We start from the raw sequence: 56,038 nt of genomic DNA on the forward strand, positions 1-56,038 counted from the left end.
CGACGCTCGGTTTCAACGAGGCCGCTCAGCTGGACGACGGCGCGATGTGGGCGACGGCCTTCGCGCTGACCGGCGTCACCCCCGAGGTGGAACAGCGCATCGCCACGCTGGTGAAGCAAGCCGTCAGCTGAGCGACCGCAGGCGATGCCCGGCAGCGAGCTCGCGGGAGGTTGTTGCGAAAGCCACAGTGCAACGTCCTCTCGCCAGGCCACTCCACAGCGCGAGTGGCAGCTCGTTTTACCGCGTGAGTGGCCACACGCGAGACTGCGGCGAAACCCTAGGCTCGGGTGATCACTGGGAGGACCACATGATCACCATCGAGCCGTTGAAATCCGAAGACCGCGAAGCCTGGGAACACCTGTTCCGCGCGTACATCGCCTTCTACGAACGTGTCGCGCCCCAAGAGGTCTACGACCGGGCCTGGCGAGAATTCCGGACCGGGGAGCGGATGCACGCGCTCGGTGCCCACCTGGGCGGCGAGCTCGTCGGGATCACGCATTTCCTGGTGCACCCCAGTACTTCCGCGCTCACCGACGTTTGTTACCTGCAAGATCTGTTCACGGCGCCGCAAGCCCGGGGCAAGGGGGCCGCGCGGGCGTTGATCGAGGCCGTCGCGGACTGGGCGCGCGACCGCGATTGCGACAGGGTTTACTGGCACACCAAGGAATCCAACGCCACCGCGCGCCGCCTGTACGACCAGGTCGCGGTGAACCGGGGCTTCATCCAGTACCAGCTCCCGCTCTGAAAACAGTGAGGGCCACCCGGCGCGCGAGTGGCCCTCACAACACGGATCAGAGCTTCGAAGCCTCCGCCGCGAAAGCTTCGATCTTCCCGAAGTCCTTGGCCGCCAAGGCGTCCTTCGGCGTCAGCCACGAACCACCGATGCAGCCCACATTGGACAGTGCGAGATAGTCCGGCGCGGTCTTCACGGTGATCCCACCGGTCGGGCAGAACTTCAGCCCGGGCAGCGGCCCGCCGATCGACTTCAGGTACGCCACGCCGCCGCTGGCCTCGGCGGGGAAGAACTTCAACGCGGTCAGCCCGCGTTCGGCCAGCCGCATCGCTTCGGACACCGTGCTCGCGCCCGGCAGGAACGGGAGCCCGGTCTCGAACGCGGCGTCCAGCACGGCGTCCGTGCAGCCCGGGGTCACCAGGAACTTCGCGCCGGCGGCGGCCGCCTGCTTCGCGTGCTCGGGCGCGGTGACCGTCCCGGCGCCGATGACGATCTCCGGGACCTCGGCGGCGATCCGCTCGATGGAGGCGAGTGCCGCCGGGGTGCGCAGGGTCAGCTCGATCACGCCGATCCCGCCCGCGAGCAGGGCCCGCGCGGCGGGCACGGCGTCGGCGGCGTCGTCGAGCACGACGACGGGCATCACAGGGGACAGGCCGAGCAGGTCTGCGCCGGTGGTCACTGGGTTACCTCCACAGGGGTCAACGTGTGCGCCGGGGCGCCGAAGTGTTCCGGCGTGAGCGGTCCGAAGACGCTCGCGCCCTGATCGGCGGGGCCGACCGCGCGGCGCAGCGCCGCGAACAGCTCCCGGCCGGTGCCGGTCCAGGATGCCTCCGAAGGCGGGTAGTCCACCAGTTCACGGCGGGCGAGTTCTTCGTCACCCACGAGGACGTCGAGCGTCCCCGCCTTGGCGTCGAGACGGATGACGTCGCCGTCGGCGATCCGCGCGATCGGGCCTCCCGCGGCGGCTTCCGGGGTCACCTGGATCGCCGCCGGGATCTTCCCGGACGCACCCGACATCCGGCCGTCGGTGAGCAACGCCACCTGGTGCCCGCGGTCCATCAGCACTCCCAGCGCCGGGGTGAGCCCGTGCAGTTCCGGCATCCCGTTGGCCTGCGGGCCCTGCTGCCGGATGACCACGACGACGTCGCGGTCCAGCTCGCCGGCCTCGAAAGCGGTCTTGAAGGACTTCTGGTCGGTGAACACCCGCGCCGGGGCCTGGACGATCCGGTGCTCCTGCGCCACCGCCGACACCTTGATCACCGCGCGGCCGAGGTTGCCCGCGACCATGCGAAGCCCGCCGTCGGAGGCGAACGGCCGCCACACGGGACGCAGGACGTCCTCGTCGAGGCTGCGCGTCGGGACGTCACGCCAGACCAGTTCGCCCTCGGAGAGGATCGGCTCTTGCCGGTAGCGGTGCAGGCCAGGTCCGGCGACGGTCTGGACGTCCTCGTGCAGCAGGCCCGCGCTGAGCAGGGTGCCGACCAGGAACTGGATGCCGCCGGCGGCGTGGAAGTGGTTGATGTCGGCGCTGCCGTTCGGGTACACGCGGGCCAGCAGGGGGATCACCGCAGACAGGTCGGAGAAGTCGTCCCAGGTCAGCTGGATGCCCGCGGCGGCTGCGATCGCGACGAGGTGCATCGTGTGGTTGGTCGAGCCACCCGTGGCGAGCAGCGCGATGACACCGTTGACGACGGCCTTCTCGTCGATCACGCGCGAGACCGGCGTGTACTCCTCGCCTCGCGAAAGCTTTACGACGCGCCGCCCGGCCTCTTCGGTGAGCGCCTTGCGTAGCGTCGAGTTCGGCTGCACGAAGCTGGCGCCCGGAAGGTGCAGGCCCATCACCTCGACGACCATCTGGTTCGAGTTGGCGGTGCCGTAGAAGGTGCACGTGCCCGCAGAGTGGTACGAAGCCGCTTCGGCGTCCAGCAGGTCTTCGCGCGTCGCCTTGCCCTCGGCGTAGAGCTGGCGCACGCGCGCCTTCTCCTTGTTCGGCAGGCCGGAGTTCATCGGCCCGGCGGGCACCAGGATCGCCGGGAGATGCCCGAACGACAGCGCCCCGATCAGCAGGCCGGGCACGATCTTGTCGCAGACGCCGAGCAGCAGCGCCGCGTCGAACATGTCGTGGGACAGCGCGATCGCGGTCGACATCGCGATCACCTCGCGGCTGAACAGCGACAGCTCCATCCCCGGGCGCCCCTGGGTGACGCCGTCGCACATCGCGGGCACGCCACCGGCGAACTGCGCCACCCCGCCCGCCTGGCGGACCGAGCCCTTGAGCATCGCGGGGTACTCCTGCATTGGCTGGTGCGCCGAAAGCATGTCGTTGTAGGACGAGACGATCGCGACGCCCGGCGCTCGCACGGCGCGCAGTGCCGCTTTGTCGACACCTTCCATCGCGGCGAAGCCGTGGGCGAGGTTGCTGCAGTCGAGACCGCGCCGCATCGGTCCTTCTTCGTGGGAGGCGGCGACGCGCTCGAGGTACGCGGCGCGGGTTTCGGCGCTGCGGGCGGCGATGCGTTCGGTGACTTCGGCGATGATGGGGTGGACGTTCGGGGCGGTGCTCATTGTCCGGCTCCGGATCACTGGTCGTGGTGGTCCGCGGGACGGCAACGCTGACGTCGCTGGGTCGTGACAGTGGCCACAGTACCTCGGGGGAAAGCCCGAATCAAAATCGATACAGAAGATCGACTCGCGTGACCTCCGTCACGTCACTAGGTTCCACTGTGCTACTTGTCACATTGCACAACGCGCGGCAGAGTCGAGACGGCGAGGAGTCGCCGGCCTTCGAAGGCTCAAGCGGCCAACCGAACCGACCATCGGGAGGTACCGATGTCCACCACAGAGATCGCCGAGCTTCGGCGAGCCATCGGTCAGTTGAGGCAGTGCGTCGGCGCGCTGCGCTCCCGATACGGCGACGCTTCGGCGGTACGACGCCTGGCGAACGACGTCGAGCGGCTCGACATCGACGCGACCGACCTCGACACGACCCCGAACGCGGTGCCCGCGCAGGCGAAGGCCGCCGATCGTGTCCAGGTTCCCGATACGCCCTATGACCCGGCGCTCTGGCAAGGCGCCGATGACGAAGGCGTCGGCGGCTACAAGCGCGACCAGCGGTGAGCGCCCCCGCCGGCAACGAGGCCGGACGGGGTACGGGGGTCCGCGCACCGTCGCGGGCCCGGATCGCCGAAAAAACGCTGCGCACCGACCGGTGGTGGCTGTCCCCGCTGCTGACCGTCCTCGGCCTCTCCGCCTTCATCATCTACGCGACGATCAGGTCCTTCGTGCGCACCGCCTACTGGGTGCCCGAATACCACTACCTGACGCCGTTCTATTCACCCTGCGTCTCGGAATCCTGCGTCGAAGGCTCCCGGCATTTCGGGGCCTGGATCGGCGAACTGCCGGGCTTCATCCCGCTCGGCTTCCTCGTCCTGCCCTTCCTGCTGGGCTTCCGGCTGACCTGCTACTACTACCGCAAGGCCTACTACCGGGCCGTCTGGTTCTCACCGCCCGCCTGCGCGGTCGCCGAACCGCACGCGAAGTACACCGGTGAGACCCGGCTGCCGCTGATCATCCAGAACGCCCACCGCTACTTCTTCTACGTGGCCGTGGTCGTCTCGCTGATCAACACCTACGACGCGATCACCGCGTTCCACGGCAAGACCGGCGGATTCGGTTTCGGGCTCGGCAACATCGTGCTGACCGGCAACGTGATCCTGTTGTGGGCCTACACGTTGTCGTGCCACTCGTGCCGTCACGTGACCGGCGGCAGGCTCAAGCACTTCTCGAAACATCCGGTCCGCTACTGGATCTGGACGCAGATCACGAAGCTCAACACCCGGCACATGGCACTGGCGTGGACGACGCTCGGCACGCTCGTGCTGACCGACCTCTACGTGATGCTCGTGGCCAGCGGCGCCATTTCGGATCTGCGGTTCATCAACTAGCGGCGCGGGAATCTCCCGTCCCCGGCGACAAGCTTTGAGGTGGCTCTTTTCATGACCGAGGTCGAACGGCTCAACTACGACGTGGTGGTGATCGGTGCCGGCGGTGCCGGTCTCCGCGCGGTCATCGAAGCCCGCGAACGCGGCTTCAGTGTCGCGGTGGTGTGCAAATCGCTCTTCGGCAAGGCGCATACGGTGATGGCCGAAGGCGGCTGCGCGGCGTCGATGGGCAACGCGAACTCGAACGACAACTGGCAGGTGCACTTCCGCGACACCATGCGCGGCGGGAAGTTCCTCAACAACTGGCGGATGGCCGAACTCCACGCCAAGGAGGCGCCGGACCGGGTCTGGGAACTGGAGACCTACGGCGCGCTGTTCGACCGCACCGCCGACGGCCGGATCAGCCAGCGCAACTTCGGCGGGCACACGTACCCGCGGCTGGCGCACGTCGGCGACCGCACCGGGCTCGAACTGATCCGCACGATGCAGCAGAAAATCGTTTCGCTGCAACAAGAGGACTTCAAGGAGACCGGTGACTACGAGGCGAGGATCAAGGTCTTCGCCGAATGCACGATCACCGAACTGCTGACCGACGACGGCCGGATCTCGGGTGCCTTCGGGTATTGGCGCGAGAGCGGCCGGTTCATCCTGTTCGAGACGCCGGCGGTGGTGCTGGCCACCGGCGGCATCGGGAAATCGTTCAAGGTCACCTCGAACTCGTGGGAGTACACCGGTGACGGGCACGCGCTGGCGCTGCGGGCCGGGGCGACGCTCATCAACATGGAGTTCGTCCAGTTCCACCCGACCGGCATGGTCTGGCCGCCGAGTGTGAAGGGGATCCTGGTCACCGAAGGCGTTCGCGGTGACGGAGGGGTTCTCAAGAACACCGAGGACAAGCGGTTCATGTTCGAGTACGTCCCTGATGTGTTCAAGGGGCAGTACGCGGACAGCGAGGAGGAAGCCGACCGCTGGTACACCGACCAAGAGAAGAACCGCCGCACCCCGGATCTGCTCCCGCGTGACGAGGTGGCGCGGGCGATCAACTCCGAGGTCAAGGCGGGCCGGGGATCGCCGCACGGCGGGGTCTTCCTCGACATCGCCAGCAGGCTGCCCGCGGAGGAGATCCGCAAACGGCTGCCGTCGATGTACCACCAGTTCAAGGAACTCGCCGACGTCGACATCACGAAGGAGCCGATGGAGGTCGGCCCCACCTGTCACTACGTGATGGGCGGGATCGAGGTCGACCCGGACACCGCGTCGTCGAGCGTGCCCGGACTGTTCGCCGCCGGTGAGTGCTCGGGCGGGATGCACGGCTCGAACCGGCTCGGCGGCAACTCGCTTTCGGATCTGCTGGTCTTCGGTCGTCGTGCGGGCCTCGGCGCCGCGTCCTACGTGTCGGAGCTGAAGGACCGTCCCAAGGTCAGTCAGTCCGATGTGGACGCTGCCGCGGCGATGGCGCTCGCGCCGTTCGACCCGCCGGGTGACGGCGTCGAAGAGAATCCGTACAGCCTGCACACCGAACTGCAGCAGTCGATGAACGACCTGGTCGGCATCATCCGCAAGGCGGAGGAGATCGAGCGGGCGCTGGAGAAGCTCGGGGAGCTGCGCGAGCGGATCAAGCGGGTCACCGTCGAAGGGCACCGGCAGTTCAACCCCGGCTGGCATCTCGCCGTCGACCTGCGGAACATGCTGATGGTCAGCGAATGCGTCGCCAGGGCCGCGCTCACCAGGACCGAGAGCCGGGGCGGACACACACGGGACGATCATCCGGGCATGGATGCCCAGTGGCGCAACAAACTCCTGGTCTGCTCGGCCACGCCGGGCGACAACCCGGTGGTGCCGGACATCGGCGTCGAGGTCAAGGCGCAGACCCCGCTGCGGCAGGACCTGCTGGAGCTGTTCGAACTGTCCGAGCTGGGGAAGTACTACACCGACGAAGAACTGGCTTCGCACCCCGGGAGTCCGGCATGAGCTACAAGGCGAGTTTCCGGGTCTGGCGCGGTGACGCCGATTCGGGTGAGCTGCAGGACTACAGCGTCGAGGTCAACGAGGGCGAGGTCGTCCTCGACATCATCCACCGGTTGCAGGCCACGCAGGCCTCGGATCTGGCGGTGCGGTGGAACTGCAAGGCGGGCAAATGCGGTTCGTGCTCGGCGGAGATCAACGGCAAGCCGCGGTTGCTGTGCATGACCCGGATGTCGACCTTCACCGAGGACGAGGTCATCACCGTGACCCCGATGCGGACGTTCCCGGTGATTCGCGACCTGGTGACCGACGTGTCGTTCAACTACACCAAGGCCCGCGAGATCCCGTCGTTCACGCCGCCTCCGGAGCTGAAGCCGGGGGAGTACCGGATGCAGCAGGTGGACGTCGAGCGCTCGCAGGAGTTCCGCAAGTGCATCGAGTGCTTCCTGTGCCAGAACACCTGCCACGTGGTGCGTGACCACGAGGAGAACAAGGAGGCCTTCGCCGGGCCCCGGTACCTGATGCGGATCGCCGAACTCGAAATGCATCCCCTCGACGTCGCCGACCGGCGTGACGAGGCGCAGGAGGAGCACGGGCTCGGGTACTGCAACATCACCAAGTGCTGCTCGGACGTGTGCCCGGAGGGCATCCACATCACCGACAACGCGCTCATCCCGATGAAGGAACGCGTCGCGGACCGGAAGTACGACCCCATCGTGTGGCTGGGGAACAAACTGTTCCGGCGGGACAAGTAGTCGCCTCTCGTGAGTGGTAAGGACGGTTCTAACCGTCCTTACCACTCACGAGCTAAATCGGTTGCCGCCGCCCTCATACCTGACGCACACTTACCCGCACACCACCAAGGGAGGACACATGACGCAGTACCGCATGGCCTGTCCTTTCCTTGGCATGGAAGAAAAACGTGGCTCCCCGCCGTCGTCCTAGCACGACGTCGCATACGTGGAGCCGCCCTTCGGGAAACCGAACCGGGCGGCTTTTCTTTCGGTGACCCTGATTTCTGGAACGAAGCAGTCCGGTGCGCGGTGCGCGCCGGACTGTGTTCCAGGCCAAGGCGCGTTGGTCCAGCGGAAGGGATACCGGGTTTTCACCCCGGTGACGTGGGTTCGACTCCCACACGCGCTACGCCCCGGCACGGCGGGGAAACCTGTTCCGTCGTACCGGTGCGGCGGTGTGGGGTCCGTGTGTCCCATACCGCCAGACGCGCACGGTCCGGCGACCGGCCGGGATTCATAGCCCCGGCCAGCCTGGCTCGACACCAGGGTGCGCGACTCAGCCCACCTTGCGGGCGCTGTGCACGCCGCCGCTTTCGTGGCGGCGCAGGACGATGTCTTGGAAACCGTTGTCCCGCAACGCTTCCTCCAGGTCGATGCCGTTCGTGGCGACGGCCACGAGCAGCCCGCCCGTCACCAGGCTCGCGGCGACGCGACCGAGATGGGCGGGGGAGTCCAGGAAGGCCAGGACGACGTCGAAGGCTCCCATCACCGGCAGCCGGGCGAGCTGGTGAACCTCGTACGAGATCCCGAGGGGGTCGCGTTCCTCTTCGCGTTGGGCTGCCGCGATCAGCGCCTTATCCGCGTCGACGCCGACCACACGGTGCGCGCCCTTTCCTCGGAACAAGCGGGGATAGCGGCCATCACCGCACCCGACGACCAGGACCGCCCTGCCCGCCAGGTCCGGCAGCGCTTCGAGCAGCGTCGCGGCCTGGTCCGCCATACGGCCGACGTTAGCCGACGAGGTCATCGTCCCGACAGGACCAAGAGGCCTATCCCGAAAACAGGAAGGCCCCCTTCCTGCACCTGGGCGCAAGGAAGGGGGCCTTCGTGTACTTACGGAGCTACAGTGCCCCACCGCTCGCGTCATCGCGCTGCATGACCACGCTGGACGGTGCGGAGTGCACCGGCTTGGCGCCCTTGGGAGCCTTCTTCCGCCGCGCCAGCTTGTTCTCCAGCCACGACGCGAACCAGCTCAGGAGCAGGTTCAGCACGATGAAGATGATCGCGACGACGATCAGCGTCGGGATCGTGTTGCCGTAGAGGCCGGTGAGCGGTCCGGTACTCCGGATCAGCTCGTTGAAGCCGATGGTCAGCTGACCGGCCAGCGCCGTGTCCTTGAGGATGACCACCAGCTGGCTCACCAGCGCGGGCAGCATCAGGGTGACCGCCTGCGGCAGCAGGACGGTCATCATGATCTGGGTCTTGCGCATGCCCAGCGCGGACGCGGCCTCACCTTGGCCCTTGGGCAGCGAAAGGATGCCCGCACGGAACACCTCGGCCATGACCGAACCGTTGTAGAGCACCAGGCCGGTCACCGCCGCGAACAGCGGGCGGATCTCGGCGTCGATGTCGGTGTAGAACGCGTAGAACGCCGCGGCGAAGACCATCAGCAGCAGCACCGGGATCGCCCGGAAGAACTCGACGACCGCGCCGACCGGCACCCGGATCCACTTGTGGTCCGACAGCCGGCCGATGCCCAGCAGCGCACCGATCGGCAGCGCGATCACGATCGACAGCGCCGCGGCCTTCAGGGTGTTGAGCAGACCTGGCAGGACGAATTCGGTCCAGGTCGAGCCCTTGAGGAAGGGCTCCCACAGCGCGCCAGCCCATTGGTTCTTCTCATCGAAACCCGCGTAGACGAGATACGCGACCAGTGCCACGACGAGCACGAAAAGCACCGAGTAGAGCCAGTTCCGTGCCCGCGCCTTCGGCCCGGGAATGTCATAGAGGACGGTCTGCGCGCTCATCGCTTGACCTCGACCTTCTTGGCGACCCAGCCCAGCAGCAGGCCGAGGGGGAGGACCAGGACGACGAACCCGGCGGCGAAGAGCAGGAAGACCAGCAACAGCGAGTCGGACTCGTTCTCGACCATGTCCGACATCAGCAGTGACGCCTCGGCGACACCGATGATCGACGCGACCGTGGTGTTCTTCAGCAGCGCGATCATGACGTTCGCCAGCGGCGCGATCACCGACCGGAACGCCTGTGGCAGCACGATCAGGGTCAGCACCTGGACGAAGCCGAGCCCCAGCGCGCGGGCCGCTTCCGCCTGGCCGACCGGGACGGTGTTGATACCCGACCGCAGCGATTCACAGACGAACGTGGCGGTGTAGGCGACGAAGCCGAGGATCGCGAGCCGGAAGGCGTTGTCCTCCAACGATGTCGTCGACTCCGACGAGGCCAGGTTGAGTCCCAGGGTGGAGGACAATCCCAGCGATGTGAAGACGATGATCACCGTCAGCGGGGTGTTCCGGAAGATGTTGACGTAGGCGGTGCCGAACGCCCGCATGATCGGAACGGGGCTCACCCGCATCCCCACCAGGATGGTGCCCCAGATCAGGGAACCGATCGCGGAGAAGAAGGTGAGCTTGATCGTCATCCAGAAGGCGCCGAGCAAGTCGTAATTGGGATTGTCGAGGAAATCGAACAAGGTGCTCAACCCAGCCTCGGTATGGGAACGGTGCGCCGCGGTACACGGCGCACCGTTCGATTCCTTCAGTTCAGCGGCTCAGCGAGCCGGGGGTCAGGAGATGGCCGGGGGCTCGGGGATCTTGTAGCCCGACGGGCCGACGTTCTTCTCCAGAGCGGCCTTCCACGCGCCGTCCTGCTGCATCTTCTTGATCGCGTTGTTGATCGCGGTGATGCTCTCGGCGTCGTCCTTCTTCAGGCCGACGCCGTACTTCTCGTCGGTGAAGCCCTTGCCGACCAGCTTCAGCTTGCCGGGCTGCTGCGCGGCGTAGCCGGCGAGGATGACGTCATCGGTGGTCATCGCGTCGACGGTCTTGTTGAGCAGCGAGGTGACGCAATCGGTGTACTTGCCGCGCTCTTCGAGCTGAACTTCCTTGGCGTACTTTTCCTTGACGTTCTGCGCCGGGGTCGAACCCTTGACCGAGCAGAGCTTCTTGTTGCCGGTCAGCGACTCCGGGCCGGTGATGTCGGTGGAGTCGGCGCGGACCAGCAGGTCCTGGTGGGCGATGAAGTACGGGCCCGCGAAGGAGACCTCGTTCTTGCGCTTGTCGGTGATCGAGTAGGTGGCGACGATGAAGTCGACCTCGCCCTTCTTGATCAGGTCCTCACGCTGCGCGGACTGCGCTTCCTTCCAGGTGATCGCCGACTCTTCGACGCCGAGCTCCTTGGCGATGTACTTCGCCACGTCGACGTCGAAGCCGGCGTACGTGCCGTCGGCCTGCTTCTGGCCGAGACCGGGCTGGTCGAACTTGATGCCGATGGTCAGCTTCTTGTCGTTCTTGGCCTTCGCCACCACGTTCTTGGCGCCGCTGGAGCCGCTGCCGGCGTCCGACCCGCCGCCGCCACAGGCGGAGAGGGCGAGACCGGCCGCCACGACGGCCGCGCTCATTCGCAGAACTCGGTTCAACCGCATTGTTCTCAGTTTCCTTCCGAATCTTGTCCGGCCATACCGGCCGGCGGGGAAGTCCTCAGTGGGTGAGGATCTTGCCGAGGAAGTCCTTGGCGCGATCCGTCTTCGGCTTGGTGAAGAACTCGTCCGGGGTGGAGTCCTCGACGATCTCGCCGTCGGACATGAACACCACCCGGTTCGCCGCGCGCCGCGCGAAGCCCATCTCGTGGGTGACGACGAGCATCGTCATCCCGTCCTTGGCGAGCGTGGTCATCACGTCGAGGACCTCCTGGACCATCTCGGGGTCCAGCGCCGAGGTCGGCTCGTCGAACAGCATCACCTTGGGGCGCATGGCCAGCGCGCGGGCGATCGCCACACGCTGCTGCTGCCCGCCGGAAAGCTGCGCCGGGTACTTGTCGGCCTGGTTGGCTATGCCGACGCGTTCGAGCAGGTCCATCGCGGTCTTGCGGGCCTCGGCCGTGTTGACCTTGCGGACCTTCATCGGCGCGAGCATGACGTTCTCGAGGATCGTCTTGTGCGCGAACAGGTTGAACGACTGGAACACCATGCCGACGTCGGCGCGCAGCGCGGCCAGCGCCTTCCCTTCGGCGGGCAGCGGAACGCCGTCCACCGCGATCTCACCGGAGTTGATGGGTTCCAGCCGGTTGATCGCCCGGCACAGCGTCGACTTGCCAGACCCGGACGGCCCGAGCACGACCACGACCTGCCCGCGCGGCACCTCGAGGTTGATCTCCTTGAGCACGTGCAGGTCGCCGAAGTACTTGTTCACGGCGGCCGCCTTGATCATCGGCGCCGCCACCTCCGCGGTCATCTGGCCTCCAGGAGCGTTCGTTTGCAGGGGACTGCGGGGTCAGGCACCACGCGATGGCGGAAACCTACTCCCGTCGGACCGCTTGTAAAGACGGCTTGACCAATACTTAGGGTTTCAAGTCCGTATCGTTCTCAAGCCACCGGACGGCCCCGGTCCACCTCCGTCCGGCGCTGATCAGCCTAGACAAGGCGGGGGTCTCCCGTAACCGGGGTCACAGCAGATCTGTGACGCATCGTGACCATTACCGCGTGCAGCGGGTCGCTCACAGGGTCATCCGGCCCAGCGGTACGGGCAGCGCGAGAGGTGACTCACCCCATAGAGTCGTTCTTCAAGTCGTCGCGGTGGCGGTGACGGCGTGAAAGGGAAACACGGGTGCGGGTACTGCTGGTGGAGGACGACGACCGGGTCGCGGGTGCCTTGACGCCCGCGCTGACCCGGCGCGGCCTGACGATCAAACGCCTCGCCTCCGGTGCCGGGGTGCTCGATCTGGTGCACGAGGTCGACGTGGTGCTGCTCGACCTCGGGCTCCCCGACATCGACGGGATCGTCCTGTGCCGCCGGATTCGCGCGGTCAGCGACGTCGCGGTGATCGTCGTTTCGGCGCGGGGCGAGGTCGACGACCGGATCCAAGGGCTCCGGTCCGGCGCCGACGACTATCTGGTCAAGCCCTACGACGTCGACGAACTGGTCGCCCGTGTCGAGGCCGTGCGCCGTCGCCGCGGGGAACGGCCTGCCGCGCCCGAACCAGCGGGCGTCATCCGCGCGGGTGATGTCTCGGTCGATATCGGGCGCCATGAGGTGCAGGTCGACGGGCAGCCGGTTTCGTTGTCCCGCAAGGAATTCCAGGTGCTCGCGCTGGTGGTCACCGCCCGCGGCGCGGTCTGCGCCCGTGATCACGTGCTGAACGAGGTCTGGGGTCACCGCGGCCCCGCGGAGAGCCGGTCGCTCGACGTCCACGTCGCCACCCTGCGGACCAAACTGGGCAGGCCAGCGCTGATCGAGACCGTCCGCGGCGTCGGGTACCGCCTCGGCGGCGCCTACGGTCCGGCCGAAGAGGGCTGAGCCGGTGCGCGTCCGGCTCCAGGCGATCGTGCTGACGCTGGTCGCGGCGCTCGTGTTCGGCCTCGGCATCCCGCTCGCGCTCAGCGTGGCGGCCAGTGTGCAGCTCGACCTCTTCCTCGACCGCCTCACCGACACCTCCCGGTTCGCGTCGCTGGCACAGCGCCCGCTGGTGGAGAACCGGCCGGACCTGATCGAGGACGAACTCCTCCGCTACACCGAGGTCTACGGGGTGCCGGTGGCGATCGTCGACCAGGACGGCGAATCCGTCGCCAGGGGTCCGGGTGAGACGGCCGGGATCGACCTGAAGGACCCCGTCATCGCTTCGCATCTGCAGCAGGCGCTGGCGGGACGGCGTTCGGAGCCCGGACCGCTGCTGATGCCGTGGAACACCGAGCCGCTGGTGCTGGCCGAGCCGATCCTCATCGACGGCGAGGTGCGGGGCGCGGTGATCACGGTGTCCTCGACGGACAAGGCCCGCACCGAACTGCTGTGGTGGTGGCTGCTCATCGCGGCGGGCGCGGTGCTGGCGTTCGGTATCGCACTCCTGGTCGCCGTGCCGGTGGTGCGCTGGATCCTGCGCCCGGTCCGGCGGCTCGACGACGCCACCGGCGAACTGGTCGCCTCCGTGGTCAGCGGCCGCGAGGTCAAACGGGTGGGGGAGACCGGCGGCCCGCCGGAACTGCGGCAGCTCGAACGGTCCTTCGACCGGATGGCCGCCAGCGTCGACGAGGCACTGTCGGCGCAGCGCGCGTTCGTCGCCGACGCCTCCCATCAGCTGCGGAACCCGTTGACCGCGTTGAAGATCCGGCTCGGCAACCTCGACGGCCACGTCGACGACGACCTCGCCGCGGCAGACCTCGAAGCCGCCGTCGTCGACGCGCGACGGCTCAACCAGATCCTCGACGAACTCCTCTCGCTGGCCCGCGCCGAGGCCTCGGGCGGCGAACTGGTGCCGGTCGGCCTCGACGAGATGGTGGGCGCCCGGGTCGCCGACTGGACCGTGGTCGGCGCGGCACGCGACATCACGCTGGTGGCGACCGGACTGGGCGGCGGACTGCGGGTGCTCACCCCGGCACGCGGCCTCGAAGTGGTCCTCGACGCGCTGCTGGACAACGCGCTCAAGTTCACCGAGCCGGGGACCGAGGTGCGGGTGGACGTCACCACCACGGACGGGAAGGTCGACATCGCCGTCCGTGACCACGGCCCCGGCCTGCGCGAAGACGAGCTGGAACGCGCGGCGGACCGGTTCTGGCGCAGCACCGCGCATCAGAACGTGCCCGGATCCGGCCTCGGCCTGGCGATCGTCACCGAGATCCTGGCCCGTTCGGACGGTTCGCTGCGGCTCGGCTCACCCGAAGGCGGCGGCCTTCAGGTGACCGTGACCCTGCCGTTAATCCTTGAGTGACCGGAAGTAGCGCAGCGCGCCCGGGTGCAGCGGCAGGGGAGCGGTCTCGATGGCGGGATGGATGTCGATCGACAACGCCGCGCCCGCCGCCTTGACCAGCTGGTCCCGCGCGTCGAACAGCCCGCGCACGAGCGCCTCGGCGACGTCGTCGCGCATCGACGTCGGCACCACCAGGAAGTTCGGCAGCACGAGCGTGGTCACCGGTGAGGGCAGGTTGTAGGCCGTCACCGGGATGGTCGCCGTCCGGTACACCGGGCTGGTGGCCCGCAGCGCGTCCGCGAGATCGGTGATGTCGAGCAGCCGCAGGCCGACCGTGTGCACCTTCTCGGTGATCGACGGCGTCGGCAGGCCACCCGACCAGATGACGGCGTCGATCTGCCGGTTCTCCAGCGCGGGCAGCGCCTCGGGGAGGCCGAGATTGCGCCGGTCGATCGCGCCGGTCAGCCCCGACGCCTTCAGCAACTGCTTCGACAGGAACTCGACACCCGAATCCGGCGAACCGATCGCGACCTTGTGCCCGCGCAACTGCGCGAACGACCTGATCGACGAGTCGGCGCGCACGATGACGTGCAGATAGTCGTCGTGCACGCGGGCCAGCGCGGCCAAACCGGCGGTGTCGTCGGCGGCCACGTCGGCGGCCACGAACGCCACGTCGGCCTTCCCCGCACGCACCCGTCCGACGTTGTCCGGCGACCCCTGGGTCTCCTGGATCACGGGCCGCTCGGTGTCCAGTTGCGCGGCCCACGCGTCGGCCAGCGCCTCGGCCAGCTTGTCGTAGACGCCACCGTCGAGCCCCGCCGCGATCCGCACCTTCGTCCCGGAGAGATCGGGCCCGCACCCGGCGACCAGGGCACAGACGACGGCGATCACCACCGCGAGCACCCCTGGTCTCCTCATGAGGGTCGATCGTGCCATGGAACCCCGCCCGCGTACCCTCGAAGGCGAGATGAGCGCGCGCACTTACCAGATCCGCACCTTCGGCTGCCAGATGAACGTGCATGACTCCGAACGTCTTGCCGGGCAGCTCGAGGACGCCGGCTACGTACCGGGTGACGGCGAGGCCACACCCGACCTGATCGTGTTCAACACCTGCGCGGTGCGGGAGAACGCGGACAACAAGCTGTACGGCACCCTCGGCCACCTGCGGCCGCAGAAGACGGCGAAGCCGGACATGCAGATCGCCGTCGGCGGCTGCCTCGCCCAGAAGGACCGCGGCGAGATCGTCAAGCGCGCGCCCTGGGTCGACGTCGTCTTCGGCACGCACAACATCGGTTCGCTGCCGACGCTGCTGGAGCGCGCGCGGCACAACGCCGAGGCCGAGGTCGAGATCCTCGAATCGCTCGAGACCTTCCCTTCGACGCTCCCGGCGAAGCGCGATTCGGCGTACGCGGGCTGGGTGTCGATTTCGGTCGGCTGCAACAACACCTGCACCTTCTGCATCGTCCCGGCGCTGCGCGGCAAGGAACGCGACCGCCGCCCCGGCGAGATCCTCGCCGAGGTCGAGGCGCTCGTCGCCGAAGGCGTGCTGGAAGTGACCCTGCTCGGCCAGAACGTGAACTCCTACGGCGTCGAATTCGGCGACCGGCTCGCGTTCGGGAAGCTGCTGCGCGCCTGCGGTTCCGTGGACGGGCTGGAGCGCGTCCGGTTCACCTCGCCGCATCCGGCGGCGTTCACCGAGGACGTCATCGACGCGATGGCCGAGACGCCGAACGTGTGCCACCAGCTGCACATGCCGCTGCAGTCCGGTTCGGACCGGGTGCTGCGCGAGATGAAGCGGTCCTACCGTTCGGCGCGCTACCTCAAGCTCCTCGACCGCGTGCGCGAGTCCATGCCCGACGCCGCGATCACCACCGACATCATCGTCGGCTTCCCCGGCGAGACCGAGGAAGACTTCCAGGCGACGCTCGACGTCGTCGCGCAGGCGCGGTTCTCGAGCGCGTTCACCTTCCAGTACTCGATCCGGCCGGGCACGCCCGCCGCCGAGATGGACGGGCAGCTGCCGAAGGAGGTCGTGCAGGAGCGCTACGAACGGCTCGTGAAGCTGCAGAACGACATCTCCTGGGAAGAGAACAAGAAGATCGTCGGGCGGCGGGTCGAGCTGCTGGTGGCCTCCGGCGAAGGCCGCAAGGACACCGAGACGCAGCGTATGAGTGGCCGCGCGCGGGACGGCAGGCTCGTCCACTTCACGCCGACGGGGCCGCTCGTGGACCGCTCGGTGCGTCCCGGCGACGTCGTCGAGACCGTGGTGACCTACGGCGCTCCGCACCATCTCGTCGCCGACGGCGACCTGCTGTCGCACCGCCGCACCAAGGCGGGCGACAACTCCGAGGCCGGGCTGCGGCCGAAGACCAACGGCGTGACGCTGGGCCTGCCGGGCTTCGGTGCCCCGGCCGTCACGCCGGAACCGGTGAGCGGGTGTGCACTGTGACCGAACCGAAGATCGACGAACTCGCCGCCGAGATCGACGAAGCCGGCGAACGCGCGGCCAAGACGATCGAACTGGGCAGGCGCGGGTTCTCCATCGCCGTGCTGGTGTTCGTGCTGCTGGTCGCGCAGCTGCTGCCCTGGGTCGGCGAGCACGCCGGCTGGGAGGTGCTGCTCGGCAAGGGCGGCGGGATCCCGCAGCTGTTCGCCGCGACCTCCACCGGGGTCGGCGTGTTCGTCTCCGCCGTCACGCTGGTGACCCGTCGCTGGTGGCTGGCCTGGGTCTGCGCCGCGGGCGGCTGGTTCGCCTCCGTCGACGGAATGCTCGCGATCTGGTCCCAGCAGTCCTCGAACGCGACCGGCGCGGCCGGTGGCGGTCCGGGCTTCGGGCTGATCGTCGCCTGGATCGCCACCGTCGCGCTGGCCATCTACTGGATGCGTGCCGCCTTTTCCCGCAGCTAGCCGACCCTCAAGGTGAGGTTGCTGGACGTGTAGGCGCTCGCGTAGAGCGTCGTTTCCGGGTGATAGGCCCGCAGCGTGATCACCGCGCTGAGGGAGAAGCTCAGCTTCAGGGAGAACGTCGAGTTGGGCCGGCAGGTCGTGTCGGCGATGTTCACCCAGACACTTCCTTGAAGCTGCTGCACGATGATCGCTTCGAGGCTGTCCGTCCCGTCGGCCCGGGCGCCTTCCGCGGCCTGCAGAGTCCCCTTGAGGGTGACCTTTTCGTTGACCTTGACCTGCTTCTTGCTGAGCGAGGCGTCGAGCTTGACTTTCTTCTTTCCGGCTTCGGAGGAGGCCGGGAGCGGTGCCGGGGAGCCGGTCGCCGCCGCGGCCGGGGCGAGCCCGGCCACCAGAGCACAACTGATCGCCAGGGCGGCGAACGCCCGGCGTACTGGGGGAATCAGTGTCTGGTTCATGATCGAAGTCGACCACGGTTGAGCGCGGAGAGCGCTCGAATACGCACGAAGGTGCTAGCCGTCCCTCCACAGTGGAGTGAAGGCCCAGCCCCTGCCCGCTATGACCGACCGCCTGCCGTGAAGGCCTCCTTCACTACCCTCAGGGTAGGTAAGGAGGCCTTCACGGACGGTGCCGGCGGATCAGCGGTCCGCGATGGCCGCTTCCGCCGCCTCGAGCCACTCACGCCACTGCGCGGCCTGCTCGTCCGCCTTCTTCGCGCGCCGCTCGTCGCCCGCCGCACGGGCCTTCGCCGCCTGCGACTCGAACTGCTCGACCCGCTCGCGGAACTGCGCCGCCCTGGCCTGCGCCTCCGGGTCGGTCCGGCGCCACTTGCTGTCCTCGGCCGCCTTGATCGCGTCCTGCACGGCCTTCAACCGCCCGTCCAGTTCGCGGATGCGCTCGCGCGGGACCTTGCCGATCTCGTCCCACTGGTCCTGGATGCGCCGCATGTGCTGCTTCGCCGCGTCGAGGTTGGCCGCGGGATCGATCTTCTCGGCCTCGACGAGCAGCTCTTCCTTCTGCTGCGCGTTGGTCGCGAACTCGGCGTCCCGCTCGGAGAACACCGCGGACCGCCGGGCGAAGAACTTGTCCTGCGCGGCGCGGAAACGCTGCCAGAGCGCCTCGTCGCTGTCCTTGGGGGCGCGGCCGGCGGCCTTCCACTCGGTCATCAGGTCCTTGTAGCGACCCGCCGTCTCGCCCCAGTCCTCGGACTCCGAGAGCGCTTCGGCCTCGGCGATCAGCTCTTCCTTGCGATGCTTGGCACCCGCGCGCTGCTTGTCGAGCTCGGCGAAATGCGAGCCGCGGCGCCGGTTGAACGCCTCACGGGCCTTGGAGAACCGTTTCCACAGCTCGTCGTCGGTCTTGCGGTCGACACCCTTGACGGTCTTCCACTCGTCCAGGATGGCGCGCAGCCGGTCGCCGGCGGCCTTCCACTGGGTCGACTCGGCGGCGAGCTTCTCGGCCTCGTCGGCGAGGGCCTGCTTGCGGACGACGGCGGCCGCGCGGGCTTCCTCACGCTCCTGTTTGGCCGAGGCCAGTGCCTTCTCGGCGTGGGAGATGACCTGTTCGATGCGGCCGCTCAGCGCGGCGATGTCTCCGACGACGGCGGCTTCGGCGAGGCCGTCACGCAGCTGCGTGGCCGTCGCCAGGGCGTGCTTCGGATCGCCCGCGCCGGACTCCAGCCGGGTTTCCAGCAGCTCGACCTCGGTGCGCAGGTCGTCGAAGCGGCGCGCATAGTGGAGCAGACCCTCGTCCGGGCTTCCGGCCTGCCAGACACCGACCGCGCGCTCGCCGTCGGGTGTGGTGACGTAGACCGTTCCTTCGTCGTCGACCCTGCCCCAAGCGGACGGGCTGGGCTCGGCGGGCGGCACGGGGGGTGCGGGGTGCCCGCCACCGAGCGCGTGCGGTACCGGGTGCGGTGCCGGGGTACCGGTGGACGTGTTCTCCTGGGCCATCGCAGGCTCCTTATCGCCTGTACGCCCGCTGGCGCGGGCGCCCCGCCTAGCGGCGGGGCCGGGTAATGCGTTGCCGTCTTGCTTCGGGGGCATCAACCCCTTGCGGCATTCAAGCAGCTCAGCGTCCACCGTGGAACCGGATGAACCACCAGAGGGCAGTGATCCTACTTCCGGAGGACCTTCCGTGTCGGTCGGTTGCCGGTGCCGGGAGGCGGGGAAGGTAACGTCGGCGGCCGTGATCCGCCGTGTCGCCGTGCTCCCGCAACCCCCGCTGCTCATCCCCGAACTCGCCGCCGGAGCGGCGGACGAGTGCGCCGAGCTGCGCGAAGCCTGCCTGGACGCCGCGAGGCGCCTGACCAGCGTTTCGCCGGATTGGATCGTCATCGGCGCGGCCACGGGGGCGCCCGAGGTGCCGGAGCACGCGAGCGGCTCCTTCCGGGGATTCGGCGTCGACCTCGGAGTCTCACTCAGCCGGGTGACTGCTCCCGAAACCGAGCTGCCGTTGCCCGCGCTCGTGGCCGGCTGGCTGCGTGAGCAGGGCGGCGCGTCGTCCGTCCGAGTCCGCCTCGTCGATCCCGCCACTCCCTCCGACCAGTGCGAAGAGTTCGCCAGCGGGCTGGGAGAGCCCGCCGCGATACTCGTCCTCGGCGACGGTTCGAGCCGGCACGGTCCGCGTTCCCCCGGCGGCGAAGACGAGCGCGCGGGGGATTTCGACGCCGGGATCCGCGACGCGCTGGCCAAGGCGGACACGGGCGTCCTGTCCGCACTCGACCCGGTCCTGGCGGCCGAACTCGGGGCGGGCGGCCGCGCGCCCTGGCAGGTCCTCGCCGGACTGGCGGCGGACGGGGACTGGACCGCCGAGGTCCTCTACTCCGCCGCGCCGTTCGGCGTCGGCTACCACGTCGCGGTCTGGGAGCACGCGTGATCCGGCCGGTCGCGGTCGTCGGGCCCACGGCGACCGGGAAGACCGCCCTGGCGGTCGAACTCGCCCTCACCCTCGGGGGTGAGGTGGTCAACGCGGACGCGTTGCAGCTGTACCGCGGGATGGACATCGGGACGGCCAAGGCGACCCCCGAAGAGCGGCGGGGCGTGCCGCATCACCTGCTGGACGTCCTCGACGTCACCGAGACGGCGTCCGTCGCCGCATACCAGCGCGACGCACGTCAGCGCGTCGAAGAACTCCTCGACGCCGGCCGCGTGCCGATCCTCACCGGCGGATCGGGTCTCTACGTCCAAGCCGTGCTCGACGACCTCAAGTTCCCGGGCACCGATCCGGACGTGCGCGCCCGGCTGACCGCCGAAGCCGACGAAATCGGCGCCGCCGCGATGCACGCCCGGCTCACCGAACTCGACCCCGTGGCCGCCACGGCCATCCTGCCGACCAACAGCCGCCGGATCGTGCGCGCGCTGGAGGTCATCGAGATCACCGGCGAACCTTTCTCGGCGAACCTGCCGAAACCGGGACCCGCGCGCTACGACACGGTCCTGATCGGCATCGACCGCGAACCGGCCGAACTCGACGCCCGCGTCGATCGCCGCGTGGAGCTCATGTTCGAAGCCGGACTCGTCGACGAGGTCCGGACGTTGCTGGGCCGCGGACTCCGCGACGGGCTCACCGCGTCGAGGGCGTTGGGCTACCAGCAGGTGATCGCCGCGCTCGACGGCGACGGCGACTTCCAGGTCGCTTCCGAGGCCACCGCGCAAGCCACCCGGCGGTTCGTGCGGAGGCAACGTTCCTGGTTCCGGCGGGACAACCGCATCCAGTGGTTCGACGGCGGTTCGGAGCGGCTGGCCGAGCGCGTCCTCGAAGCGACGGCCCAGTAATCTTGCGGGTATGGGCGGCATCGAATTCCTTAAGGGACACGGCACACAGAACGATTTCGTGCTGCTTCCCGACCCCGACGGCCGCCTCGAGCTGACCGAAGCGCGGGTGGCGGCGCTGTGCGACCGTCGGCGTGGTCTCGGCGCCGACGGTGTGCTCCGGATCGTGCGGTCGTCCGCACTGGGCGTCGAGTCCGGCGGCGAATGGTTCATGGACTACCGCAACGCCGACGGGTCCATCGCGGAGATGTGCGGCAACGGCGTCCGGGTCTTCGTCCGCCACCTGGTCGATTCCGGGCTCGTGTCCGAGCGCGACTTCGTCATCGGCACCCGCGCCGGCGACCGGCCGGTCCGGATGCACGCGGACGGATCGGTGGCCGTGCGGATGGGGCCCGCGACCATCACCGGTACTTCGGTCACCGTGGTCGCCGGGAAGCCGTTCTCCGGTGTCGCGGTGAACGTCGGCAATCCGCATCTCGTGTCGGTCGTCGAGGACGACGTCGACGTGCTCGACCTGCGCGACCAGCCCGACTTCGACTCCGACGTGTTCCCTGACGGCGTGAACCTCGAGTTCATCAACCTGCTGGGCGACAACGCGCTGAAGATGCGCGTCCACGAACGCGGCGTCGGCGAGACGCGGTCCTGCGGCACCGGCACGGTCGCCGCGGTCGCCGCCGCACTGCACCTCGCGGGCACCGACACCGGCGAAGCGACCGTCGACATCCCCGGTGGCCGCGTGGCGGTCGAAGTCCATCGCGGCGGGTCCACGCTGACCGGCCCGGCGGAGATCGTCGCCCGCGGAGAACTCGACGAAACCTGGTGGGCCGGGCTCGGTTAACCGACCGCGATCGGCTCCTTGGGAAGGTCGCGAAGCTTCCGGATCGGCGAGAAGACCACCCACAGCACCGCGGCCGCCTCGCCGACCGCGGCGAACCACAGCGTTCCCCGGATCCCGATCGCCTCACCCAGCACACCGCCGACCAGCCCGCCCAGCGGCAGCATGCCCCACACCACGAAGCGCACGCTGGCGTTCATGCGGCCGAGCAGCCGGTCCGGGCAGACGGCCTGCCGGTAGGACACCTGCGCGACGTTGTAGACGATGATCCCGAACCCCGCGATCGCCAGCGCCGCGGGGAACAGCACGATCCGCCAGCCCGGCGCGGCGAGCGGGAGCAGAAGCTGGAACGGCCAGGTCAACAGCGGGACGAACCAGATCGAGCGGGCTTGCCCGATCCGCCGGGTGATACGCCCGGCCAGGATCGCCCCGATGATCCCGCCCACGCCACCGGTCGCCAGTACGACACCGATGACCGCCGGCGACAGGCCGACTTCCCGGTTCAGGAACAGGATTTGCACGGTGGTGAAGGCGCCGTTGGCCAGGTTGGCCGTCGCGGTGCAGGCGACGATCGAGCGCAGGGCCGCGTCGGTGAACACGAAGCGCAGTCCTTCGACGATCTGGGGGAGCAGCTTCTCATCGGCCTGCCGTTCGGGGACCTCTTCGACGGTGCGGATCCGCAGCAGGCACAGCGCGGAGGTCAGGAAGCCCACCCCGGTCATCAGCACGGCGTTGGCCGCGCCCGCCAGCTGCACGAGCCCGCCGCCGATACCAGGTCCGGTCAGGAACGCGACCGACTGGCTGGCCTGGAGTTTCGCGTTGCCTTCGAGAAGATGTTCCCGGCCGACCAGCGACGGCAAGTACGACTGGTAGGCGACGTCGAAGAACACCGTCGCGACCCCGACCAGCGTGGCGACGATGATGAGCTGCGTCAGCGACAGCACGCCGGCCCACCAGGCGACCGGAACGGTGAACAGCAACGCCGCGCGGACGAAGTCGGCCCGCAGCATGAGCATCCGCCGCCGCATCCGGTCCACCCACACCCCGGCGGGCAGCCCGATGATCAGGAACGCGATGGTCTCGGCGGCGGTCAGCAGCCCCATCTGGAACGGCGTCGCGGCCAGCACGGTGGCCGCGAGCAGGGGGATCACGGTGTGCCCGGCGAAAGCGCCCACCTGGCTGGCGGTGTCACCCGCCCAGAGCCGCCGGAAGTCCGCGTGGAAGAAGAGGGAGTCTCTGCGCACGACGCCACCTTGGCGTGAGTGATTGGAAACTGTCAATCACTTTCGGCTCTAGGCTGTCTCCGTGCCCACTCCACGACGTGCCGCCACCGAGGCCGAGATCGCCGCCATGGCCTCCGGAATAAGGCTGCGCATCATCCGGTTGACGTACTCAGAGGCGCTGACCAACAAGGAACTCGCCGAACGACTCGATCGCGACCCGGCGACGACGCTGCACCACGTGCGCAAGCTCGTCGACACGGGGTTCCTCGAAGCGCTCCCGCCGCGACGCGGCACGCGCGGCGCGAAAGAAATTCCGTATCGCTCGACCGGGTTGTCGTGGCATCTTGATTCCCGCGACAGGGGGATCGATCAGGCGATCTTCGAGGCTTATCTGGCCGAGATCGCCGACGTGGGATTCGACGAGGTGCAGCAGACGCGCATGGTCGTCCAGGTGCCGGACGAGCAGATCGCCGAGTTCGAAACAAGGCTGATGGAGCTCGTCGACGACTTCATCTCGCGGCCGGTCGACCCGGACGCGAAACGCACGGCCATCTACCTGTCGAAGTATCCCAGCAGGTAATGAATTCGGTCCCGCCGCCGAAACGTGGGACCATGGAGGCACGATGACGGAACTGACACACAACGATCTGAACGACATGGACCCATCGACCGGCGAACTGGAGCTCGAGGACCGCGCCTCGCTCCGCCGGGTAGCGGGCCTGTCCACCGAACTCGCGGATGTCACCGAGGTCGAATACCGGCAGTTGCGCCTGGAGCGCGTCGTTCTGGTCGGTGTGTGGACCGAGGGCAGCGCCCTCCAGTCCGAAGCCTCGCTCGCCGAACTCGCCCGGCTGGCCGAAACGGCAGGCTCCGAGGTGCTGGAAGGCCTGGTGCAGCGGCGGATCCGCCCGGATCCCGCCACCTACATCGGCTCGGGCAAGGTCAAGGAACTGCGCCAGATCGTGGCGGCCACCGGTGCCGACACGGTGATCTGCGACGGGGAGCTTTCGCCCGGTCAGCTGCGCCAGCTGGAGGAGAAGGTCAAGGTGAAGGTCATCGACCGCACCGCCCTGATCCTCGACATCTTCGCGCAGCACGCCCGCTCCAAGGAGGGCAAGGCGCAGGTCGAGCTGGCCCAGCTGCAGTACCTGATCCCGCGGCTTCGCGGGTGGGGTGCGGCGCTGTCCCGGCAGGCCGGTGGCCGGGCGGGCGGCGCCAACGGCGGTGTGGGTCTGCGCGGTCCCGGTGAGACGAAGCTCGAAACCGACCGGCGGCGGATCAACAAGCGCGTGTCGAAGCTGCGCCGCGAGATCGCCGCGATGGACACCATCCGCGAGACCAAACGCGGTCGCCGGGTGGCCAACGAGGTGCCGAGCGTCGCGATCGTCGGCTACACCAACGCCGGCAAGTCGAGCCTGCTCAACGCGCTGACCGGCGCCGGGGTGCTGGTCGAGGACGCGCTGTTCGCCACGCTGGATCCGACGACCCGGCGGGCGCAGACCCCTGACGGCCGCACCTACACGCTGACCGACACGGTCGGTTTCGTCCGGCACCTGCCGCACCAGCTGGTGGACGCGTTCCGCTCGACGCTGGAGGAGGCGGCGAGCGCCGACCTGCTCGTGCACGTCGTCGACGGTTCCGACCCGACGCCCGAAGAGCAGGTCAACGCGGTGCGCGAAGTGCTCGCCGAGATCACGAAGCGCCGTTCCGAGCCGCTCCCACCGGAGCTGCTGGTGATCAACAAGGCCGACGCCGCCGACGAGGTGTCGCTGGCCCGGTTGCGGCACCAGATGGCCGGTTCGGTGCAGGTTTCGGCGCGGACCGGCACCGGGATCACGGAGTTGGCCGAGGTGATCGCGGAGAAGCTGCCAAGGCCCGAGGTCGTGGTCGAGGTGCTGATCCCGTACTCGCGAGGCGAGCTCGTCTCCCGAGCCCACGCCGACGGCGAGGTGCTGGAGGAAGAGCACGTAGAGACCGGTACGCGCCTGGTCGTCCGCGGCAGGCCCGAGCTGGCCGCGGCGCTGAGCGAATTCCAGACGAACTCGGCTCTGTAAGCAAGTACGTGAAGGCCCCCTTCCCTACCCTGAAGGTAGGGAAGGGGGCCTTCACGTCGTTCCATGCAGGGAGGCCTCATGCGTGAATCCGCGCCGGTGCCGACGCGTGCTGAAGTGCGAAAGGTGCTGGAAGACCTTGCGACCGGTGCGGCTACGCGCGCGGAAGCCTCCGATTGGGCCCGCCCGTGGATCGTCGAAGACGCCCACCGCGTCGATGACGGCTTGGTCTGGGACGCACTGGACTGGTTGTTCGGCGCCGATCTGATGACCTTGCCTGCCGACTATCTGCACGGTCCGGTCGACTTCCGGAGCTGGCTGGTCGAGTTCGACGCTCGCCGCTGAAAGTGGCCTTCGCGACATTCCGCCCCATCTCGGCATCCGCACCGAACTGCGCGCCGTCCCGGACGTCTCCGTAGTGTGGGGCTTCAGGGGTTCCACGGTACGGAGGTGGATGTGCGGGGGATTGTCGCGGCCGCGGTCATGCTGGCGGCGTTCATCGGCGGGACGGCTCCCGCCCTGGCTCAGGAGGTCCCGGCGCCGCAGCCGGTGTGCAAGAACAGCGACTCCCGGCTCAGCGAACTCTCCGGCCTGGTCTCCGACGGAGAGCATCTGTACGCCCTCAACGACGGCGGAACCAAGACGCAGGTCTTCGTCCTCGGCCGCGACTGCAAGGTCCAGAAGGTCATCTCGGCCGCGACGGACCCGTACGACCCCGAGGATCTCGCCCGCACCGCCGACGGCACCTTCTGGCTTTCCGACACCGGCGACAACCGCAAGCGGCGGGACACGGTCGCGCTGATCTCGCTGACCCCCCAAGGCAAGGCCACGCTGCACCGGCTCACCTATCCCGACGGGCAGCACGACGTCGAAGCGCTGATCATGGACCGTACGGGCACGCCGTACCTGATCACCAAGGACGTCTTCGGCGACGCGAAGGTGTACCGGCCGACGGGGCCGCTCGCCAGCCCTGGCCCGACTCCGCTGGAGAGCGTGGGGTCGCTGCAGATCAAAGAGACTTCGACGCCGGGCGGACCCGTCGGGTCGATCGGCTCGATGACGGTGACCGGCGCGGCCTCGATGGCCGACGGCTCGGTGGTCGCGTTGCGCACCTACACGGATGCCTACCTCTACGCCGTCACCGACGGAGACCTGAAGAGCGCGCTGCAGCGCGAACCCGTGCGCGTGCCCCTGCCGAACGAGAAGCAGGGCGAGGCGATCGCCTTCGATCCGGACGGGACGCTGCTGTCCGGCGGGGAGGGCGTCGGCGAGCAGATCCGTGCGGTGAAGGGCGCGGCCGCACTCGCCGTGGACGCGGCGAAGTCCGAGGGCAGCACGTCGGGCGGGACCTCCGCGGCCGGTGGCTCTGGCCAGGGGGCCGACTTCCCGTACGTGCAGGTCGGGATCGCCGCGGTCGTCGTGATCGGCGGCCTTCTCCTGGTCGGCAGGCTGCGCAAGCGGCGCGCCTGACCGAAGAGCCTGCCGAAGCTGCCGAGTCTGACCCGGGTCGGGTGACCCGGGATCCCGGCGTGCTCCGGCTCCGGACTACAGCCTGCGAAGAACGGCGACGACCTTGCCGAGGATCGTGGCGTCGTCACCCGGGATGGGCTCGTACGCCTCGTTGTGCGGCATCAGCCAGATGTGGCCGTCCTTGCGCTTGAACGTCTTGACCGTCGCCTCGCCGTCGATCATCGCCGCCACGATCTCGCCCGGATCGGCCGTGGGCTGCTGGCGCACGACGACCCAGTCGCCATCGGTGATGGCGGCGTCGACCATCGAGTCACCGGTGACGCTCAGCAGGAAGAGTTCACCCTCGCCGACGATCTCCCTCGGCAGCGGGAAGACGTCTTCGATCGCCTGCTCAGCCAGCACCGGCCCACCGGCGGCGATCCGGCCGACGAGCGGCACGTACGCGGCCTTCGCGGCCGACTGGGGCTGCTCGACGTCGATGCCCATCGGGTTGTCGTCCGTCGTGGCGAGCACCCCCACCGCACGCGGGCGGTTCGGGTCGCGTCGCAGATAACCCTTGCGCTGCAGGGCCTGCAACTGGTGCGACACCGACGAAGTGGAGGTCAGCCCGACCGCCTCGCCGATCTCACGCACACTCGGCGGGTAGCCGAACCGGCTCACCCACAGTTTGATCACGTCGAGCACCTGCTGCTGCCGCACGGTCAGGGTCTCGTCCACCTCGTAGACCTCGGGCAAGGCGCGCACCTTGCCCGAGCCCCTAGGCGCGTTCCCCGCCTTGCTCTCCTTAGCCACCGTCTCGCTCCTTCATCTCTGCGTCGCCTCCCAGTACGTCCGGTCGCCCGGACCGACTTCGCGTGTCTTCGCCGGTGGCGGACGATCTTCCCCGCCCACGGCACCGGCGGCGTCCGCGCAGCAGACGCCCTGGTCAACGACGTTAGCCCGCCGGGACGACGATTTCAAACATCTGTTCGATGGACACGCCGTGTCGCTCGATTTTTGTCGGTGGGAGGTGGTACACATTCGCACGGGCGTTCGATAGAACGCCTGTTCGATCTTGATCGCCGGGTCCCGGCCCGGTGCGAGCGCAGCAGGAGTTGCGAGGAGGTTCCGATGTCGATTCTGGCCGATCGAGGACTGGTGCGGCCCAGTTCCCCCAGGTCCGTTCCGGCAGGGGCGACCCGGCCCGTGCGGGTGGTGCGGGGCGGGCGTGCCGAGCCCTTGCGCCCGCCGACCAGGGCGCGGGTCGTGGCGGGCCGCCGTCCCGGCGTGGCCACCGCCTCCCCGGCTTGCCCGGCGCCGCGGCGGCTCCCGCTCAGGTGGCCCTCGCTCGTCGGGATGGCCCTGCTCGTCGCCGGGGTCATCACCGGATTGGGTCTGTTCTTGGCCGGTGTTCCCGGCGCCGCGGTGCCCGAACGGACCACGACGGTGTCCGTTTCCGCGGGGGACACCCTGTCCGATCTCGCGGCGCGTTTCGCGCCAGAAAGTGACACTGGCGCGGTCGTCGCCAGAATCAAGGAACTCAACGCCCTGGAAGACGCCGTTCTCGTCCCCGGATTGCCGCTCACGGTGCCGGTCGCGGCCGAGGTCGCGAAGGGCGGGAGGTGATCCTCATGTCGTTTTCACCCCTCGTGGGTGAGCTCCTCATTGGTGTCTGAACGGCAGGGCTGTTGCGCTTGCGTGTGCCCGACCTGCGTTCTAGTCTCCACCGCTATATGTAGTAGTTACATGGCTGTAGTTGGTCCATAGCTTGGGGTAGACTCGGTACCAGTTGTCCACAGCTGGCCGGTGTTCACCCACCGGATGTCCACGGATCGATCCACATGTCGATCTTTCGTCGTTGCGTGGCGGCGGGACGGGCGTCCATTCGGGACCGGCCGGCGCGGAGGGGAAGGTGATCGGCGGATGAGGTGCCCGTTCTGCCGGCATGCGGACTCTCGGGTCGTCGACTCCCGAGAGGTGGATGAGGGTCAGGCGATCCGGCGGAGGCGCTCGTGCGCCGCTTGCGGCCGGCGCTTCACCACTTCGGAGACGATGGTGCTCGCCGTCGTCAAACGATCCGGGGTCACCGAGCAGTTCAGCCGGGACAAGGTGGTCCGGGGGGTGCGCCGCGCCTGTCAGGGCAGGCCGGTCGACGACGACGCGCTGCAGCAGCTCGCGCAGCGGGTCGAAGAATCGATCCGGTCGGCGGGGCTGGCGGAGATCCCGAGTCACGAGGTCGGCCTGGCGATCCTGGGCCCCCTGCGCGAACTCGACGGCGTCGCCTATCTCCGGTTCGCCAGTGTCTACCGCTCCTTCTCCTCGGTCGAGGACTTCGAGAAGGAGATCTCGGACCTTCGTGAGGCCATGGCTGCCACACCGGACGAGAGCGATCAAGACGCGAAAGACGGCTGATGCCGCCTCCCGCGTGGGAGTGAGGGAAAGACCCATGACCGAGACCGTGGGAACAGGCAACCCGGCCACAACGCGGACGAGCGGGAAGAAGAAACAGGCCGGCGGGCTCACCGTGCGGCGTGTCTTCACCACCGAGGGCGTCCACCCGTACGACCAGGTCACCTGGGAGAACCGGGACGTCGTGATGACGAACTGGCGTGACGGTACGGTCAACTTCGAACAACGCGGTGTCGAGTTTCCCGGCTTCTGGTCGGTCAACGCGACGAACATCGTCACCAGCAAGTACTTCCGCGGCGCCGTCGGCACACCCCAGCGGGAGCAGAGCCTCAAGCAGCTGATCGACCGCGTCGTCCACTCCTACGTGAACGCCGGTCGCGAACACGGCTACTTCGCGAGCCCCGCCGACGCCGAGGTCTTCGAGCACGAGCTGACCTGGATGCTGCTGCACCAGGTGTTCAGCTTCAACTCGCCGGTGTGGTTCAACGTCGGCACGACGTCGAAGCAGCAGGTCTCGGCGTGTTTCATCCTCTCGGTCGACGACACCATGGAGTCGATCCTCAACTGGTACCGCGAAGAGGGCCTGATCTTCAAGGGCGGCTCCGGCGCCGGCCTGAACCTCTCCCGCATCCGTTCCTCGCGTGAGCTGCTGTCCTCCGGTGGCACCGCCTCCGGTCCGGTCTCCTTCATGCGCGGTGCCGACGCCTCCGCGGGCACCATCAAGTCCGGTGGCGCCACCCGGCGCGCGGCGAAGATGGTCGTGCTCGACGTCGACCACCCGGACGTCGAGGAGTTCGTGCAGACCAAGGCCCGTGAAGAGGAGAAGATCAAGGTCCTCCGCGACGCCGGGTTCGACATGGACCTTTCCGGCTCGGACATCGCCTCCGTCCAGTACCAGAACGCGAACAACTCGGTCCGCGTCTCCGACGAGTTCATGCAGGCTGTCGAGACAGAGGGCGACTTCGGCCTGCGATCCCGGACGACCGGCGAGGTCATCGACCGGGTCGACGCCAAGAAGCTGTTCCGCACCATCGCGCGGGCCGCCTGGGAATGCGCCGACCCTGGCCTGCAGTACGACGACACGATCAACGACTGGCACACCTGCCCCGAGTCGGGCCGGATCACCGCGTCCAACCCGTGCTCGGAGTACATGCACCTGGACAACTCCAGCTGCAACCTCGCCTCGCTGAACCTGCTCAAGTTCGCCACCGAGGACGGCGGTTTCGACGCGCCGCTGTTCGCGAAGGCCGTCGAGCTGGTCATCACCGCGATGGACATCTCGATCTGCTTCGCCGACTTCCCGACCGAGGCGATCGGCGACACCACCCGCAAGTTCCGCCAGCTGGGCATCGGCTACGCGAACCTCGGCGCCTTGCTGATGGCGCTCGGGCACGCGTACGACTCCGACGGCGGCCGCGCGCTCGCCGCCGCGATCACGTCGCTGATGACCGGTGTTTCGTACCGGCGTTCCGCCGAACTCGCCGCCGTCGTCGGGCCGTACGAGGGCTACGCGCGCAACGCCGAGGCGCACCAGCGGGTCATGCGCAAGCACGCCGCCGCCAACGAACTGGTGCGGACCTACCACTCGAACGACGCCGCGGTCCGCGCGCTCGCGACCCAGGAATGGAAGCGCGGTATCGAACTGGGCGAGACCAGCGGCTGGCGCAACGCGCAGGCCTCGGTGCTCGCCCCCACCGGCACCATCGGCTTCATGATGGACTGCGACACGACCGGCATCGAGCCGGACTTCTCGCTGGTCAAGTTCAAGAAACTGGTCGGCGGCGGTTCGATGCAGATCGTCAACCAGACAGTCCCGCGCGCCTTGGCCTCACTCGGCTACCAGGCCGAGCAGATCGAGGCGATCGTCGAGTACATCGCCCAGCACGGCCACGTCGTCGACGCTCCCGGCCTGCGCCAGGAACACTACGAGGTGTTCGACTGCGCGGTGGGGGAGCGGTCCATCGCGCCGATGGGGCACGTCCGGATGATGGCAGCGGTGCAGCCGTTCCTGTCCGGCGCGATCTCCAAGACGGTCAACATGCCGGAGTCGGCGACCGTCGAAGAGGTCGAGGAGATCTACTTCCAGGGCTGGAAGTACGGCCTCAAGGCGCTCGCGATCTACCGCGACAACTGCAAGGTCGGCCAGCCGCTGTCGACCGGCAAGAAGGAGAAGGCCGAGCCCGAGGCCGAAAAGGTCGTCGAGTACCGGCCGGTCCGCAAGCGCCTGCCGAAGAAGCGCCCCAGCCAGACGGTGTCGTTCACCGTCGGCGGCGCCGAGGGTTATCTGCACGCCGGTTCGTACCCGGACGACGGCCTCGGCGAGATCTTCGTGAAGCTCGGCAAACAGGGATCGACCCTCTCGGGCGTGATGGACGCGTTCTCGATGTCGATCTCCGTCGGCCTGCAGCACGGGATCCCGCTGGAGTTCTACGTTTCGAAGTTCTCCAACCTGCGCTTCGAGCCCGCCGGCATGACCGACGACCCGGACATCCGCATCGCCACCAGCGTCATGGACTACCTGTTCCGCAGGCTGGCGCTGGACTACCTGCCGTACGAAAAGCGTTCGCAGCTCGGCATCTTCACCGCCGACGAACGTTCGGCACAGGTCGAGGCGAACTACGGCGCGGCACCCGCCGCCGAACCGGAGAACGTCGACCTCGACGCCCTTCGGTCCACTGTGGACTCGTCATCCGCGGAGCCGGCCAAGGTGGCGCATTCGACGGCGGAACTGGTCGAATTGAACCTCGGCACCGCCTCCGACGCGCCGCTCTGCATGACCTGCGGCACCAAGATGCGGCCCGCCGGTTCCTGCTACGCCTGCGAAGGGTGCGGAGCGACGTCCGGCTGCAGCTAGGTTCACGAGCTGTGCGGGGATGGCGATTCGCCGTCCCCGCAGAGGCTCGCGTCGTCGATCTAGCGGCGGAGGTTCCTGGCAGCGGCCAGGCCCAGGACCGTGGTGGCTCCGGCTCTTTTGGCCGCGTTGGCGACTCCGGCCATCGTGTACCCGGTGTGATAGATGTCGTCGAGAACGAGGACCGTCCGGCCTTCGAGGTCTTCCTCGACCCGGAATTCGTGGAGCAACGCTTTACGTTCTTCAGGTGTCATGTTCTTGGCGGGTTTCCGATCCTCGCTCTTCGGTTCGACAGTGGTCAGCGGAATGCCGAGTTCTTGAGAGAGGAGCGCGCCGAGCATGACGCTGACCGAGCGCTTGGCCCGGGTGTGGCCGGGGACGGCGAGAATACGAGTGGCTTCGTTGAACCACTCATGCCGGACCACCACGTCACTCAACGAGTCGCACAGCGCCTGTCCCGCAAGATTCCACTCTTCTTGCTCGGTCGGGGCGTAATCCTTGATCTTCCGAAGCAGGCTTCCCGTGTCGGTGTGGACGGTCCCTGACGATTCTTCTTCGACCGGCCGCCGGTAGAAGTCCAGCGCGATCGCCGCGTCGACGTAGCCCTGTTGCTCGATCTGGATGACTAGGACCTCTTTCAGGAAGTCCATGAAATCGTTCAGTGAACGGTCGGGCTCGAAGTCCATGCGGATCCGGTACGGCCACTCGGCGTCGTGTTTCAAGGTCCCGACCTTCCTGGCTCTGGGCAGGACACCGAGTACGTGATCGGCGGTGGCCGGGATGCCGCGGTATTCGAGGAATCGTGCGGAATCCGACGGCCGCAGTCGCCAGTCCTCGAGATGCCTGCCGCGGCGGTCGGGTCGGTAACGTGGTGCTGTCACAGTGGCTCCCCCTGAAATCGTGAACCCCTCGAGCTTGGCACGTACGATCGCGTCAGGGAGGGGATCAGTGATCATCGACGGCGAAATCAGCGATCCGTTCGGCACGCTCGAGCAGGCGCTCTGGATCTGCGGTGGCCAGTGGGCGGGAAAGTCCACCGTTTCCCGGCTGTTGGCGCACCGCCACGGCATCACCGTCTACCACTACGACTTCCACGACGCCCGCGGCCATCAGGACCGTCGCATCGCGCACCGCGTCCGCGATGGTCTGCCCACCACGGATCCTGACCCGGAGACCGTATGGGTGGACACCACTCCCGAACGGATGGCCGCCGACACGATCGCCCGGTTCCCGGTACGGTTCGAATGGGTGCTGGACGACCTTCGCGCGCTGCCCCGTGCCGCCGCGGTGGCGCACCGGGTCAGCGATCCCGAACGCGCGCAGCGCAACCGGATCGAGCGGGATCGGCTCGTCGCCGAGGACGCCGTCCGTACCGCGAAGGAACTCGGCATCCGGGTGCTGTGGGTCGACGGTTCGGAAGGCGCCGAGGCGGTCGCGGACGTCGTCGCCGAACACTTCGGTCCCTACCTCGCCTGAGCGAGATCGAGGACGAGGGTCGCCACGGCCAGCGCGAAGAGACCGGCGGGGAAGGCGATGTTGTAGAGGACGCGGGCCCGTACGTGGGTGAGGACGGCGCCGAGATAGAACAGCACGAGCCCGACCGCGGCCGCGGTCCCGAGGAACGGCACCCCGAGCAGGCCGAGCAGCAGCCCTGCGGCACCCGCGGCCTTCAGGGAGGCGAGTGCCGGGATCCAGGATTCGGGCACGTTGACCTCGGCCGAGTTCTTGAGGACGAACGGGGCACGTGCCAAGTCGGCGGCGGCGATCCCGGCGTTGCTCGCGATCGCGACGATGGCCACGATGAGATATGCGGTGAACATGCCCACTGGACGAGGCCCTCGCCCGGAACGTGACAGCGGTCAGGAACGCCAGCGTTCGAGCACCGCGTCGATGGTGGTGCGGATGCGGTCGCGGGCGGCCTGCCGGTCCACACCCGCCATGAGGAGGTCGTCGTACTCGGTGTCCAGATGCCGGATCGAGGCGACGACGGCGAGGAACACCGCTCGTTCGGCCAGTTCCCGCCCGGCGGCGGACCGGCCCACCCGGCCACTGCCTCGCTGGCCGGCGTGTTCGGCGATGGCGCGTGCCCGCTCCGGCGGGCAGCCGGGGAACATCTCCGTGATCGCGGTGTGGAACCGGGCGGTGAACTCGACGTCTTCGTGGACGCGGCGTTCGCGATCCCGGTCGCGGCGCCGTTCCCGGACGTCCTCGTCGGCGAGGCATTGTTCCTCGGCGCCGCGCAGCGCCGCTTCCTCGACCAGGAGTCCTTGCCGCTCACTGCGTTTCCGTGACCGGTTGAAGCGGACGACCACGGCGGAGAGCCGGCTCGCCTTTTTCGCCCGGCGGGTCAGCGCGGTGTCGCCGGCGGGCAGGAAGACCAGGTGACCGAGATCGGCGCAGTCGAGGCAGTGCGGCTTTTCGTTCTCCATGAACAGCAGATCGCCGGTGCCGCCGCAGTCGGCGCACGTCCAGTCCTTCAGTGCCACGGAGACGACGAGATCCGGCGTTTTCCGTTGCCGGGCGAGCACTTGCGCACGTTTGGCTTCGGACAGTCCCGGCATGAGCCACTGCGTCCGGAACAGCGGCTCGAGACCGGCCAGTTCACCCGAAGTCACCCGGAGGACCGCCCGGTCGCGGGTCGCGCCGACATGCTCGATCTCCGAGCTTTCGAGGGCCTTTTCCCGCGTCCACCGGTGAAGCGCGCCGAGAGCGAACTCCAGTTTCTCCGCGCTCACGGGCAAGGCCGTGGACAGATCGGGGATCCGCCCCTGATGCCAGCTTTTGACCACGTTCTCCGGCAGCCAGCCGATACCGCTCAGAATGTCGAGCGCGGTCACCGATTTCCGTTTTGCCAGCAGCTTTTCCGCCGTCTCCACGACGCGCTGTTCCAGTTTCGTCTCACCCTGCATCGCCGGGAATCCTAGCGATCACGCGGTTTCGGTGCGGGCCCGGTAGGCCCGGATCTTGGCGCGGTTGCCGCAGCGCTCCATCGAGCACCAGCGGCGGTTGCCCGACCGGGAGGTGTCGAAGAACAGCAGATAGCAGTCGTCCGCGGAACATTCGCGGACGCGGCCGGACCGCTCGCCCGCGACGAGGCCGATGGCGTCGCGGGCGACGGCACCGAGAAGTTGTTTCCCGGTGACGGGCGGTGCCCAGGCGAGCCGCCGTGTCTTCGGGTCGACGAGCGGCCTCGGGGTCTCCGCGGTTCCGCTGTTCAGGAGGGCGACGTCGTCGTCCGACGGCGCTTCGCCACGGGAGAGGGCGGGTGCGACGCGGTAAAGGGTGTCCCGGAGTTCCTTGAGCGCGGTGAGTTCGGCGGGCCGGATCCGGACGTCGGTCAGGGGAGCGGTCAGCGCCAGCCGTGAGCCGCTGAACCACTCTGCGAGGGCGGACGGCGTGTGCGCGATTTCGTAGCGCTCGTACGGGCCCGGGCCGCCGGTCAGCATGAGTTCGAGGCTGAGGCTGCCCGGATCGAACCGGTACCGCTCACCCTGGGCGTTGACGAGCAGTCTTGTTCCCGGAGTCATGTAACCACTATAGTCGGTTTCGGAAACCAGGTAAGACGGTTACGGCGGAGGCGTGATGATCGGCAAGACGAAGGACGCGGGCTGGGAGATCGGCGTGTCCAAGACGGTGGCGTATCCGCTGGAGCGGGTTTGGGAGTACATCTCGGGTCCGGGCCTGGCGGCCTGGCTGGGTGACGTGCGGCTGGAGCCCGAGAAGGGCGCGCCGTACGAGACGGCCGAGGGCACCGTCGGCGAGGTCCGCGGCTACCGCGAACAGGAGAAGATCCGCCTCACCTGGCGTCCGAAGGGCTGGGATCATGAGAGCACGGTCCAGGTGGGGCTCCGTCCGGCAGGGCCGGGCAAGACGGTCGTGGTCTTCCATCAGGAGCGGCTCGCCGGCCCGGAAGAGCGTGCCGCGCAGCGCGAGCACTGGCAGGCCGTGATGAAGCTCGTCGTCGACGGCCTCGCCGGCTGATCAGGCGAGCGCTCGCCGGGCCTGTTCGGCCAGTGCGTCGGTGATCCGTTCCGCGCTCAGGCCGAGTTCGCCCGTTTGATGGAGGAACACGTCCGCGGCGAGCGGCGCCAGCAGGATGTCGGCGAGCGCGTCCGGGTCCTTCGCTTCCGCCTGCTCGGCGAGGTGGCGGACGTGGGTGCGCCACAGCCGGTACGGCCCGCTGGTGAAACGCGAGTGCCCGACCTCGCTGCCGAGGACGAGATGCGCGTGCCGGGTGAGCAGCCCGATCATCGCCGCGTAGAACGCGGCCAGTCGCTCGGCGGGCGGCGCGCCGGGTCCCAAGGGAGGAGGGCCGGTGAGCAGCCGCTCCTGTAATTCCCGCTCGTGCTCGTCCAGCAGGGCGACGGCGATCGCCGAGCGGTCCGGGTAGCGGCGGTACAGCGTCGCCCGGCCGACCCCGGCCGCTTGGGCGATGTCCTCCATCGTGACGTCCGCGGCCGGGCGCGCCGCGAAGAGCTCTTCGGCGGCCTTCAGGATCTTCGCTCGGTTGCGGGCGGCGTCCGAGCGTTCCCGTCCCGGGCCGTTCGCGAGCAGATCTTCCGTCGGCATGTTCGCAGCCTAGGGAATATCCGGACGCGGCGTCCACTTGTACCCGGCGAAGCAAGTGGACGCCGTGTCCACTTCCTGGTCCGGGAGGTCCCGATGAGCCACCTTCTCCACCTCGACTCCAGTGCCCGCAGCGCGTCGTTCTCCCGCGAGCTGAGTGCTCGTTTCGCCGAGGTCTGGCGCGCCGCGAACCCGGGCGCGGGCTACACCTACCGCGACGTGGCGGCCGACCCGGTGCCACCGATCGGCCAGGCCTGGACCGAGATCTGCGACGCCCTCCTCCAGGCCGGGATCACCGACCCGGTCGGCTACGCCTCGGTGGTGAAGACGCCGGAGCAGCGCGAGGCCTGGGCGGTCATCGAGCCGCTGCTGGCCGAACTGCTCGCCGCCGACGTCGTGCTGATCGGGGCGCCGATGTACAACTTCTCGATCCCCGCGACGCTCAAGCTGTGGATCGACCAGGTCACGTTCCCCAAGATGTCCTTGGCGGGTAAGGCTTTCGTGGTCGCGGGAGCGCGCGGCGGAACCTACCTGCCCGGCACGCCGCGGGAGCCTGCCGACCACCACGAGCGCTACCTTCGCGACTTCTTCGCCGGGCACTACGACGTCCGGGACGTCACGTTCCTGAACTCCGAACTGACGAACGCCCTCGTCGACCCGCGGCTGAGCCCGCGCGATCCCGAACGGATCGCGTCGCGGGACCAGGCGCTCCTCGGCGCCGAAAAGCTGGCTTCGGCCGGAAAGGAAGCCTGATGGGCTGGGGAATCCTGCTGCTGGCGGGAGTCGTCGAGGTCGCCTGGTCGCAGAGCATCAAGCCGACGGAGAACTTCACCCGGTTCTGGCCGACCGTGCTGTGCTTCGTGCTCGGTGTCGCCGCGGTCTACCTGCTGTCGAAGGCGATGGACTCGCTCCCGGTCGGGACCGCGTATGCCGTCTTCACCGGTATCGGCGCGGTGGGCGCGATCGTGTTCGGCATCGTGATCAACAAGGACCCGATCGGTTTCGGCCGGTTCGCGGCGATGGCACTGATCGTCGGAGGGGTGGTGCTGGCGAAGGTGGCGGAGTGAGCCGAGTGTCAGGAAAGGGTCGTTCAGGACATTTCTTGTCCTGAACGACCCTTTCCTGACACGTCAGGCGAGCTTCTCCCACAGGAATTCGAGCATCAGCGCCCATTTGAACGCCAGCTGCTCGTTGTCGGCCGCCGCGCCGTGCCCACCCTCGATGTTCTCGTGGTACCGCACGTCGTGTCCCTGCTCCAGCATCCGCGCGACCATCTTGCGGGCATGCGCGGGATGGACGCGGTCGTCCCTGGTGGAGGTGACGAACAGGACCGGCGGGTACTCGCGTCCGGCGTGGACGTTCTGGTATGGCGAGTACCTCCCGATGAAGTCCCATTCCGCCGGATCGTCGGGGTCGCCGTACTCGGCCATCCACGACGCGCCCGCGAGGAGCTTGTGGTACCGCTTCATGTCCAGCAGCGGCACCTGGCTCACGATCGCGCCGAACAGATGCGGGTAGCGCGTCAGCATGACACCCATCAGCAGCCCGCCGTTGCTGCCGCCCTGGATGCCGAGGCGCGCGGGCTCGCTGATGCCGCGCTCGACGAGGTCGGCGGCGACGGCCGAGAAGTCCTCGTACACCTTGTACCGCTTGGCTTTCGTCACCGAGGTGTGCCAGTCCGGCCCGTATTCGCCGCCGCCGCGGATGTTCGCGACGACGTAGGTGCCGCCGCGCGAGAGCCAGCCGCGGCCGATGATGCCGCTGTAGCCGGGGGTCAGGGAGACCTCGAAGCCGCCGTAGCCGGTCAGCAGGGTCGGCCCGCCCTCGGCATCGGAGGGGCGTACGACGAAGTACGGGATCTTCGTGCCGTCTTCGGATGTCGCGAAGTACTGCGTGACCGTCATGCCCTCGCTGTCGAAGAACGCGGGAGCGCGTTTGAGGACCTCGACGTCGCCCCCGACGTGCCCGTAGCTCAGCGTCGACGGCTGGGTGTAGCCGCTGGAATCGAGCAGGTACTCGTCGCTGACGTCGGGGTCGGTGCCGGTGATCTGCGCGGTGCCCAGTTCCGGGGCGCCGGCGAGCGGGCGGGAGGTCCAGCCGTCGGACGGCGTGAGCACGCGCAGGTCCGTCCGGACATCGGACAGGGTCGAGAGCAGCAGGTGGTTGTGCGTCCACACCCAGTACTCCAGGGACGTGTGCGCGTCCGGCGTGAACAGGGTCGTGAAGGAGCGCTCGCCCGCCATGAACGCGTCGAATCCGGAGGCGAGCAGAGCACCGGAGGGGTACGTCGTGCCTTCGATGGTCCAGTCCGAGCGAAGCCGGATCAGCAGCCACTCGCGGTGCGAGGACGTCTGCGCGTCTTCGGGGACCTCGATGCGGTCGAGCCCGGCGGCCGTCCGGACATACCTTTCCGTGCGATAGAAGTCGATCGACCGGTAGACGAAGTCACGCTCCCATCCTTCGGTCGGGTCGTGGTGTGCGGACACCGAGACGTCGTCCGCCTTGCCCTCGAAGACCACCGTCGCCTCTTCGAGCGGGGTGCCGCGCCGCCATTCCTTGGCCAGCCTCGGATAGCCCGAATCGGTCAGCGTCCCCGGACCGAAATCGGTGCCGATGTAGACGCGGTCGCGGTCGATCCAGCCGATCCTGGTCTTGGCCTCGGGCACGAAGAACCCGTCTTCGACGAACCGGCGCTCGTCGAGGTCGAACTCGCGGACGACCGTCGCGTCGGCGCCGCCCCGCGACAGTTCGACCAGCGCGCGGTCATAACCCGGGCGGAGGACGGCAGCGCCCTGCCACACCCAGTTCTCGCCCTCGGCCTCGGCCAGCGCGTCGACGTCGAGGAGGAGTTCCCACTCCGGCGTGTCGAGGCGGTACTGCTCCAGGGTGGTGCGGCGCCACAGACCCCGGGGGTTGGCCGAGTCCTGCCAGAAGTTGTACAGGTATTCGCCGCGGCGCCGGATGTACGGGATCCGGTCGTCGGCGTCGAGGACCTCGCGGACCTCGTCACGGATCCCGCCGAACCGTTCGCCGCCCGCCAGTTCCGCGAGAGCCTCGGCGTTGCGGGCTCGCACCCAGCCCAGCGCTTCTTCGCCGGTCACGTCTTCCAGCCACAGGTACGGGTCCTCGTCACTCATACCCACAGTCTCGCCGGGGCCGCGGCCCGCGCGCCACCAGGTGCCCGTTCTTCGCCTGACCCGCTTCTGCTCCGTATGCTGTGGACTCGCACATTGGGGGACACCATGACCGGCACCGACGAGGTACCCGGACCGTTCACGCCTTCGCCGCCTCGCCGGAACCCGGGGGCCGCCGTGGTCGGTCTGCTCATCGTCGCCGCGCTGACCGCCACCGGGATGGCGATGGCGGGCGGACCGCGGACGGTCGACGGCCAGGCCCTCCCGGTGCCCGGCCTATACACCTCGGAAGGGGCCAAGGCGCCGGCAGGGAACGCGAAGCCCGCGCCCAAGGAGGTGCGGGAACTCGAGACGAACCCGCTGCTGGCGGACGGGGTCGCGCTCGGCGCGGTCACCTGCCGGCTGCCCGCGATCAGCCGCGAGCCGTCGAAACTGGAGACGTACTACAAGACGTTCGTGTCGTGCCTGGCCGAAGCCTGGAAGCCTGCCTTGGACCAGGCGAACGAGCCCGCACTGCCGGTGACCGTGCAGGTGACGCTGCCCGAGACCAGCGCCTGCGGGAAGGCGCCGGGCGAGAACGAGGCCGTCGCCTACTACTGCGGTGGCGACACCACGATCTACGCGCCGACCCAGTGGATGCTGGGCGACGCGGGCCTCGAGCGGTCCCGCCATCTCGCGACGATGGCCCACGAGTACGGGCACCACATCCAGCGTTCCAGCGGGATCCTGTCGGCCGCCGCGGAGAAGATGTCGTCGCCGGAGGAGAACTCGCCCGCCGACAAGGAACTGGTCCGCCGCATCGAGCTGCAGGCGAACTGTTTCGGCGCGCTCGCCCTCGCCGCCGCCGCGGGGCGTGGGTCGATCAGCAGGTCGCTGGCCAACGCCGCCCTCGACGATTACGGCCGCGCCGACGACAGCGACACCCACGGCAGCCGTCGTAACCAGATGAAATGGGCGAAGGCCGGGTTCTCCGGGAAGACGACGTCGGCGTGCAACACCTGGGCTGCCCCGGCCTCGGATGTCAAATGACCGACGAAGTGATGGCCGAGATCAACACCGGCCTCCAGCTGCACATCTCCGGTGACCGCGCCGGCGCGCGCGAGAAGTTCGCGGCGCTGTGGGAACGGATCGGCGAGGACGGTGACCCGCTCCACCGGTGCGCGCTCGCGCACTACATGGCCGACGTGTGCGACGACCCGGCCGACGAACTCGCCTGGGATCTGCGCGCTCTCGCGGCGGCCGATTCGCTCACCGACGAACGTGCCAAGGAGTACCACGCGACGCTGGCCGTGCGCGGATTCTACCCGTCGCTGCACCTGAACCTCGCCGAGGACCACCGCAAACTCGGTGATCACGAGGCCGCGAAGGCCCAGTGGCGGCTGGGGCGGGACACACTCGGCGCGCTCGGCGACGACCCGTACGGCCTGGGGATCATCGAGGCGTACGGCGCGCTCGCGGACAGGCTGGGCCTCGAACCGGACTCTCCGGACTTTCGCCCGGGGCGCTCAGGCCATAACCTGGAGTGATTCAGGTCACCTGTCCGGGAGGAGCGCGTATGCGGATTTCCGATCTGTTGCGGAAGAAGGGGACGGCCGTCGCGACCGTCTCGCCGGAGACGAACGTCACCGAGCTGCTCGAAAGACTCGCGGAGCACAACGTCGGTGCCCTGGTGGTCGTGGACGCCGATGGCGGGATAGTCGGGATCGTCTCCGAACGGGACGTGGTGCGCCGGCTCAACGAGCGCGGGCCCCAGCTGCTCGACGGATCGGTGTCCGCGATCATGACCAAGATGGTCGCCAGCTGCGGCCCCGAGGATTCGGTGGACCAGCTGTCCGTGCTGATGACCGAACGCCGTATCCGGCACGTCCCGGTCGTGGCCGACGGCAGGCTCGCGGGCATCGTGAGCATCGGCGACGTCGTGAAGACCCGGATGGAAGAACTGGAGAAGAGCCAAGAGCATCTCGAGGCCTACATCTCGCAGGGTTGAGCCGCGCAAGTGCCATGAGGGTCGTTCCGGGCGCTTGGTCTAGTGGGCGGTAAGGACGGTTGGAGCGCACGCCGGTGGGTGACTGAACGCGGGCCCACCAGAACCGTCCTTACCGCTCACGATCACCTGTACCGTGCGGTCAGCGGCGGCTCCGCCTCCCGGTGCGCTCCGTCGCCGATGGCGCTGTCGAGCGTGAGCGCGGCGTCGATGAGCGCGAGGTGAGTGAACGCCTGCGGAAAGTTGCCGAGCTGCTCGCCGGTCGGGCCGATCTCCTCGGCGTACAGACCGACGTGGTTGGCGTAGGTCAGCATCTTCTCGAACGTCAGCCGTGCCTTCTCCAGGTACCCGGCGCGGGCGAGAGCGGTGACGTATCCGAACGTGCAAAGCGAGAAGGTGCCCTCGTTCCCTCGAAGGCCGTCAGGGGAGACGCGCGGGTCGTAGCGGTAGACGAGGCTATCGGTGACCAGGTCCTTCTCGATGGCGGTCAAGGTCGCCAGCCAGCAGGGGTCGGAAGGAGTGATGAAACCGACGTCGGCCATGCGAAGGAGCGACGCGTCGAGGGAGTCGGAACCGTACCGCTGGACGAAGGCCTGTTTGAGCGGATTCCAGCCGTGCTCCCAGATCTGTTCGTAGACGCGGTCGCGCTCGTGCCGCCAGGAGTCGAGCGCGCAGGGACGGCCGTTTGCCGTCGCGAGGCGAATGCCCCGGTCGAAGGCGACCCAGCTCATGAGCCGGCCATAGGTGAAGTCGGCCTTTCCTTCCCGTGTTTCCCAGATTCCCTCCTCCGGCTGATCCCAGTTCTCCGCGAGCCAATCGAGCAGGCCTGCCAGCGCCTTCCAGCCCTCCTGCCCGACCTTGGCACCCCGTCGATCGGCCTGGTACACGGCGTCGAGCAGTTCGCCGTAGACATCGAGCTGGAGTTGATCGGACGCGGAGTTGCCGATCCGCACCGGCACCGACCCGCGGTACCCGGACCAGTGCGTGAAGGATTCCTCCAGCAGGTCCGATGAGCCGTCCACGCGGTACATGATCTTCAGTCGTCCATCGCCGCGTAGATGGCGTTCCCGGAGCCACTGGGCGAAAGCGATCGCCTCATCCGTGAATCCCAATGCCAGCAACGAAGAGACGGCCAAGGACGCGTCCCGCACCCAGGTGTAGCGATAGTCCCAGTTCCGTTCGCCGCCGATCTGCTCCGGCAAGCTCGTGGTCGGTGCGGCGACCATCGCCCCGGTCGGTGCGAAAGTCAGCAGCTTGAGGGTGATCGCCGATCGCTCGACCATCTCGCGCCAGCGTCCCCGGTATGTCGAGCGGTTCAGCCAGTCGCGCCAATAGCGAACGGTGTCCTCGAAGACCTTCTCGATCTCGGTGACCCGGATCGAGCGCGGCTCCCCGCCGTCCGACTCGAACATGAAACCGCGGACCTGCCCGGTTTCCAAGGCGACCGAGCCGTAGACGCCGCCTTCGATGACGTGGATGTGCGCCAGCTGTGCGTCTCCGGGTTCCCGGACCGCGTGCAGGGTCAAGGCGGACAGCCCGCTGTCGAACAGCGCGCCGTCATCGGTGACGGTGGTGGTGTGCGGTCGGCGCCCGTAGTCGAATCGCGGGACGACGTCCACGGAGAACTCGATGTGTCCGCGCAAGCAGCGGATCATCCGGATCAGCCGGTGGCCGGGGGTCGCGTGTGGTGCGTGCACCGGGCGCATGAAGTCGATGACCTCGCCGGTACCCAGCTTGGTCATGAACCGGGTGATCAGTACGGCGGTGCCGGGAAAGTAGAACTGACGCGAGGTGTACGGCTCCTGGACGGGACGGACACGGCAGTGGCCGCCGCCGGGATCCAGGAGCTTGGCGAACACGCTCGGAGAATCGAATCGGGGACTGCAGAACCAGTCGATCGCGCCGTCGGTGCTCACCAACGCGGCGGTCTGCAGGTCCCCGATCAATCCATGGTCGGCGATCAGCGATGGGTGGTCCACAGGCAACTCCTTGCCGGACGGGCTTTTCGACCAATCTGGACCGTTCCCGGAAAGCCGGGCATCACCTCGGGCGGATGAGTTCCCGGCCTGGGAGGGGAGTACGACGCTCATCCGTCTCAGGTGATGTGCGCGCTCCCGTCGTCACTGTGCGATGGCCGTGGTCGTATCACCAGCTTTCAGAAAGGGACGGTGAGACGTGGACACGTTGACCATCTGGATGTTCCGCTCGGCCGATGGCGCGGACCGCGCGGCGGAGACGCTGAAGAGCCTGGCGAAAAGCCAGCTCATCTCGATACACGACGCCGCGACGGTGACGTGGCCGGAAGGCGCGTCCAAGCCGAAACTCCGCCAGTTGCGCAATCTGGCCGGTCGCGGCGCGCTGACCGGGGCGTTCTGGGGAATGCTCTTCGGCCTGATCTTCCTCGTGCCGCTGCTCGGCGCGGCGCTCGGGGCCGCCGCGGGAACCGTCGGCGGATTGGCGTCGGATTACGGCATCGACGACGACCTGATCCGGCGGATCAGGGGAGAAGTCACCGAAGGCACGTCGGCCCTGTTCCTGCTCAGCTCGGGCGCCGTCATGGACAAGGTGCGACAGGCCTTCAGCGGCCAGGAAACGCCAGAGCTGTTCTTCACGAACTTGACCTCTGAACAGGAGAAGGCACTTCGCGAAACCTTTTCGATGGAACAGGAATTCCAGACCGCCGACGAACCGGGAACGGGGCCGAAATGAGTCAGCATTGGAGTGCCGACGCCGATCTCACCGACCATCGCCAGGGAGAGCACCGGTCCGGGCTACGGCCGATCTGGACCGGGTGGATCTTCTTCGCCAGCGTGATCATGGTCATCCTCGGCGTTTTCAACGCCATCGCGGGAATCGTGGCCCTGGTCCAGGGCGGTTACTACATCGCGGGTCCGGAGTACACGCTCGTCCTGGACCTGACCGGCTGGGCGTGGGCCCATCTGGTGGGAGGTGTGCTGGTGGCGATCGCCGGCGGCGTCCTCGTCTCGGGCGCCATCTGGGCGAGGGTGATCGCGGTGCTCTTCGCCGCCGGCAACGCGTTGACCCATCTGGTGTTCCTCGCGGCGCATCCGCTGTGGTCGACGATCGTGATCGCCCTGTGCGTGACGGTCATCTGGGCGGTCATCGTCCACGGTGACGAAGCCCCGAATCGCGGGTTGTGGTGACAGACCGGCCCACACCTCGAACACCGCGAGCGCTCGTCGTCCTGCTCGGCGCGGCCGCGATCGTGGTCGGTATCGCGGGAATCAAGGCGGTCGCGTGGCTGGTGGCGCCGACGTTGCTGGCGCTCGTCATCGTGATCACGCTCAGCCCCGCACACGGCCGGTTGCGGAGCCTCGGCTTTCCTCGCTGGGCCGCGACGGCGGCGCTCGTGGTGTTCGTTCACGGGATACTCATCGCCTTCTGCGTAGCGATGATCGTGTCGGTCGCCCAGCTCGCCGCGCTCCTGCCACGCCACGCGGACCGGATCGCCGGTCTGTATGCCGAAATCGCCGACGCGCTGGCGGAATTCGGTGCCGGGCAGGCGCAGTTGCGCGACATCCTCAAGTCCATCGACCCCGGCAGCTCGTTTCGTATCTCGGCTCCCTGCTCGCCGATCTGACCGGTGTCACCACGAGCCTGGTCTTCCTGCTGGGATTGCTGCTGTTCCTCAGCGCCGAAACCGCGGACATCGACAGCCGGATCGCCCGTATCGCGGGCGAGCGGGCACGGACGGCCGAAGCGCTGCGCGACTTCGGCCGTCGTGTCCGGGTGTACCCTGGCGGTGACCACGGCCTTCGGCCTCGTCGTCGCGGTAATGGACGTCATCGCGCTGGTCTTGCTCAGGGTACCGCTCGCGGCTTTGTGGGGCCTGCTGTCGTTCGTGACCAACTACAACCGACGATCGGCTTTCTGCTCGGCCTCGCCCCGCCTGCCACGCTCGCGGTCCTTGACGGCGGCTGGCAGGCCATGCTGGCGGTGGTGGTGGTCTACGTGGTGATCAATTTCGTGATGCAGTCGCTGCTCCTGCCGCGCTACGTCGGCAACGCCGTCGGGTTGTCCGCCACGGCGACCTTCGTCGCGCTGGTGTTCTGGGCTTGGGTGCTCGGGCCACTCGGGACGTTGCTCTCGGTTCCCGCGACTCTGCTGGCGCCGGCCATGCTCGTCGACGACCCGGCCGGCAGCTGGGTCACGGCGTTGGTGGGTTCGCCTCGCCGGGAACCGGCCGACGTCAGAACAGGATGAGCACGATGAAGAACAGGCATGCCAGGATGTTCAGCAGCCAGCCGTGGGCGTTCGTCCAGTCCCGGATGTCCGGCATGACCCGCGCCGCGCGCCGCCGGAAGAGCAGGTAAGCCAGCAGCGGCAGCGCGGCGATCAGGGTGGTGGTCAGGAGGAACGGGATGGCCGCGCTGAAACCCGCCCCGCTGCGGGCGATGTCGAGGCCGACCACGCACATGACGAGCACGTCCGAGGGGAAGAACGCGATGAGCAGGAATCCGGTGCGGAACCCGCGCCCGGGACCCGCCGACATGAGCGATCCGAGCCATTTCGGCGGTTCCGCGGTTTCGCGGTGCGTCCAGTTCCAGATCGCGACCCCCACCAGGATCGCGACCAGTACGTACTCGATGATCGTGTAGAGCGAGCCGTCCGAATCGGAGACGAGGGGATCTGGCGGCAGGAACCCCGCGAGCCAGGTCGTGAGCGCGGTTCCGGCCGTGGCGGCCGCCGCGACGCCCGCCACGAACGCGAGCGATGTCGGCACCGCGCGCGCCGTCGTGATCAGGATCAACGCCGACACGAACTGCGGCCCGGCCATCATGGTGATCGCGAGCGGGAGCACGGTGAGCGAGTCATCCGTCATTCCGTGACTCCCGTCCGAGATCGCTCTTCAGCAACGAATCGCGTTGCCCGCCAACGCTTCGCTTGTCGGTGACGGGCAACGCACGCACGGCGGTCTCACCGCCGGAAGTTCGGATGCGGTACCGGGTGGAGTTCGCCTCCGCGTTTCCTCGGGCCCACTCGCCACGCCCTCCGACGCCCCGACACGCGCAGCTCCTGCGGGCCAACGGGGAGCTGCTACCCGGTACCGCATGCGGACGGCGGAGCCTTGGGCTGGGGCAGGCTTCGCGATCCGCTGACTCCAGAATGCGCCCTTGGGGCACGGAGCTCCTCCTTCATGGCGGGTGAAAACGAGCCCTCGGCTTCGTTACCCAACACTAGAAATCGATTCTAGCGGCGGCCACCCTTTTGGACGAGGGGCCGCGGTCACCGGTCCCGACTCACCCGCAAAGGAGGAGGTGACCGCCGCTTGGGGTGAGCAAAATCGGTCCCCTCACCCGTTCTGGGGAATCGAAGGGAGTGAATCGGTGAGCACTGCGCCGCATCTTCGGTCCAGAGCAAAACTCGTCCTGATGGGAATGACATTCGTTCTGGTTCTTTCGGCGCAACCGGGGGCCAGCCGGTCCTCAGGGACAGTGGACGCCGTTATTTCCGGTCTCGCTTTCGTCTTCACCGGGATTTCTCGGGTCTTCGCCTTCGTCTGGCATGTCATCTCCAGCACGGCGATGTCATGCACCGGCCGGTGACCCCTGCCGAAGGTGCGGAACCGGGCGCGCACGACGTAGACCCGGTCGTGGTGCCGTCGCCGAAGCTCGCACCACCACCGTCCGCCTGCGACATTCTCGAGCGGGACCGGTTGCTGGACGTCCTCGATCAGGCCACCACCGGCCAGACCCCCAGCGTCACGCTGATCAACGCACCCGCGGGATCCGGCAAGACCGTGCTGCTCGGCAGCTGGCTGGGGCGGAGAGCACGCCACCACGCCACCGACGAACATGTAGCGTGGATTTCGCTGGACGCCAACGACAACAAGGTATTCTCACTGTGGTCGTCGATCCTCTGCGCGCTTGACCGAAGCGTCGAGGACGACGTCGTCTCCGAACTGACGCCGGCGCGGGACGCTTCCGCTCACGAAGGCATCGCCGCCTTCATCGACATGTGCGACCGGCTCTCGCGGCCGGTGATCCTGGTGCTGGACAACGCACACGAGCTGTCCGCACCGGCCGCGATCAAGAACGTGAACATGCTTTTGCGCTACCTGCCGTCCGGAGTGCGGGTCGTCATCGCGACCCGGTTCCCGCCACCGCTGATCCTGCCCCGGCTCCGGCTGGAAGGCAGGCTGCGGGAAATCACGGCGCACCAGCTGAACTTCACCGAGCAGGAAACCGGAAGACTGCTCGCCAGGCAGAACCTCGCGCTGACGAAGGCGGATCTGGACAAGATCTCGGAACGGACGGAGGGCTGGGCGGCGGGCCTGCGTTTCCTCACCCTTTCACTGGCCGCCTCATCGGACGCGAGCGAGACGATTCGAGCCTTCACCGGCGACGACCGCCTGCTGGCCGAATACCTGTCCGGGGAGATCCTCGGCCCGCAACCCGCGTACATCCGTGAGTTCTTGCTGAGCACCTCGGTGTGCACTGACGTCACCGACGAGCTGGCCACCCGGCTGACCGGGCAGGAGAACTCCGGGCAGATTCTGCACACGCTCGCCCGCACCAACGCGCTGGTCACCCGGCACGGCCGAGACCGTCCTCGATACCGCTGCCACCCCTTGCTCCGCGACTACCTGCGTGCCGAGCTGACTCGCCGTCACCCGCGGGCCTACCGCAGGCTCCACCGTTCGGCGGCCGAATGGTTCACCGACTCCGGCGACGTGCTCACCGCGCTGGAGCACAGTGTCGCCGCGCAGGACGAAGAGCAGGTCACCCGGTACATCCAGCGGTTCGGGCTGCAAACCGTCCTCAAAGGACAAGGATCGCGATTGCACACGCTGCTCGGCGCGATTCCGGAGCACATCCTGGCCCGGCCTCAGGTGGCACTCACCGCGGCGGTCGCCGCCCTCGACTCTCATGACCTCGTGACCGCGGACCGATACCTCGGCAGAGTCGACAATTCGGCGCAGCCCCTTCGTTCCGGGCGTCTGCGCGCGTTGAACGCCGTGGCCGTCCTCTATCGGGCGAGATTCGGCGGGAACATGGAGAAAGCGCTCGCCGAACTCCGCGCCACGAGCGCGGGCGATTCCGGCGATTTCGACCTCGACCTGCTCGCCCTCCTCACCCGCGGGACCGCGGCTCTGTGGCTGGGTGGCCTCTCGAACGCCACCCGCGATCTGGAACGCGCGCTGCGGATGGCCACTCCGGAGCGGCGCGACGCAGTCAGCCTGCAGTGCAGGACCCACCTCGCGGCCATCGCGTGCGTACAGGGTGACCTCGCCGGGCTGGCGGTGCACACCAATGCCGCCCTCGAGCTGGCCCGTGCTCGCGGCTGGGAGGAGACCGCGCGGACCGCCTTCCTGTATGCGGTTCTCGGACTGGCGGCCTATCAGAGGCTGGACCAGGAGAGCGCCCGCCGGTTCTCCGCACTGGCGACTCACCTTTCGCCCGCGGCCGTGGAGCCGGCCGTGGAAATGCTGACGGTGACACTCAGCGCCGCCGTCGAATTCGATCTCGCCGCCGATCCGCACGCGGTCGTCGAAGCGCTGCGGGGGCACCGGCAACGGCTCGCGGCGCAGCCGAGCACTCCCTGGCTCGTCGCCTATACGGCTCCGATCGAACAACGACTGGCCCTTCGCGTCGGAGAACCCACCTGGGCGGCGGACGTGACCGAACAGAATCGGCACCTGCTGGCCCCCTACGCGGAGCACGCGCTGCTCACCGCGCTCATGCACATTCACCGCGGCAGAACCGGCGCCGCACGCCGCCGCCTGCAGCCGGTGATCGAGTGCCAGACCAGCCCTCTGGTGGCGCGTACCTTGATCGACAGCTGGCTCCTCGAAGCCGTTCTCGCCGACCAAGCCGGTGAACAGAACCGGGCGCACAACGCCGTCGGCCGTGCACTCGACCTCGCGGCACCCCAGCAGGCGTTACGGCCCTTCCACGACGCCGGGCAGCACATCCGGGAACTACTGGTTTGCGGAGCCGGGAGGTTCGGGCGTAGCGAAGAGTTCGCGGGTACCGTGCTGCAGGCACTACCGGCCGGCCCCGCGCCCCCGGTCGAATCCCTCACCTCACGCGAGCTCGAACTCCTCACCGAATTGCCGTCGATGCGCACCGCGGAGCAGATCGCCGATTCGCTCTTCGTGTCGGTGAACACGGTCAAGACCCATCTTCGCGGCATCTACCGGAAGCTCGGCGTCAACCACCGCCGCGACGCCGTCGTCGCCGCACGCCGGCGCGGCCTGCTGTGAGTTCCGCCGCCCGGGGTGGCCGGGTGAACCGTCTACTCCCGCCAGCCCGCCAGCTCGACCCCCTTCGCGACGTCCACCCGGTACCCGAGCGTCACGACGGCCTTCGCCCCCGGAGCGAGTGTGAGCCGCCAGGTGAACTCACCCAGCTCGGTCCGCTCCGCCGGTTCCGGCACGGTGCGCACGTCCCGGACGGTGATCGCGTCGTCCCGGGAGACCGGCGCCTGGTCCAACACGGTCACGACGGCTTCGCGCGGGCTGTGGTTGACGATGGTCGTGGTGTAGGCGGCTTCCCGCTTGCGGACGCCGGACAGTGTCGCCTTGCTCGCCGTGCGGTGCGTGAGTTCGCGCTCGATCCGGATCCGGTCGTCCACGCCGAGGGCGAGTTCGAGTTCCTCACCCGGCGCCCAGACGTCCAGCCGGGTGGTGCCGACGAATTCCGTCTCGTGGAACACAGACGCCTTGCCCGGCCGCAGGGTGTGCTGCGAGGTGTTGACGACGGTCGCCCGCAGGAACGCCTCCGGCGACACCACCGGAGCGGTGACGTAACCCAGTTTCGCGGTCAGCTCCAGCTGCGCGAGCGTCGTGCGGTGACCCTGCGCTCCCGAAGGGACCGCCACCGGGCGGCCGGGCCGGTAGGTGACCGCGGTGGTGCCCTGTTCGACGGACGCGGTCCGCGCCGCCATCGGGGGCGCGCCGGGGGCCGGCATGCCCACCGACTCCGGGATCCCGCCGCCCGCGGGCGACGCGCCGCCGTACGCCATGCGTGCCATCGACGGCGTGTACTCCCGCACGCGGTCGAGGAACCACGGATCGAGTTCCGGCACCTCCACGGTGTTCGCCGGCCGCGCGGTGGAGAGGGCCAGTTCGCATTCCGGCCAGTCCTCACCGGTGTGCTGGGTGATCCGCCCGTACCAGGTCAGCGAGACGTCCTCGCCGCGGACGCGTACGTCGTAACCCGGCTCCCAGCACGCGTTCGCGACCACATAGGACAGCTCGAGGCCGATTTCCGCGCCGTCCTCCTGGCTCTCCAGCTCGACCGTGACCGTCGCGCTGTCCACTTCGGACGTTCCTAGTTTCGCCTCGATCTCGCGGTCGAGCGCCTTGAGGTCGTCGCGGAGCCGCGCGAGGCGGATGCCGAGTTCGCGGCGTTTCCCGAGCGCCTCGGCCAATTGCGTGCCGAGCGCGTCGGTGACTTCGGCGACCCGGGGCGGTTCCGCCGTACCCGCCGCGAGCGCCTTCGCGAAACTCTTGCCGCTGCGTGTCGCCAGCCCGGTCAGCAGATCGACCTTCGCGGATTCCGCGGTGACGGCGTCCGCGACCTCGTCGACCACCGCCTGATCGGCGTGCCGCTGCTCGGTCAGCGCGCGCAGGGAGGCGTCCGCGGGCGCGGGATGGCGTTCGACGGCGACGTCGACCCCGGCGATGACCGCCGGGCCGGAACCGGTGACGCGGACCGAGTCGGTGTCCAGGTTCCACGGCAGGCCCGCGAAGGCGAAGCGCGTTTCGCCGTCGAGTGCAGCCGAAGCCCGTCTGGTGATCCGGGCGTGGTGCGGGTAGACGGTGACGGCGACGATCGGTGCTTCCAGTGCGCTCGGCATGCCTCCGACGTTAGTCTCTTGACACCTGTTCGGGTGGCCGGAAACCTCAGCTGGGTCTTGCCCGCCCGCCATTGGGGGTCCTGTGAGAGTCGCCAGGCTCGCTGCCCTGTTCACCGCCGTTCTGGTCCTTCCGGCGACGGCGTTGCCCGCTCAAGCCGACGCGCCGCCGACGCCGGTCTTCAAGGACGGCCAAGCCCAGCCGGTGTTCGACCCGGCGGACGTCATCCGGGAGAACGTCTGGGTCACCGCGCCGGTCGACAGTGACCGCGACGGCAAGGACGACCTCGTGCACGCGGAGGTGGTGCGGCCCCGCGCGACGCAGCAGGGCATGAAGGTCCCGGTCGTCTACCAGGCCAGCCCGTACTACGCGGGCGGCAACGACGTCGCGAACCACAACGTCGACGTCGAGCTGTACGTGCCCGGCGCGAAGCGCGTCCCCGCGGGCCCGCGGATCGCGACCAAGACCGTCGGCCCGAACGCCGCCCCGATCAGCTGGCGCTACCAGGACTACTTCACCGCCCGCGGGTTCGCGGTGGTGTACGGCGAATCGCTCGGCAGCGGCCAGTCCACCGGCTGCCCGAGTAGTGGCGACGTCAACGAGACCATCGGCGCGAAGTCCATTGTGGACTGGCTGAACGGCCGCGCGACGGCGCGGGACGCGGCGGGCAAGGCCGCGGTCGCGGACTGGAGCACCGGCAAGACCGGCATGATGGGCGTCTCCTACAACGGGACGCTGCCCAACGCCGTGGCCAGCACCGGCGTCGAGGGGCTGGAGACGATCGTCCCGATCGCGGCGATCTCCAGCTGGTACGACTACTACCGCAACGACGGCGCCGTCGTCGCGGCAGGCGGATTCCAGGGCGAGGACGCGGACGTGCTCGCCGATTACGTCCACACGCGACAGGATCGCGCCGTCTGCCGTCCGCTGATCGACGGCATCGCGGTCGACCAGGACCGCGTGACCGGTGACTACAGCCGCTTCTGGGACGCGCGGAACTACCGCAACGACGTGAACAAGGTGCGGGCCTCAGTGCTCGTGGTGCACGGCTTCGGCGACTGGAATGTCAAGACCGACCAGGGCACCCGCTGGTACGAGATGCTCAAGGCGCGCGGCGTCGAGCACAAGATCTGGCTGCACCAGGCCGGGCACGCCGACCCGTACAGCCTCCGCCGCGACGTCTGGCTCGCCACGCTGAACAAGTGGATGTCGCACTACCTCTACGACGTGGACAACGGCATCGAGCGTGAGCCGAAGGCCACCATCCAGCGTGAGGACAAGTCGTGGGTGGACGAGCCGGAGTGGCCGCTTCCCGGCACCCAGGACGTCAAGCTCTACCCGTGGCCCGGCGGCTCTTCGAAGGGCAAGCTCGACACGCGCAACCCCGTTCCGGGCAAGGCCGCCGTCGAGACGCTTGCGGACGACGCGAGCAAGACGATCGAACAGCTGGCGGCCGCGGCGTCGTCGGGCCACCGGCTGCTGTACTCGACCACCGCGGCGAAGCAGCCCGTGCGGCTTTCCGGGACCGTGAAGACCGACCTGTCGCTGTCCTTCGACAAGCCGGCCGCGAACGTGACCGCGGTGCTCCTCGACCGCGCTCCGGACGGGACGGCGAAGGTGATCACCCGCGGCTGGACCGACCCGCAGAACCGGCGCGACCCCGCCCGCACCGACCCGATCACCCCTGGTGAGAACTACAAGGTCGAGGTGGAACTGGTCGCGAAGGACTACCTGCTCGCGGCCGGGCACAAGATCGAGTTCCTGGTGGCCTCCAGCGACCACGACTACACGCTCCGGCCGAAGCCGGGCGCCGGTGTCTCGGTCGAGCTGAACCGTACTTCGCTGGTGCTGCCGGTGGCGGGTGGCAAACCCGCGCTGCGAGCCGCTTTCGGCTGAGCGAGCCTGCTCCGGATGTCCGGCGCTCACTCTGCCGCGACGTCCGTGAAGGCCTCCTTCCTTACCCTGAGGGCAGGGAAGGAGGCCTTCACTACGTCATCGATGTGCCGTGGTGACGCCGAGGCCGAGGCGTGTTGCGAAGTGGCTTTCGCGGCACGCGATGGCGGCGCCGGACGGGACGGGGTCCGGCGTTTCGGGCGGAAAACCCCGACCCGACCTCGGGCTTGTACGGAAAATGTATTTCCCCCGGCTTTGCTTCGGGCTGTCCGGCTTCCCCACCTGATGGAGGTCTCCATGTCCAGGTTGCGCCGTTTCGCAGTGCTCGCCGCGGCCGCCGTCATCCCCGCGCTCGGCCTGACCCTCGCCGGTACGACGCAGGCGTCGGCCGCCCCGAACTTCCAGGTCCCGTTCAAATGCGGCGTCACGGTCACGGCGGCGACGTTCAGCGGGCACAGCCCGGCGAACTCGGTCGACTTCCAGAAGTCGGGGATCACCGGGATGCCGGTGCTGGCGTCGGCGGGCGGCACCGTCACCAGGGTCGCCAACGAGGGCAGCACGAGCTACGGGCGCTGGGTCGAGATCGACCACGGCGGCGGCTGGCGTACCCGGTACGCGCACCTGTCGACCCAGTCCGTGTCGGTCGGCCAGGCCGTCAGCCTCGGCAAGCAGATCGGCACGGCCGGGGCGACCGGCGGCGTGACCGGCCCCCACCTGCACTTCGAACAGCGGCTCAACGGGGTCGCGCAGAAGGCGGTGCTGAACGGGGTCGCCGTGCCGTACTACGGCCACACCAACTTCACCAGCAAGAACTCGTGCGGCGGCAACCCGTACGAGGCCACCGAGGTGTGTGGCAGCGGGTTCTCGGTCGTCGACTCGCAGGGGCTCGCGAACGGTTCGGGTACCGCGTACCTGCTCTACAACGCGTCGACCAAGGCCAACTGCGTCACCACGCTGAAGGCGGTTTCGCTCGGCACCGCGTCGCCGGTGTCGGCGTTCCTCGAAGTCCAGGGTTCCGCTCGCGTGACCGACTCCGGCAGCTTCGCCTACTACGCCGGCCCGGTGAAGAAGACGGCCGCCGCGACCTGCGTCAAGTGGGGCGGCTCGGTCGGGTCGAACGCCTACGAGAGCCCGTTCGAACACTGCGGCTGACCCCGCGGGCCGGGCACTGTAGACCACCCCACCGACAGGATCGGCGTCCCCGCGCTCGGTCCCGCGGCGGTTGTCCACAACGGTCCCGGCTGTCCACAGATGTGTCGTGCCCCCACCCGGCGGCCCCATTCCCGCCGCAAGGTGGGGGCATGACCACATCGACTCCGACCGGCAGGACCAAGGTCAATCTGACGGATCCGGCGGACCTGCTCGCCGCGATCCCGTACCTCCTCGGATTCCACCCCGAGGACTCCGTCGTCGTCTTCGGCCTCCGCGACCAGGACCGCAAGCGTCAGGGCCTCCTCATGCGTGTGGACCTGCCGCCGCCGGGCCTGGAACAAGACCAGGCGCGTGAACTCGCGGTCCGGCTCGCCCTGACCGGCCACACCGGCGCCATCGTCGCGGTGGTCGGTGGCGGTCCCGCGAACAAGGCGGGACGGCCCCCGCGCCGCCGGTTCGTCCGGCGCGTGGAAGCCTCGCTGGCCGAGTACGGCATCCCGCTGCTGCATTCGGTATGGGCACCGCGTATCGCCGCCGAGGTGCGCTGGGCGTGCTACCGGGAAAGGACCTGTGGCGGTCTGCTGCCGGATCCGCGCGATTCGGTGGCCGCCGCGGTCGTCACCGGTGCCGGGCAGATCACCCACGCGAGCCGGGACGAACTCGAGCGACTCTTCGACCCCGTCGCGCCGGAGGCGCTCGCCAGACGCGCCGATCTCCTCACCAGGCTGGACGATCCACCATGGAGGGACCCGGACCTCGTCCAGGCCGGGATCGCCGAGGTGAACGCCGCGCTCGCCCGCGCGGACAGCGGCGACCCGGCGATCACGGACGACCAGGCCGTCCGGCTGGCCTGGGCGCTTTCCCTGGTCGAGGTCCGCGGCGCCTGCATGCTCACCGCCGCCCCCGCGGACTCAGCGCTCGCCCGCGCGGCGGAGGATCTCTGGCTCACGCTTGCCCGCGAAATCCCGGCACCGGAAGCGGCCGAGGCGCTCGCCCTGAAGGCGCACGCCGCCTATGTCCGGGGCGACCTGGCGACCGCCGGGATCGCCTTGGCCAGGGCAGGCGAAGCCGACCCTGGGCACGGGCTGACGAAACTCCTGGCCAGGGCTCTGGACGCGATGGTGCCGCCGTCCGACGTCGCCGACGTGGTCCTTCGGCAGCGAGCCGAAGGAACGCAAGAGATCGGCCTCAGGCGTTCTGGCGGGACCGCGTGAACGCCCAGGCGTCGGCGACGATGCCGTCGAGGTCGGTGCGCTCGGGCTTCCAGCCGAGTTCGTCACCGGCCCGCTCGCTGGAGGCCACCAGCACCGACGGGTCGCCCGCCCGCCGCGGGGCCACCGCGGCGGGGATCTCGTGGCCGGTGGTGCGGCGGCACGCCTCGATCACCTCGAGCACCGAGAACCCGGTGCCGCTGCCGAGGTTGTAGATGCGGTGTTCGCCGTCGGCCGCGTGGCGCACGGCCAGCAGGTGCGCGTCGGCGAGGTCGACCACGTGGATGTAGTCGCGGATGGCGGTGCCGTCCGCGGTCGGGTAGTCGTCACCGAAGATCTGGATCCGCTCGCGGTCCCCGGTGGCGACCTGGAGCACGAGGGGGATCAGATGGGTTTCGGTGGTGTGCCGCTCGCCGAAGGAGCCGTAGGCGCCGGCGACGTTGAAGTAGCGCAGGCTGACGGCGGCGATGCCGTGGGCACGCGAGAACGAGG

55 protein-coding genes, 1 tRNA gene and 1 pseudogene (2 of these 57 cut by a window edge) are annotated in these 56,038 nt (G+C 68.5%); 35 read left to right on the top strand and 22 right to left on the bottom strand.

What is annotated here, in order from left to right; all coding sequences use genetic code 11:
* Both AC069I_RS22655 and AC069I_RS22660 read left to right on the top strand, forming a co-directional pair.
* On the top strand, positions 1-131 hold the 3' portion of the coding sequence (locus tag AC069I_RS22655) for an iron chaperone (RefSeq protein WP_478266338.1). The gene continues 310 nt to the left of window position 1, outside the view; the window shows 131 of its 441 coding nt (coding positions 311-441); its start codon lies off the left edge, out of view; its stop codon occupies positions 129-131.
* A gap of 176 nt (positions 132-307) precedes the next feature.
* On the top strand, positions 308-745 hold the full coding sequence (locus AC069I_RS22660; RefSeq protein ID WP_478228741.1) for an N-acetyltransferase family protein: 438 nt from the start codon (positions 308-310) through the stop codon (positions 743-745).
* Between the two features lie 46 nt (positions 746-791).
* On the opposite strand, the gene eda is transcribed toward AC069I_RS22660, so the two are convergent.
* Positions 792-1,412, bottom strand: a complete 621-nt coding sequence (gene eda / locus AC069I_RS22665; RefSeq protein WP_478228740.1) for a bifunctional 4-hydroxy-2-oxoglutarate aldolase/2-dehydro-3-deoxy-phosphogluconate aldolase — start codon at positions 1,410-1,412, stop codon at positions 792-794.
* Positions 1,409-3,298, bottom strand: coding sequence for a phosphogluconate dehydratase (gene edd / locus AC069I_RS22670; protein WP_478266339.1), 1,890 nt, complete (start codon positions 3,296-3,298; stop codon positions 1,409-1,411). The genes eda and edd overlap by 4 nt, the downstream gene beginning before the upstream one ends.
* Before the next feature lie 264 nt (positions 3,299-3,562).
* Here edd and AC069I_RS22675 point away from each other — a divergent pair, with 264 nt between their 5' ends.
* From AC069I_RS22675 to AC069I_RS22695, 5 genes are all read left to right on the top strand, one after another.
* Complete coding sequence (locus AC069I_RS22675; protein ID WP_016332714.1) at positions 3,563-3,850, top strand: hypothetical protein; 288 nt, start codon at positions 3,563-3,565, stop codon at positions 3,848-3,850.
* Positions 3,847-4,677 (top strand): hypothetical protein, encoded by an 831-nt coding sequence (locus AC069I_RS22680; protein ID WP_478266340.1) that lies wholly within the window; start codon positions 3,847-3,849, stop codon positions 4,675-4,677. The genes AC069I_RS22675 and AC069I_RS22680 overlap by 4 nt, the downstream gene beginning before the upstream one ends.
* A 51-nt stretch (positions 4,678-4,728) precedes the next feature.
* Complete coding sequence (locus AC069I_RS22685) at positions 4,729-6,645, top strand: fumarate reductase/succinate dehydrogenase flavoprotein subunit (RefSeq protein WP_478266341.1); 1,917 nt, start codon at positions 4,729-4,731, stop codon at positions 6,643-6,645.
* Positions 6,642-7,394, top strand: coding sequence for a succinate dehydrogenase/fumarate reductase iron-sulfur subunit (locus AC069I_RS22690; protein ID WP_005164720.1), 753 nt, complete (start codon positions 6,642-6,644; stop codon positions 7,392-7,394). Before AC069I_RS22685 ends, AC069I_RS22690 begins: the two co-directional genes overlap by 4 nt.
* Before the next feature lie 316 nt (positions 7,395-7,710).
* A tRNA-Glu gene (locus tag AC069I_RS22695) sits at positions 7,711-7,782 on the top strand.
* A gap of 147 nt (positions 7,783-7,929) precedes the next feature.
* Here AC069I_RS22695 and AC069I_RS22700 read toward each other — a convergent pair.
* From AC069I_RS22700 to AC069I_RS22720, 5 genes are all read right to left on the bottom strand, one after another.
* Positions 7,930-8,373, bottom strand: coding sequence for a class I SAM-dependent methyltransferase (locus AC069I_RS22700; protein WP_478266342.1), 444 nt, complete (start codon positions 8,371-8,373; stop codon positions 7,930-7,932).
* A 121-nt stretch (positions 8,374-8,494) separates the two neighbouring features.
* On the bottom strand, positions 8,495-9,400 hold the full coding sequence (locus AC069I_RS22705; protein WP_478266343.1) for an amino acid ABC transporter permease: 906 nt from the start codon (positions 9,398-9,400) through the stop codon (positions 8,495-8,497).
* A complete protein-coding gene (locus AC069I_RS22710) occupies positions 9,397-10,092 on the bottom strand; it encodes an amino acid ABC transporter permease (RefSeq protein ID WP_340683330.1) in 696 nt (231 codons plus the stop codon). Before AC069I_RS22710 ends, AC069I_RS22705 begins: the two co-directional genes overlap by 4 nt.
* An 84-nt stretch (positions 10,093-10,176) precedes the next feature.
* Complete coding sequence (locus AC069I_RS22715; RefSeq protein ID WP_478266344.1) at positions 10,177-11,034, bottom strand: glutamate ABC transporter substrate-binding protein; 858 nt, start codon at positions 11,032-11,034, stop codon at positions 10,177-10,179.
* Between the two features lie 55 nt (positions 11,035-11,089).
* Positions 11,090-11,818 carry an amino acid ABC transporter ATP-binding protein gene (locus tag AC069I_RS22720; protein WP_378436610.1) on the bottom strand — a complete coding sequence of 243 codons (729 nt, stop codon included), beginning with the start codon at positions 11,816-11,818 and terminating at the stop codon, positions 11,090-11,092.
* A gap of 396 nt (positions 11,819-12,214) precedes the next feature.
* On the opposite strand from AC069I_RS22720, the gene AC069I_RS22725 reads away from it, so the two are divergent.
* Together AC069I_RS22725 and AC069I_RS22730 are read left to right on the top strand one after the other, a co-directional pair.
* Positions 12,215-12,904: a response regulator transcription factor gene (locus AC069I_RS22725; protein WP_038516335.1), complete on the top strand. Its 690-nt coding sequence runs from the start codon at positions 12,215-12,217 to the stop codon at positions 12,902-12,904.
* A gap of 4 nt (positions 12,905-12,908) precedes the next feature.
* Entirely contained in the window at positions 12,909-14,309 is a 1,401-nt protein-coding gene (locus AC069I_RS22730; protein WP_478228732.1) for a sensor histidine kinase, read from the top strand.
* On the opposite strand, the gene AC069I_RS22735 is transcribed toward AC069I_RS22730, so the two are convergent.
* Positions 14,295-15,206 (bottom strand): TAXI family TRAP transporter solute-binding subunit, encoded by a 912-nt coding sequence (locus tag AC069I_RS22735; RefSeq protein ID WP_478228731.1) that lies wholly within the window; start codon positions 15,204-15,206, stop codon positions 14,295-14,297. The two genes, AC069I_RS22730 and AC069I_RS22735, sit on opposite strands and share 15 nt — an antisense overlap.
* A 16-nt stretch (positions 15,207-15,222) precedes the next feature.
* Between AC069I_RS22735 and miaB the strand changes: the two genes are divergently transcribed.
* Entirely contained in the window at positions 15,223-16,737 is a 1,515-nt protein-coding gene (gene miaB, locus AC069I_RS22740) for a tRNA (N6-isopentenyl adenosine(37)-C2)-methylthiotransferase MiaB (protein WP_478266345.1), read from the top strand.
* Positions 16,734-17,195, top strand: coding sequence for an Rv2732c family membrane protein (locus AC069I_RS22745; RefSeq protein WP_340683326.1), 462 nt, complete (start codon positions 16,734-16,736; stop codon positions 17,193-17,195). The genes miaB and AC069I_RS22745 overlap by 4 nt, the downstream gene beginning before the upstream one ends.
* Here the strand turns inward: AC069I_RS22745 and AC069I_RS22750 are convergent.
* Both AC069I_RS22750 and AC069I_RS22755 read right to left on the bottom strand, forming a co-directional pair.
* On the bottom strand, positions 17,192-17,650 hold the full coding sequence (locus AC069I_RS22750) for a hypothetical protein (protein WP_478228729.1): 459 nt from the start codon (positions 17,648-17,650) through the stop codon (positions 17,192-17,194). The two genes, AC069I_RS22745 and AC069I_RS22750, sit on opposite strands and share 4 nt — an antisense overlap.
* 180 nt (positions 17,651-17,830) lie before the next feature.
* Positions 17,831-19,144, bottom strand: a complete 1,314-nt coding sequence (locus AC069I_RS22755) for a DUF349 domain-containing protein (protein ID WP_478228728.1) — start codon at positions 19,142-19,144, stop codon at positions 17,831-17,833.
* Positions 19,145-19,379: 235 nt separating this feature from the next.
* On the opposite strand from AC069I_RS22755, the gene AC069I_RS22760 reads away from it, so the two are divergent.
* The 3 genes from AC069I_RS22760 to dapF are packed head-to-tail and all read left to right on the top strand — an operon-like array spanning position 19,380 to position 21,803.
* Positions 19,380-20,069: a class III extradiol dioxygenase subunit B-like domain-containing protein gene (locus AC069I_RS22760; RefSeq protein ID WP_478266346.1), complete on the top strand. Its 690-nt coding sequence runs from the start codon at positions 19,380-19,382 to the stop codon at positions 20,067-20,069.
* Positions 20,066-20,968, top strand: coding sequence for a tRNA (adenosine(37)-N6)-dimethylallyltransferase MiaA (miaA, locus tag AC069I_RS22765; protein WP_478228726.1), 903 nt, complete (start codon positions 20,066-20,068; stop codon positions 20,966-20,968). The genes AC069I_RS22760 and miaA overlap by 4 nt, the downstream gene beginning before the upstream one ends.
* Positions 20,969-20,978: 10 nt before the next feature.
* Positions 20,979-21,803 carry a diaminopimelate epimerase gene (gene dapF / locus AC069I_RS22770; RefSeq protein WP_478266347.1) on the top strand — a complete coding sequence of 275 codons (825 nt, stop codon included), beginning with the start codon at positions 20,979-20,981 and terminating at the stop codon, positions 21,801-21,803.
* Here the strand turns inward: dapF and AC069I_RS22775 are convergent.
* Positions 21,800-23,044: an MFS transporter gene (locus AC069I_RS22775; protein ID WP_478228724.1), complete on the bottom strand. Its 1,245-nt coding sequence runs from the start codon at positions 23,042-23,044 to the stop codon at positions 21,800-21,802. The two genes, dapF and AC069I_RS22775, sit on opposite strands and share 4 nt — an antisense overlap.
* Positions 23,045-23,105: 61 nt before the next feature.
* Here AC069I_RS22775 and AC069I_RS22780 point away from each other — a divergent pair, with 61 nt between their 5' ends.
* The 4 genes from AC069I_RS22780 (at position 23,106) to AC069I_RS22795 (ending at position 26,544) form a co-directional block, all read left to right on the top strand.
* A complete protein-coding gene (locus tag AC069I_RS22780) occupies positions 23,106-23,603 on the top strand; it encodes an ArsR/SmtB family transcription factor (protein WP_034311941.1) in 498 nt (165 codons plus the stop codon).
* 43 nt (positions 23,604-23,646) lie between these two features.
* Entirely contained in the window at positions 23,647-25,077 is a 1,431-nt protein-coding gene (hflX, locus tag AC069I_RS22785; RefSeq protein ID WP_478266348.1) for a GTPase HflX, read from the top strand.
* 78 nt (positions 25,078-25,155) lie between these two features.
* A complete protein-coding gene (locus AC069I_RS22790; protein WP_478228722.1) occupies positions 25,156-25,419 on the top strand; it encodes a hypothetical protein in 264 nt (87 codons plus the stop codon).
* A gap of 111 nt (positions 25,420-25,530) precedes the next feature.
* Positions 25,531-26,544, top strand: a complete 1,014-nt coding sequence (locus tag AC069I_RS22795) for a hypothetical protein (protein WP_478266349.1) — start codon at positions 25,531-25,533, stop codon at positions 26,542-26,544.
* Between the two features lie 75 nt (positions 26,545-26,619).
* Here the strand turns inward: AC069I_RS22795 and lexA are convergent, their stop codons facing one another.
* Positions 26,620-27,336: a transcriptional repressor LexA gene (gene lexA / locus AC069I_RS22800; RefSeq protein WP_037343289.1), complete on the bottom strand. Its 717-nt coding sequence runs from the start codon at positions 27,334-27,336 to the stop codon at positions 26,620-26,622.
* Between the two features lie 318 nt (positions 27,337-27,654).
* Between lexA and AC069I_RS22805 the strand changes: the two genes are divergently transcribed.
* From AC069I_RS22805 to AC069I_RS22815, 3 genes are all read left to right on the top strand, one after another.
* Positions 27,655-28,149, top strand: a complete 495-nt coding sequence (locus AC069I_RS22805; protein ID WP_478228720.1) for a LysM peptidoglycan-binding domain-containing protein — start codon at positions 27,655-27,657, stop codon at positions 28,147-28,149.
* A 297-nt stretch (positions 28,150-28,446) separates the two neighbouring features.
* The gene (nrdR, locus tag AC069I_RS22810) at positions 28,447-28,935 is read left to right on the top strand and encodes a transcriptional regulator NrdR (protein WP_034311932.1); all 489 of its coding nucleotides are present in this window, start codon (positions 28,447-28,449) and stop codon (positions 28,933-28,935) included.
* Between the two features lie 34 nt (positions 28,936-28,969).
* Positions 28,970-31,786: a vitamin B12-dependent ribonucleotide reductase gene (locus AC069I_RS22815; RefSeq protein ID WP_478228719.1), complete on the top strand. Its 2,817-nt coding sequence runs from the start codon at positions 28,970-28,972 to the stop codon at positions 31,784-31,786.
* Between the two features lie 59 nt (positions 31,787-31,845).
* Here AC069I_RS22815 and AC069I_RS22820 read toward each other — a convergent pair whose 3' ends face one another.
* Positions 31,846-32,664 carry a ComF family protein gene (locus tag AC069I_RS22820; protein ID WP_478266350.1) on the bottom strand — a complete coding sequence of 273 codons (819 nt, stop codon included), beginning with the start codon at positions 32,662-32,664 and terminating at the stop codon, positions 31,846-31,848.
* A 67-nt stretch (positions 32,665-32,731) separates the two neighbouring features.
* Between AC069I_RS22820 and AC069I_RS22825 the strand changes: the two genes are divergently transcribed.
* On the top strand, positions 32,732-33,259 hold the full coding sequence (locus tag AC069I_RS22825) for a hypothetical protein (protein ID WP_478266351.1): 528 nt from the start codon (positions 32,732-32,734) through the stop codon (positions 33,257-33,259).
* On the opposite strand, the gene AC069I_RS22830 is transcribed toward AC069I_RS22825, so the two are convergent.
* The 3 genes from AC069I_RS22830 to AC069I_RS22840 are packed head-to-tail and all read right to left on the bottom strand — an operon-like array spanning position 33,247 to position 35,310.
* On the bottom strand, positions 33,247-33,603 hold the full coding sequence (locus AC069I_RS22830; RefSeq protein ID WP_340683312.1) for a DoxX family protein: 357 nt from the start codon (positions 33,601-33,603) through the stop codon (positions 33,247-33,249). The genes AC069I_RS22825 and AC069I_RS22830 overlap by 13 nt on opposite strands.
* A 39-nt stretch (positions 33,604-33,642) precedes the next feature.
* On the bottom strand, positions 33,643-34,692 hold the full coding sequence (locus tag AC069I_RS22835) for a DUF2293 domain-containing protein (RefSeq protein WP_478228716.1): 1,050 nt from the start codon (positions 34,690-34,692) through the stop codon (positions 33,643-33,645).
* An 18-nt stretch (positions 34,693-34,710) separates the two neighbouring features.
* Positions 34,711-35,310, bottom strand: a complete 600-nt coding sequence (locus AC069I_RS22840; RefSeq protein ID WP_478266352.1) for a CGNR zinc finger domain-containing protein — start codon at positions 35,308-35,310, stop codon at positions 34,711-34,713.
* A gap of 55 nt (positions 35,311-35,365) precedes the next feature.
* On the opposite strand from AC069I_RS22840, the gene AC069I_RS22845 reads away from it, so the two are divergent.
* Positions 35,366-35,764: an SRPBCC family protein gene (locus AC069I_RS22845; protein WP_478266353.1), complete on the top strand. Its 399-nt coding sequence runs from the start codon at positions 35,366-35,368 to the stop codon at positions 35,762-35,764.
* On the opposite strand, the gene AC069I_RS22850 is transcribed toward AC069I_RS22845, so the two are convergent.
* On the bottom strand, positions 35,765-36,352 hold the full coding sequence (locus tag AC069I_RS22850; protein WP_478228713.1) for a TetR/AcrR family transcriptional regulator: 588 nt from the start codon (positions 36,350-36,352) through the stop codon (positions 35,765-35,767).
* A gap of 93 nt (positions 36,353-36,445) precedes the next feature.
* On the opposite strand from AC069I_RS22850, the gene AC069I_RS22855 reads away from it, so the two are divergent.
* Complete coding sequence (locus AC069I_RS22855) at positions 36,446-37,102, top strand: FMN-dependent NADH-azoreductase (RefSeq protein WP_478266354.1); 657 nt, start codon at positions 36,446-36,448, stop codon at positions 37,100-37,102.
* Complete coding sequence (locus tag AC069I_RS22860; protein ID WP_478228711.1) at positions 37,102-37,416, top strand: DMT family transporter; 315 nt, start codon at positions 37,102-37,104, stop codon at positions 37,414-37,416. The genes AC069I_RS22855 and AC069I_RS22860 overlap by 1 nt, the downstream gene beginning before the upstream one ends.
* 63 nt (positions 37,417-37,479) lie before the next feature.
* Here the strand turns inward: AC069I_RS22860 and AC069I_RS22865 are convergent, their stop codons facing one another.
* The gene (locus tag AC069I_RS22865; protein ID WP_478266355.1) at positions 37,480-39,486 is read right to left on the bottom strand and encodes a prolyl oligopeptidase family serine peptidase; all 2,007 of its coding nucleotides are present in this window, start codon (positions 39,484-39,486) and stop codon (positions 37,480-37,482) included.
* Positions 39,487-39,591: 105 nt separating this feature from the next.
* Here AC069I_RS22865 and AC069I_RS22870 point away from each other — a divergent pair, with 105 nt between their 5' ends.
* From AC069I_RS22870 to AC069I_RS22880, 3 genes are read left to right on the top strand one after another with little or no spacing between them, the layout of a single operon-like run.
* Positions 39,592-40,512 (top strand): neutral zinc metallopeptidase, encoded by a 921-nt coding sequence (locus AC069I_RS22870; RefSeq protein WP_478266356.1) that lies wholly within the window; start codon positions 39,592-39,594, stop codon positions 40,510-40,512.
* Positions 40,509-41,009, top strand: a complete 501-nt coding sequence (locus AC069I_RS22875) for a hypothetical protein (protein ID WP_478228708.1) — start codon at positions 40,509-40,511, stop codon at positions 41,007-41,009. Before AC069I_RS22870 ends, AC069I_RS22875 begins: the two co-directional genes overlap by 4 nt.
* 29 nt (positions 41,010-41,038) lie before the next feature.
* Positions 41,039-41,470, top strand: coding sequence for a CBS domain-containing protein (locus tag AC069I_RS22880; RefSeq protein WP_340683302.1), 432 nt, complete (start codon positions 41,039-41,041; stop codon positions 41,468-41,470).
* Positions 41,471-41,592: 122 nt separating this feature from the next.
* On the opposite strand, the gene AC069I_RS22885 is transcribed toward AC069I_RS22880, so the two are convergent.
* Positions 41,593-43,446 carry a glycoside hydrolase family 15 protein gene (locus AC069I_RS22885; RefSeq protein ID WP_478228707.1) on the bottom strand — a complete coding sequence of 618 codons (1,854 nt, stop codon included), beginning with the start codon at positions 43,444-43,446 and terminating at the stop codon, positions 41,593-41,595.
* Between the two features lie 196 nt (positions 43,447-43,642).
* On the opposite strand from AC069I_RS22885, the gene AC069I_RS22890 reads away from it, so the two are divergent.
* From AC069I_RS22890 to AC069I_RS22900, 3 genes and pseudogenes are all read left to right on the top strand, one after another.
* Positions 43,643-44,176: a DUF1269 domain-containing protein gene (locus AC069I_RS22890; protein WP_478228706.1), complete on the top strand. Its 534-nt coding sequence runs from the start codon at positions 43,643-43,645 to the stop codon at positions 44,174-44,176.
* The gene (locus AC069I_RS22895; RefSeq protein WP_478228705.1) at positions 44,173-44,631 is read left to right on the top strand and encodes a DUF7144 family membrane protein; all 459 of its coding nucleotides are present in this window, start codon (positions 44,173-44,175) and stop codon (positions 44,629-44,631) included. Before AC069I_RS22890 ends, AC069I_RS22895 begins: the two co-directional genes overlap by 4 nt.
* Positions 44,625-45,691: pseudogene (locus tag AC069I_RS22900) on the top strand (AI-2E family transporter). The gene AC069I_RS22895 and the pseudogene AC069I_RS22900 overlap by 7 nt, the downstream one beginning before the upstream one ends.
* Here AC069I_RS22900 and AC069I_RS22905 read toward each other — a convergent pair.
* Complete coding sequence (locus AC069I_RS22905; protein WP_478266357.1) at positions 45,678-46,310, bottom strand: GAP family protein; 633 nt, start codon at positions 46,308-46,310, stop codon at positions 45,678-45,680. The pseudogene AC069I_RS22900 and the gene AC069I_RS22905 overlap by 14 nt on opposite strands.
* A gap of 720 nt (positions 46,311-47,030) precedes the next feature.
* Here AC069I_RS22905 and AC069I_RS22910 point away from each other — a divergent pair.
* Positions 47,031-49,694, top strand: coding sequence for a winged helix-turn-helix domain-containing protein (locus AC069I_RS22910; protein ID WP_478228703.1), 2,664 nt, complete (start codon positions 47,031-47,033; stop codon positions 49,692-49,694).
* 32 nt (positions 49,695-49,726) lie between these two features.
* Here AC069I_RS22910 and AC069I_RS22915 read toward each other — a convergent pair whose 3' ends face one another.
* Positions 49,727-51,292, bottom strand: coding sequence for a DUF4139 domain-containing protein (locus tag AC069I_RS22915; RefSeq protein WP_478266358.1), 1,566 nt, complete (start codon positions 51,290-51,292; stop codon positions 49,727-49,729).
* Positions 51,293-51,374: 82 nt separating this feature from the next.
* Between AC069I_RS22915 and AC069I_RS22920 the strand changes: the two genes are divergently transcribed.
* The 3 genes from AC069I_RS22920 (at position 51,375) to AC069I_RS22930 (ending at position 55,549) form a co-directional block, all read left to right on the top strand.
* Positions 51,375-53,186, top strand: coding sequence for a Xaa-Pro dipeptidyl-peptidase (locus tag AC069I_RS22920; protein WP_478228701.1), 1,812 nt, complete (start codon positions 51,375-51,377; stop codon positions 53,184-53,186).
* A gap of 294 nt (positions 53,187-53,480) precedes the next feature.
* Positions 53,481-54,335, top strand: coding sequence for a M23 family metallopeptidase (locus tag AC069I_RS22925; protein ID WP_478228700.1), 855 nt, complete (start codon positions 53,481-53,483; stop codon positions 54,333-54,335).
* A 149-nt stretch (positions 54,336-54,484) separates the two neighbouring features.
* Complete coding sequence (locus AC069I_RS22930) at positions 54,485-55,549, top strand: DUF4192 domain-containing protein (RefSeq protein WP_478266359.1); 1,065 nt, start codon at positions 54,485-54,487, stop codon at positions 55,547-55,549.
* Here the strand turns inward: AC069I_RS22930 and galE are convergent.
* Positions 55,524-56,038: the 3' portion of a UDP-glucose 4-epimerase GalE gene (gene galE / locus AC069I_RS22935; RefSeq protein ID WP_478228779.1), read on the bottom strand. The gene runs 439 nt beyond the window's last position; only the last 515 of its 954 coding nucleotides appear in the window; its start codon lies off the right edge, out of view; the stop codon is at positions 55,524-55,526. The two genes, AC069I_RS22930 and galE, sit on opposite strands and share 26 nt — an antisense overlap.

The organism is Amycolatopsis sp. NPDC043885, from assembly GCF_056435685.1.

What these genes read in the sequence shown, in the direction of transcription:
- AC069I_RS22660 (WP_478228741.1), top strand. Translation starts at nt 308, where the DNA reads ATGATCACCATCGAGCCGTTGAAATCCGAAGACCGCGAAGCCTGGGAA.
- edd (WP_478266339.1), bottom strand. Translation starts at nt 3,298, where the DNA reads ATGAGCACCGCCCCGAACGTCCACCCCATCATCGCCGAAGTCACCGAA.
- AC069I_RS22675 (WP_016332714.1), top strand. Translation starts at nt 3,563, where the DNA reads ATGTCCACCACAGAGATCGCCGAGCTTCGGCGAGCCATCGGTCAGTTG.
- AC069I_RS22685 (WP_478266341.1), top strand. Translation starts at nt 4,729, where the DNA reads ATGACCGAGGTCGAACGGCTCAACTACGACGTGGTGGTGATCGGTGCC.
- AC069I_RS22690 (WP_005164720.1), top strand. Translation starts at nt 6,642, where the DNA reads ATGAGCTACAAGGCGAGTTTCCGGGTCTGGCGCGGTGACGCCGATTCG.
- AC069I_RS22700 (WP_478266342.1), bottom strand. Translation starts at nt 8,373, where the DNA reads ATGGCGGACCAGGCCGCGACGCTGCTCGAAGCGCTGCCGGACCTGGCG.
- AC069I_RS22705 (WP_478266343.1), bottom strand. Translation starts at nt 9,400, where the DNA reads ATGAGCGCGCAGACCGTCCTCTATGACATTCCCGGGCCGAAGGCGCGG.
- AC069I_RS22715 (WP_478266344.1), bottom strand. Translation starts at nt 11,034, where the DNA reads ATGCGGTTGAACCGAGTTCTGCGAATGAGCGCGGCCGTCGTGGCGGCC.
- AC069I_RS22720 (WP_378436610.1), bottom strand. Translation starts at nt 11,818, where the DNA reads ATGATCAAGGCGGCCGCCGTGAACAAGTACTTCGGCGACCTGCACGTG.
- AC069I_RS22735 (WP_478228731.1), bottom strand. Translation starts at nt 15,206, where the DNA reads ATGAGGAGACCAGGGGTGCTCGCGGTGGTGATCGCCGTCGTCTGTGCC.
- miaB (WP_478266345.1), top strand. Translation starts at nt 15,223, where the DNA reads ATGGAACCCCGCCCGCGTACCCTCGAAGGCGAGATGAGCGCGCGCACT.
- AC069I_RS22750 (WP_478228729.1), bottom strand. Translation starts at nt 17,650, where the DNA reads ATGAACCAGACACTGATTCCCCCAGTACGCCGGGCGTTCGCCGCCCTG.
- AC069I_RS22755 (WP_478228728.1), bottom strand. Translation starts at nt 19,144, where the DNA reads ATGGCCCAGGAGAACACGTCCACCGGTACCCCGGCACCGCACCCGGTA.
- dapF (WP_478266347.1), top strand. Translation starts at nt 20,979, where the DNA reads ATGGGCGGCATCGAATTCCTTAAGGGACACGGCACACAGAACGATTTC.
- hflX (WP_478266348.1), top strand. Translation starts at nt 23,647, where the DNA reads ATGACGGAACTGACACACAACGATCTGAACGACATGGACCCATCGACC.
- AC069I_RS22790 (WP_478228722.1), top strand. Translation starts at nt 25,156, where the DNA reads ATGCGTGAATCCGCGCCGGTGCCGACGCGTGCTGAAGTGCGAAAGGTG.
- AC069I_RS22805 (WP_478228720.1), top strand. Translation starts at nt 27,655, where the DNA reads ATGTCGATTCTGGCCGATCGAGGACTGGTGCGGCCCAGTTCCCCCAGG.
- nrdR (WP_034311932.1), top strand. Translation starts at nt 28,447, where the DNA reads ATGAGGTGCCCGTTCTGCCGGCATGCGGACTCTCGGGTCGTCGACTCC.
- AC069I_RS22815 (WP_478228719.1), top strand. Translation starts at nt 28,970, where the DNA reads ATGACCGAGACCGTGGGAACAGGCAACCCGGCCACAACGCGGACGAGC.
- AC069I_RS22830 (WP_340683312.1), bottom strand. Translation starts at nt 33,603, where the DNA reads ATGTTCACCGCATATCTCATCGTGGCCATCGTCGCGATCGCGAGCAAC.
- AC069I_RS22835 (WP_478228716.1), bottom strand. Translation starts at nt 34,692, where the DNA reads ATGCAGGGTGAGACGAAACTGGAACAGCGCGTCGTGGAGACGGCGGAA.
- AC069I_RS22840 (WP_478266352.1), bottom strand. Translation starts at nt 35,310, where the DNA reads ATGACTCCGGGAACAAGACTGCTCGTCAACGCCCAGGGTGAGCGGTAC.
- AC069I_RS22845 (WP_478266353.1), top strand. Translation starts at nt 35,366, where the DNA reads ATGATCGGCAAGACGAAGGACGCGGGCTGGGAGATCGGCGTGTCCAAG.
- AC069I_RS22850 (WP_478228713.1), bottom strand. Translation starts at nt 36,352, where the DNA reads ATGCCGACGGAAGATCTGCTCGCGAACGGCCCGGGACGGGAACGCTCG.
- AC069I_RS22855 (WP_478266354.1), top strand. Translation starts at nt 36,446, where the DNA reads ATGAGCCACCTTCTCCACCTCGACTCCAGTGCCCGCAGCGCGTCGTTC.
- AC069I_RS22860 (WP_478228711.1), top strand. Translation starts at nt 37,102, where the DNA reads ATGGGCTGGGGAATCCTGCTGCTGGCGGGAGTCGTCGAGGTCGCCTGG.
- AC069I_RS22865 (WP_478266355.1), bottom strand. Translation starts at nt 39,486, where the DNA reads ATGAGTGACGAGGACCCGTACCTGTGGCTGGAAGACGTGACCGGCGAA.
- AC069I_RS22870 (WP_478266356.1), top strand. Translation starts at nt 39,592, where the DNA reads ATGACCGGCACCGACGAGGTACCCGGACCGTTCACGCCTTCGCCGCCT.
- AC069I_RS22875 (WP_478228708.1), top strand. Translation starts at nt 40,509, where the DNA reads ATGACCGACGAAGTGATGGCCGAGATCAACACCGGCCTCCAGCTGCAC.
- AC069I_RS22880 (WP_340683302.1), top strand. Translation starts at nt 41,039, where the DNA reads ATGCGGATTTCCGATCTGTTGCGGAAGAAGGGGACGGCCGTCGCGACC.
- AC069I_RS22895 (WP_478228705.1), top strand. Translation starts at nt 44,173, where the DNA reads ATGAGTCAGCATTGGAGTGCCGACGCCGATCTCACCGACCATCGCCAG.
- AC069I_RS22905 (WP_478266357.1), bottom strand. Translation starts at nt 46,310, where the DNA reads ATGACGGATGACTCGCTCACCGTGCTCCCGCTCGCGATCACCATGATG.
- AC069I_RS22915 (WP_478266358.1), bottom strand. Translation starts at nt 51,292, where the DNA reads ATGCCGAGCGCACTGGAAGCACCGATCGTCGCCGTCACCGTCTACCCG.
- AC069I_RS22925 (WP_478228700.1), top strand. Translation starts at nt 53,481, where the DNA reads ATGTCCAGGTTGCGCCGTTTCGCAGTGCTCGCCGCGGCCGCCGTCATC.
- AC069I_RS22930 (WP_478266359.1), top strand. Translation starts at nt 54,485, where the DNA reads ATGACCACATCGACTCCGACCGGCAGGACCAAGGTCAATCTGACGGAT.